Origin of the sequence: Aromatoleum evansii (assembly GCF_012910805.1) — a bacterium.
GTDB lineage: Bacteria > Pseudomonadota > Gammaproteobacteria > Burkholderiales > Rhodocyclaceae > Aromatoleum > Aromatoleum evansii.
This window is the reverse complement of the sequence record NZ_WTVK01000028.1, coordinates 1-54191: the sequence shown is the minus strand read 5'-3', so window position 1 is coordinate 54191 and position 54191 is coordinate 1. Positions and strand designations below refer to the sequence as shown.

General features: G+C 67.5%; 61 protein-coding genes, 1 pseudogene and 1 riboswitch (1 of these 63 running past the window's edge). Of the genes and pseudogenes, 37 read left to right on the top strand and 25 right to left on the bottom strand.

The genetic code is table 11. The features are described 5' to 3' along the window. The 10 genes from GO615_RS15350 to GO615_RS15305 form a co-directional block, all read left to right on the top strand. Positions 1-78 carry the 3' portion of an acetyl-CoA C-acetyltransferase gene (locus GO615_RS15350; RefSeq protein WP_169129566.1) on the top strand. Its footprint begins 1113 nt before the window's first position, so 78 of the gene's 1191 nt are visible here — the last part of the coding sequence; its start codon lies off the left edge, out of view; its stop codon occupies positions 76-78. Continuing rightward, complete coding sequence (locus GO615_RS15345; protein ID WP_169129564.1) at positions 79-1212, top strand: acyl-CoA dehydrogenase; 1134 nt, start codon at positions 79-81, stop codon at positions 1210-1212. A gap of 293 nt (positions 1213-1505) precedes the next feature. Further along, positions 1506-2297 (top strand): enoyl-CoA hydratase/isomerase family protein, encoded by a 792-nt coding sequence (locus GO615_RS15340; protein ID WP_169129562.1) that lies wholly within the window; start codon positions 1506-1508, stop codon positions 2295-2297. Between the two features lie 16 nt (positions 2298-2313). Continuing rightward, complete coding sequence (locus GO615_RS15335; protein WP_169129560.1) at positions 2314-3237, top strand: hydroxymethylglutaryl-CoA lyase; 924 nt, start codon at positions 2314-2316, stop codon at positions 3235-3237. Between the two features lie 181 nt (positions 3238-3418). After that, positions 3419-3628, top strand: coding sequence for a DUF1289 domain-containing protein (locus GO615_RS15330; protein ID WP_169129558.1), 210 nt, complete (start codon positions 3419-3421; stop codon positions 3626-3628). Then, on the top strand, positions 3625-3807 hold the full coding sequence (locus GO615_RS15325) for a DUF1289 domain-containing protein (RefSeq protein ID WP_169129556.1): 183 nt from the start codon (positions 3625-3627) through the stop codon (positions 3805-3807). The genes GO615_RS15330 and GO615_RS15325 overlap by 4 nt, the downstream gene beginning before the upstream one ends. Beyond that, positions 3804-4724: an MBL fold metallo-hydrolase gene (locus tag GO615_RS15320; protein WP_169129554.1), complete on the top strand. Its 921-nt coding sequence runs from the start codon at positions 3804-3806 to the stop codon at positions 4722-4724. Before GO615_RS15325 ends, GO615_RS15320 begins: the two co-directional genes overlap by 4 nt. Positions 4725-4813: 89 nt before the next feature. Then, positions 4814-5692, top strand: a complete 879-nt coding sequence (gene rapZ / locus GO615_RS15315) for an RNase adapter RapZ (RefSeq protein ID WP_169129552.1) — start codon at positions 4814-4816, stop codon at positions 5690-5692. Next, positions 5689-6078, top strand: a complete 390-nt coding sequence (locus GO615_RS15310) for a NusG domain II-containing protein (RefSeq protein ID WP_169129550.1) — start codon at positions 5689-5691, stop codon at positions 6076-6078. Before rapZ ends, GO615_RS15310 begins: the two co-directional genes overlap by 4 nt. Next, positions 6059-6586, top strand: a complete 528-nt coding sequence (locus GO615_RS15305) for a Gx transporter family protein (protein WP_211167142.1) — start codon at positions 6059-6061, stop codon at positions 6584-6586. The genes GO615_RS15310 and GO615_RS15305 overlap by 20 nt, the downstream gene beginning before the upstream one ends. Here the strand turns inward: GO615_RS15305 and ruvC are convergent, their stop codons facing one another. Beyond that, entirely contained in the window at positions 6587-7141 is a 555-nt protein-coding gene (gene ruvC / locus GO615_RS15300) for a crossover junction endodeoxyribonuclease RuvC (RefSeq protein ID WP_169129548.1), read from the bottom strand. 87 nt (positions 7142-7228) lie between these two features. After that, positions 7229-7747 carry a hypothetical protein gene (locus GO615_RS15295; RefSeq protein WP_169129546.1) on the bottom strand — a complete coding sequence of 173 codons (519 nt, stop codon included), beginning with the start codon at positions 7745-7747 and terminating at the stop codon, positions 7229-7231. A gap of 273 nt (positions 7748-8020) precedes the next feature. On the opposite strand from GO615_RS15295, the gene GO615_RS15290 reads away from it, so the two are divergent. Then, complete coding sequence (locus tag GO615_RS15290) at positions 8021-8941, top strand: hypothetical protein (RefSeq protein ID WP_169129544.1); 921 nt, start codon at positions 8021-8023, stop codon at positions 8939-8941. Positions 8942-9042: 101 nt separating this feature from the next. Here the strand turns inward: GO615_RS15290 and GO615_RS15285 are convergent, their stop codons facing one another. Further along, a complete protein-coding gene (locus tag GO615_RS15285) occupies positions 9043-10428 on the bottom strand; it encodes a dicarboxylate/amino acid:cation symporter (protein WP_169129542.1) in 1386 nt (461 codons plus the stop codon). A gap of 135 nt (positions 10429-10563) precedes the next feature. Beyond that, positions 10564-11445: a DMT family transporter gene (locus GO615_RS15280; RefSeq protein WP_169129540.1), complete on the bottom strand. Its 882-nt coding sequence runs from the start codon at positions 11443-11445 to the stop codon at positions 10564-10566. 329 nt (positions 11446-11774) lie between these two features. On the opposite strand from GO615_RS15280, the gene frdA reads away from it, so the two are divergent. From frdA to GO615_RS15250, 6 genes are all read left to right on the top strand, one after another. After that, positions 11775-13577 carry a fumarate reductase (quinol) flavoprotein subunit gene (gene frdA / locus GO615_RS15275; protein WP_169129538.1) on the top strand — a complete coding sequence of 601 codons (1803 nt, stop codon included), beginning with the start codon at positions 11775-11777 and terminating at the stop codon, positions 13575-13577. Then, positions 13570-14334, top strand: a complete 765-nt coding sequence (locus GO615_RS15270; RefSeq protein WP_169129536.1) for a succinate dehydrogenase/fumarate reductase iron-sulfur subunit — start codon at positions 13570-13572, stop codon at positions 14332-14334. Before frdA ends, GO615_RS15270 begins: the two co-directional genes overlap by 8 nt. Next, positions 14331-14738 carry a succinate dehydrogenase/fumarate reductase transmembrane subunit gene (locus GO615_RS15265; protein WP_169129534.1) on the top strand — a complete coding sequence of 136 codons (408 nt, stop codon included), beginning with the start codon at positions 14331-14333 and terminating at the stop codon, positions 14736-14738. The genes GO615_RS15270 and GO615_RS15265 overlap by 4 nt, the downstream gene beginning before the upstream one ends. Positions 14739-14746: 8 nt before the next feature. Continuing rightward, complete coding sequence (frdD, locus tag GO615_RS15260; protein ID WP_169129532.1) at positions 14747-15103, top strand: fumarate reductase subunit FrdD; 357 nt, start codon at positions 14747-14749, stop codon at positions 15101-15103. A 110-nt stretch (positions 15104-15213) separates the two neighbouring features. Then, positions 15214-16515 (top strand): ethylbenzene dehydrogenase-related protein, encoded by a 1302-nt coding sequence (locus GO615_RS15255; RefSeq protein WP_169129530.1) that lies wholly within the window; start codon positions 15214-15216, stop codon positions 16513-16515. Positions 16516-16610: 95 nt separating this feature from the next. Further along, the gene (locus tag GO615_RS15250) at positions 16611-18623 is read left to right on the top strand and encodes a cytochrome C (RefSeq protein WP_169129528.1); all 2013 of its coding nucleotides are present in this window, start codon (positions 16611-16613) and stop codon (positions 18621-18623) included. A 90-nt stretch (positions 18624-18713) separates the two neighbouring features. Here the strand turns inward: GO615_RS15250 and GO615_RS15245 are convergent, their stop codons facing one another. Continuing rightward, complete coding sequence (locus GO615_RS15245) at positions 18714-19442, bottom strand: YebC/PmpR family DNA-binding transcriptional regulator (RefSeq protein WP_169129527.1); 729 nt, start codon at positions 19440-19442, stop codon at positions 18714-18716. A gap of 182 nt (positions 19443-19624) precedes the next feature. Here GO615_RS15245 and GO615_RS15240 point away from each other — a divergent pair, with 182 nt between their 5' ends. The 4 genes from GO615_RS15240 (at position 19625) to GO615_RS15225 (ending at position 23140) form a co-directional block, all read left to right on the top strand. Continuing rightward, positions 19625-20260 (top strand): hypothetical protein, encoded by a 636-nt coding sequence (locus GO615_RS15240; RefSeq protein ID WP_169129526.1) that lies wholly within the window; start codon positions 19625-19627, stop codon positions 20258-20260. A 68-nt stretch (positions 20261-20328) separates the two neighbouring features. Further along, positions 20329-21867, top strand: a complete 1539-nt coding sequence (locus tag GO615_RS15235; RefSeq protein WP_169129525.1) for a helicase HerA-like C-terminal domain-containing protein — start codon at positions 20329-20331, stop codon at positions 21865-21867. 18 nt (positions 21868-21885) lie between these two features. Then, entirely contained in the window at positions 21886-22776 is an 891-nt protein-coding gene (locus tag GO615_RS15230) for a DMT family transporter (protein WP_169129524.1), read from the top strand. A 67-nt stretch (positions 22777-22843) separates the two neighbouring features. Next, positions 22844-23140 carry a hypothetical protein gene (locus GO615_RS15225; protein ID WP_169129523.1) on the top strand — a complete coding sequence of 99 codons (297 nt, stop codon included), beginning with the start codon at positions 22844-22846 and terminating at the stop codon, positions 23138-23140. 16 nt (positions 23141-23156) lie between these two features. Here GO615_RS15225 and GO615_RS15220 read toward each other — a convergent pair whose 3' ends face one another. Together GO615_RS15220 and GO615_RS15215 are read right to left on the bottom strand one after the other, a co-directional pair. After that, positions 23157-23954, bottom strand: a complete 798-nt coding sequence (locus GO615_RS15220) for a DUF2182 domain-containing protein (RefSeq protein WP_211167141.1) — start codon at positions 23952-23954, stop codon at positions 23157-23159. A gap of 29 nt (positions 23955-23983) precedes the next feature. Then, entirely contained in the window at positions 23984-24586 is a 603-nt protein-coding gene (locus GO615_RS15215; protein ID WP_169129522.1) for a DUF1326 domain-containing protein, read from the bottom strand. Positions 24587-24900: 314 nt separating this feature from the next. Here GO615_RS15215 and GO615_RS29680 point away from each other — a divergent pair. Then, a pseudogene (locus GO615_RS29680) lies at positions 24901-25605 on the top strand (methyl-accepting chemotaxis protein); the annotation flags it as partial. Between the two features lie 3 nt (positions 25606-25608). Continuing rightward, positions 25609-26025: a CZB domain-containing protein gene (locus GO615_RS29675; RefSeq protein ID WP_422614273.1), complete on the top strand. Its 417-nt coding sequence runs from the start codon at positions 25609-25611 to the stop codon at positions 26023-26025. A gap of 105 nt (positions 26026-26130) precedes the next feature. Here the strand turns inward: GO615_RS29675 and metF are convergent, their stop codons facing one another. From metF to GO615_RS15195, 3 genes are all read right to left on the bottom strand, one after another. Next, complete coding sequence (gene metF / locus GO615_RS15205; RefSeq protein WP_169129519.1) at positions 26131-26964, bottom strand: methylenetetrahydrofolate reductase [NAD(P)H]; 834 nt, start codon at positions 26962-26964, stop codon at positions 26131-26133. Positions 26965-26976: 12 nt separating this feature from the next. Next, complete coding sequence (gene ahcY, locus GO615_RS15200; RefSeq protein ID WP_169129517.1) at positions 26977-28389, bottom strand: adenosylhomocysteinase; 1413 nt, start codon at positions 28387-28389, stop codon at positions 26977-26979. 75 nt (positions 28390-28464) lie between these two features. Then, a riboswitch (S-adenosyl-L-homocysteine riboswitch) is annotated at positions 28465-28529 on the bottom strand. Between the two features lie 66 nt (positions 28530-28595). Further along, positions 28596-29111 carry a DUF2242 domain-containing protein gene (locus tag GO615_RS15195; RefSeq protein WP_169129515.1) on the bottom strand — a complete coding sequence of 172 codons (516 nt, stop codon included), beginning with the start codon at positions 29109-29111 and terminating at the stop codon, positions 28596-28598. 369 nt (positions 29112-29480) lie between these two features. Here GO615_RS15195 and GO615_RS15190 point away from each other — a divergent pair, with 369 nt between their 5' ends. From GO615_RS15190 to GO615_RS15180, 3 genes are all read left to right on the top strand, one after another. Next, positions 29481-29687, top strand: coding sequence for a cold-shock protein (locus GO615_RS15190; protein WP_015434198.1), 207 nt, complete (start codon positions 29481-29483; stop codon positions 29685-29687). A gap of 140 nt (positions 29688-29827) precedes the next feature. Beyond that, positions 29828-30088 carry a translation initiation factor IF-1 gene (infA, locus tag GO615_RS15185; protein ID WP_169129604.1) on the top strand — a complete coding sequence of 87 codons (261 nt, stop codon included), beginning with the start codon at positions 29828-29830 and terminating at the stop codon, positions 30086-30088. 103 nt (positions 30089-30191) lie between these two features. After that, positions 30192-30686, top strand: coding sequence for a cytochrome P460 family protein (locus tag GO615_RS15180; RefSeq protein ID WP_169129513.1), 495 nt, complete (start codon positions 30192-30194; stop codon positions 30684-30686). Positions 30687-30755: 69 nt separating this feature from the next. Here the strand turns inward: GO615_RS15180 and metK are convergent, their stop codons facing one another. Then, entirely contained in the window at positions 30756-31922 is a 1167-nt protein-coding gene (gene metK, locus GO615_RS15175; RefSeq protein WP_169129511.1) for a methionine adenosyltransferase, read from the bottom strand. Between the two features lie 238 nt (positions 31923-32160). On the opposite strand from metK, the gene GO615_RS15170 reads away from it, so the two are divergent. From GO615_RS15170 to GO615_RS15140, 7 genes are all read left to right on the top strand, one after another. Continuing rightward, complete coding sequence (locus GO615_RS15170) at positions 32161-33021, top strand: lysophospholipid acyltransferase family protein (RefSeq protein ID WP_169129509.1); 861 nt, start codon at positions 32161-32163, stop codon at positions 33019-33021. Further along, positions 33021-33905, top strand: coding sequence for a lysophospholipid acyltransferase family protein (locus GO615_RS15165; protein ID WP_169129602.1), 885 nt, complete (start codon positions 33021-33023; stop codon positions 33903-33905). The genes GO615_RS15170 and GO615_RS15165 overlap by 1 nt, the downstream gene beginning before the upstream one ends. A gap of 219 nt (positions 33906-34124) precedes the next feature. Then, on the top strand, positions 34125-34958 hold the full coding sequence (gene dapF / locus GO615_RS15160; protein ID WP_169129507.1) for a diaminopimelate epimerase: 834 nt from the start codon (positions 34125-34127) through the stop codon (positions 34956-34958). Positions 34959-35049: 91 nt separating this feature from the next. Then, positions 35050-35700 carry a DUF484 family protein gene (locus GO615_RS15155; RefSeq protein WP_169129505.1) on the top strand — a complete coding sequence of 217 codons (651 nt, stop codon included), beginning with the start codon at positions 35050-35052 and terminating at the stop codon, positions 35698-35700. 2 nt (positions 35701-35702) lie between these two features. Next, the gene (gene xerC, locus GO615_RS15150) at positions 35703-36629 is read left to right on the top strand and encodes a tyrosine recombinase XerC (RefSeq protein ID WP_169129503.1); all 927 of its coding nucleotides are present in this window, start codon (positions 35703-35705) and stop codon (positions 36627-36629) included. A 195-nt stretch (positions 36630-36824) separates the two neighbouring features. Next, positions 36825-37331, top strand: a complete 507-nt coding sequence (locus GO615_RS15145; RefSeq protein WP_211167139.1) for an IclR family transcriptional regulator — start codon at positions 36825-36827, stop codon at positions 37329-37331. A 94-nt stretch (positions 37332-37425) separates the two neighbouring features. Then, a complete protein-coding gene (locus GO615_RS15140; RefSeq protein ID WP_169129501.1) occupies positions 37426-38616 on the top strand; it encodes a class I SAM-dependent rRNA methyltransferase in 1191 nt (396 codons plus the stop codon). A gap of 80 nt (positions 38617-38696) precedes the next feature. Here the strand turns inward: GO615_RS15140 and GO615_RS15135 are convergent, their stop codons facing one another. From GO615_RS15135 to GO615_RS15110, 6 genes are all read right to left on the bottom strand, one after another. Then, entirely contained in the window at positions 38697-39047 is a 351-nt protein-coding gene (locus GO615_RS15135; RefSeq protein ID WP_169129499.1) for a hypothetical protein, read from the bottom strand. A 9-nt stretch (positions 39048-39056) separates the two neighbouring features. Next, on the bottom strand, positions 39057-40103 hold the full coding sequence (ruvB, locus tag GO615_RS15130; RefSeq protein WP_169129497.1) for a Holliday junction branch migration DNA helicase RuvB: 1047 nt from the start codon (positions 40101-40103) through the stop codon (positions 39057-39059). 32 nt (positions 40104-40135) lie between these two features. Next, entirely contained in the window at positions 40136-40735 is a 600-nt protein-coding gene (ruvA, locus tag GO615_RS15125; RefSeq protein ID WP_169129495.1) for a Holliday junction branch migration protein RuvA, read from the bottom strand. Between the two features lie 22 nt (positions 40736-40757). Then, positions 40758-41693, bottom strand: a complete 936-nt coding sequence (locus GO615_RS15120) for a UbiA family prenyltransferase (RefSeq protein WP_169129493.1) — start codon at positions 41691-41693, stop codon at positions 40758-40760. Between the two features lie 23 nt (positions 41694-41716). Beyond that, entirely contained in the window at positions 41717-43171 is a 1455-nt protein-coding gene (gene rng / locus GO615_RS15115) for a ribonuclease G (RefSeq protein WP_169129491.1), read from the bottom strand. Between the two features lie 106 nt (positions 43172-43277). Then, on the bottom strand, positions 43278-43898 hold the full coding sequence (locus GO615_RS15110) for a Maf family protein (protein WP_169129489.1): 621 nt from the start codon (positions 43896-43898) through the stop codon (positions 43278-43280). Between the two features lie 245 nt (positions 43899-44143). Here GO615_RS15110 and GO615_RS15105 point away from each other — a divergent pair, with 245 nt between their 5' ends. From GO615_RS15105 to GO615_RS15095, 3 genes are read left to right on the top strand one after another with little or no spacing between them, the layout of a single operon-like run. Beyond that, positions 44144-44608 carry a cupredoxin domain-containing protein gene (locus GO615_RS15105; RefSeq protein ID WP_169129487.1) on the top strand — a complete coding sequence of 155 codons (465 nt, stop codon included), beginning with the start codon at positions 44144-44146 and terminating at the stop codon, positions 44606-44608. A 30-nt stretch (positions 44609-44638) separates the two neighbouring features. Next, positions 44639-45532 (top strand): ethylbenzene dehydrogenase-related protein, encoded by an 894-nt coding sequence (locus GO615_RS15100; RefSeq protein WP_169129485.1) that lies wholly within the window; start codon positions 44639-44641, stop codon positions 45530-45532. Continuing rightward, a complete protein-coding gene (locus GO615_RS15095) occupies positions 45529-46023 on the top strand; it encodes a cupredoxin domain-containing protein (protein ID WP_169129483.1) in 495 nt (164 codons plus the stop codon). The genes GO615_RS15100 and GO615_RS15095 overlap by 4 nt, the downstream gene beginning before the upstream one ends. A gap of 14 nt (positions 46024-46037) precedes the next feature. Here the strand turns inward: GO615_RS15095 and rlmH are convergent, their stop codons facing one another. From rlmH to GO615_RS15055, 8 genes are all read right to left on the bottom strand, one after another. Continuing rightward, positions 46038-46508 carry a 23S rRNA (pseudouridine(1915)-N(3))-methyltransferase RlmH gene (gene rlmH / locus GO615_RS15090; RefSeq protein WP_169129481.1) on the bottom strand — a complete coding sequence of 157 codons (471 nt, stop codon included), beginning with the start codon at positions 46506-46508 and terminating at the stop codon, positions 46038-46040. A gap of 52 nt (positions 46509-46560) precedes the next feature. Beyond that, the gene (rsfS, locus tag GO615_RS15085; RefSeq protein WP_169129479.1) at positions 46561-46929 is read right to left on the bottom strand and encodes a ribosome silencing factor; all 369 of its coding nucleotides are present in this window, start codon (positions 46927-46929) and stop codon (positions 46561-46563) included. Continuing rightward, positions 46929-47612, bottom strand: a complete 684-nt coding sequence (gene nadD / locus GO615_RS15080; protein WP_169129468.1) for a nicotinate-nucleotide adenylyltransferase — start codon at positions 47610-47612, stop codon at positions 46929-46931. Before nadD ends, rsfS begins: the two co-directional genes overlap by 1 nt. Then, entirely contained in the window at positions 47593-48366 is a 774-nt protein-coding gene (locus GO615_RS15075) for a BPSS1780 family membrane protein (RefSeq protein WP_169129466.1), read from the bottom strand. The genes nadD and GO615_RS15075 overlap by 20 nt, the downstream gene beginning before the upstream one ends. Before the next feature lie 5 nt (positions 48367-48371). Beyond that, positions 48372-49187, bottom strand: coding sequence for a BPSS1780 family membrane protein (locus GO615_RS15070; RefSeq protein ID WP_246262309.1), 816 nt, complete (start codon positions 49185-49187; stop codon positions 48372-48374). An 18-nt stretch (positions 49188-49205) separates the two neighbouring features. Continuing rightward, complete coding sequence (locus GO615_RS15065) at positions 49206-50147, bottom strand: homoserine kinase (RefSeq protein WP_169129462.1); 942 nt, start codon at positions 50145-50147, stop codon at positions 49206-49208. 45 nt (positions 50148-50192) lie between these two features. After that, a complete protein-coding gene (locus tag GO615_RS15060) occupies positions 50193-50513 on the bottom strand; it encodes a DUF2782 domain-containing protein (RefSeq protein WP_018991849.1) in 321 nt (106 codons plus the stop codon). 116 nt (positions 50514-50629) lie between these two features. Continuing rightward, positions 50630-51355, bottom strand: coding sequence for an LOG family protein (locus GO615_RS15055; RefSeq protein ID WP_169129460.1), 726 nt, complete (start codon positions 51353-51355; stop codon positions 50630-50632). An 89-nt stretch (positions 51356-51444) separates the two neighbouring features. Between GO615_RS15055 and polA the strand changes: the two genes are divergently transcribed. Next, entirely contained in the window at positions 51445-54171 is a 2727-nt protein-coding gene (gene polA / locus GO615_RS15050) for a DNA polymerase I (RefSeq protein WP_169129458.1), read from the top strand. Positions 54172-54191: the final 20 nt, after the last annotated feature.

The window sequence follows — 54191 nt, the reverse complement described above, 5'->3', positions numbered from 1 at the left end:
TACGGCAAGAAGCGCGGTGTCGCGAGCCTGTGCATTGGTGGCGGCGAAGCGACGGCAGTTGCGGTGGAGCTCGCGTAAATGATCCTCACGCAAGAACAGGAAATGATCCGCGACTCCCTGCGCGCCTTCGCGCAGGAGCGCCTGGCCCCCTTCGCCGCCGAGTGGGACCGCAACCACACCTTCCCGCGCGAGGCCTTGAACGAGCTCGCCGAGCTCGGCGCGCTGGGCATGGTCGTGCCCGAGCAGTGGGGTGGCGCGGGGATGGACTACGTGAGCCTGGTGCTGGCGCTGGAGGAGATCGCGGCCGGCGACGGCGCAACCTCGACCATCGTCAGCGTGCAGAACTCGCTCGCCTGCGGCATCCCGAACCGCTACGGCAACGACGCGCAGAAGGAAGAGTGGCTGAAGCCGCTCGCGCGCGGCGAGAAGCTCGGCTGCTTCTGCCTGACCGAGCCGCACGTCGGCTCGGACGCTTCCGCACTGAAGACCACTGCCGTGAAGGACGGCGACTCGTGGGTCATCAACGGCGTCAAGCAGTTCATCACGACGGGCCGCGAGGCGGACGTGGCGATCGTGTTCGCGGTGACCGACAAGACCGCCGGCAAGAAGGGCATTTCGTGCTTCCTCATGCCCACGAACACGCCGGGCTACATCGTCGCGCGCATCGAGGAGAAGATGGGCCAGAAGGCCTCCGACACCGCGCAGATCCTGTTCGAGAACTGCCGCGTGCCGGCCGGCGCGCTGCTCGGCGCCGAAGGCGAGGGCTACAAGATCGCGCTGTCGAACCTCGAGGCGGGCCGCATCGGCATCGCCGCGCAGTGCCTCGGCATGGCGCGTGCGGCGCTGGAAGCGGCGGTGAAGTACGCACACGAGCGCGAGACTTTCGGCAAGCCGATCTTCGAGCACCAGGCGGTGAACTTCCGCCTCGCCGACATGGCGACCCAGCTCGAAGCCGCGCGCCAGCTCGTGTGGCACGCCGCGACGCTCAAGGATGCCGGCCGCCCCTGCCTCAAGGAAGCCTCGATGGCGAAGCTCTTCGCCTCGGAGATGGCCGAGAAGGTGTGCTCCGACGCGATCCAGATCCACGGCGGCTACGGCTACGTCAGCGATTTCCCGGTCGAGCGCATCTACCGCGACGTGCGCGTGTGCCAGATCTACGAAGGCGCGAGCGACATCCAGCGCCTGGTGATCGGGCGCTCGCTCGCGGTTTGAGCAGCAAGTTGCTGTAGGGCGGGAGCAGCAGAAGGCGAATCCCGCCATGCCATTGTTCCGGGTGGCGGGATGCGCTCCGCTCCTCCCGCCCTACGATGGGGACACGGGTCGGTAAACCGCTCTGGTCGCCGGCACCGTCAAGCAACAGGTGTTTCCCGATCCTGCGGGTGCAGGCGCCGGGGGTGTTCTCCCTGCAGCCTCCCTCTAGATGCCTCCGGTGTCCCGCGGGATCCTTTTATTCACACCCGACCGGGGCCGCCAAGAGCCCCGGCGATGGAAGGCAGGAGACGAAATTGAACTACGAAACCCTCGAAATCGTCGTCGAACAAGGCGTCGCGACCGTGTGGATGAACCGTCCGGACGTGCACAACGCGTTCAACGCGCAGCTCATCGCGGACATCACCTCAGCCTGCCGCCAGCTCGACGCCGACGATGCGGTGCGTGTCGTCGTGCTCGCCGGCCGCGGCAAGAGTTTCTCGGCCGGCGCCGATCTCAACTGGATGAAGGCCGCCGGCGAGGCGAGCGTCGAGGAGAACCTCGCCGACGCGCGCAAGCTCGCCGGCATGCTGCGCACGCTGTCGGAGATGGACAAGCCGACGATCGCGCGGGTGCAGGGCGCGGCGCTGGGCGGCGGCATGGGGCTCGCGTCGGCGTGCGACATCTGCGTCGCCTCCGACAAGGCGGTGTTCGCGACCTCCGAGGTCAAGTTCGGCATCATCCCCTCGGCGATCAGCCCCTACGTGCTCCGCGCCATCGGCGAGCGGCAGTCGTATCGCTACTTCCAGACCGCCGAGCGCATCTCCGCCCGGCGCGCCGGCGAGATCGGCCTCGCGCACGAGGTCGTCGCGGCCGAGGAACTGGATGCAAAGGTCAGCGAGATCGTGACGGCCCTGCTGCAGGGCGGCCCGAAATCGCAGGCCGCGGCGAAGGACCTGATCCGCGCGGTCGCGAACCGGCCGGTGTCGGATGAGCTCGTCGAGGACACCGCGCGCCGCATCTCCAGCCTGCGCGCGACGCCGGAAGCGAAGGAGGGGCTCGACGCCTTCCTGTCGAAGCGTCCGGCGGCGTGGGTGCCGGTGCAGTAGGGGCGAGGGGGACATCATGCAACTGCCGCAAAGCGTACGCATCGTCGACGTCGGCCCGCGCGACGGGCTGCAGAACGAGAAGCAGATCGTCACGACCGAAACCAAGGTCGAACTGATCGCGCGGCTGGCCGATGCCGGCCTGACCGCGATCGAGGCGACTTCCTTCGTGTCGCCCAAGTGGGTGCCGCAGATGGGCGACAATGCAGAGGTGATGGCGCGCATCGCGCGCCGTCCCGGTGTCGCCTACCCGGTGCTGACGCCCAACCTGAAAGGCTTCGAGGCCGCGCTCGCGGCGGGCGCCGACGAGGTCGCGGTGTTCGGCGCGGCGTCCGAGTCCTTCAGCCAGAAGAACATCAACTGCTCGATCGCCGAGTCGCTGGAGCGCTTCCGTCCCGTCACCGAGGCCGCGCGCGCGGCGGGGGTGAAGGTGCGCGGCTACGTCTCCTGCGTTGCAGGTTGTCCCTATGAGGGACCGGTTGTGCCGGAGAAGGTCGCCGAGGTCGCCGCGACGCTGATGGAGATGGGCTGCTACGAGGTGTCGCTGGGCGACACCATCGGCAGCGGCAACCCGGCGAACATCTCGCGCATGCTCGAAGCGGTGATCAGGCGCGTGCCGGTCGAGCGCCTCGCCGGCCACTATCACGACACCTACGGCATGGCGGCCGCGAACGTCTACGCGTCGCTCGAGATGGGCGTGGCGGTGTTCGACGCCTCGGTCGGCGGGCTAGGCGGCTGCCCCTATGCGGCGGGCGCGTCCGGCAACGTCGCCACCGAGGATGTCGTGTGGCTGCTGAACGGGCTGGGCATCGACACCGGCATCGACCTCGACCGCCTGGTCGACATCGCCGCATGGATCAGCGGTGTGCTCGGTCGCGAACCGGCCTCGCGCGTGGCCCGCGCCGTGCTCGCGAAGCGGGGGAAGGCGGCCTGCGCCGCTTGAACACGGGAACTGAATACCGTTCGGGCTGAACCCTTCGACTTCGCTCAGGACAGGCCGGTCGAAGCCCTCAGGGCGAACGGAGTATCCGATTTCTCCCTGATAATGAACTCGATCGGGTCGCGGCAGACCAAATACGACAACGAGCCGCACCCGCTACCTCAATAAGACCCCCGACCCCGACATGAGCATCGCATCGCCCTGCATCAACCTCTGTCGCATGAGCGCGACGACCGGCCTGTGCGAAGGCTGTTTCCGCAGCCTTGACGAGATAGCGCGCTGGAGCCGCAGCGACGACTCCGACAAGCAGCGCATCCTCGAACTCATCGCCCGGCGTCGGGTGACCCTGGGCGGCGCTGCGGCGCCGACCGCGACACTGAAGGAGGGCGCATGAGCGAGCCCTTGTGTGTCGGCGTGTGCATGATCGACTGGGACTCCGGCGTGTGCCTCGGCTGCGGTCGCACCCCCGAGGAGATCAACGGTGTGCCGGTGCCGCCGGCCCCGGCCGAAGCGCCGAAACCCGCGCCGCTGCCCGCCAACGTCGCCGCGCAGGTCGGCGAGGGTTCCGAATGAGCGCCGCAGCCGCGTTGCCCGACACCATCCGCGTGCTCGAACGCGGCTGGCTGTCGGCCAACAACATCGTCCTGATCGACGGCGACCGGGCGACCGTGGTGGACAGCGGCTACGTCAGCCACGGCGAGCAGACCGTCGCGCTGCTGCGCGAGGTGCTGGCGGGACGGCGGCTCGCCGAGCTCGTAAACACGCACTCGCATTCCGACCACATCGGCGGCAATGCCCTACTGCAGCGCACCTTCGGCTGCTCGATCAGCGTCCCCGCGGGCATGCTGCCCTCGGTCGCGGCGTGGGACGAGGACGCACTGCTGCTGACCACCGCGGCGCAGAGCGCCGAGCGCTTCCACGCCGATCGCGCGCTCCATCCGGGCGACATGCTGCAGATGGGCGGCCTCGCGTGGCAGGCGATCGCCGCACCCGGTCACGACATGGACGCGCTGGTCTTCCACAACGCGGATCGGCGCATCCTGATCTCCGGCGACGCGCTGTGGCGCGACGGCTTCGGCATCCTGTTCGCCGAGGTGCTGGGGACCGGCGACGGCATCGGCGCGACGCGGCGCACGCTGGAGGCCATCGCACGCCTGGCGGTGGATGTCGTCATCCCCGGCCATGGCGCACCCTTCGTCGAGTTCGACGACGCCCTCGCGCGCGCCTTCGCCCGCCTGCGGGCGTTCGAGGAGGATGGTGCGCGCATGGCGCGCAACGCGATCCGCGCCTGCATGACCTTCTCGCTGCTCGATGCGCGCAGCATGCGGATCGACGCGCTCGCGGAACATCTGGACGGCGTGCCGCTGTACCGCGAAGCCAACGCGCGCTTCCTCGGACTCGCGCCCGAAACCCTCGCCGACTGGCTGGTCGCCGAGCTCACGCGGGCCGGGGTGGCGCGGCGCGAGGGCGAGCTGCTGGTCGCGGCCTGATCTGACTTTAGTCGTAGAAAGGGGCGTTCCGCGCTGGCCGGGGAGGCGCGCTTTGGCGATAATCGCTGATCCACGCGGAGTTCAGGGTCATGCAGATCGTCCTTATCAGCGGCTTGTCGGGTTCCGGGAAGAGCGTCGCACTCAAGGTGCTCGAAGACGCTGGCTATTACGCGGTAGACAATCTGCCGGCGAGCCTGCTGCCCAAGCTCGTTGCGGAATTGCGGCGGCTGGGCCACGGGCGTGTCGCGGTCGCGGTCGACGTGCGCTCCGGCGCCAACATCGCGGCCTTGCCGCAGAAGGTGGAAGACCTGCGCCGGACGGTCGGCGACCTGCGCGTGCTTTTCCTCGAAGCGCGTGACGATGCGTTGATCGCGCGCTTCTCGGAAACGCGCCGGCGCCATCCGCTTGCAAGTGACGAGGTCTCGCTCGAAGAGGCGATCCAGAAGGAGCGCGACGCACTCGAATCGGTCGCCGCGCTGGGCCACCGCATCGACACCAGCGACTTGCAGGCGAATACCCTGCGCGCGTGGATCAAGGACTTCATGCAGATCGAGGCGACCGCGGGGCTCACGCTGATGTTCCAGTCCTTCGGCTTCAAGTACGGCATTCCGCTGGACGCCGACAACGTGTTCGACGTGCGCTGCCTGCCCAATCCCCATTACGACCCGCTGCTGCGACCCTTCACCGGCAAGGACAAGCCGGTGATCGACTTCCTCGAGAACATGCCCGAAGTCGCGCGCATGTACGAGGACATCCGCAGCTTCGTCGCCAACTGGCTGCCCAGCTACGCGCGCGACAACCGCAGCTATCTCACCGTCGCCATCGGCTGCACCGGGGGACAGCACCGCTCGGTGTACCTCGCCGAGAAGCTGGGGCAGCACTTTGCCGGGTCCGTGCGCGTGCTGGTGCGCCATCGCTCGGCCGTGCGGCGTGCGCTGGACCACGCGGCGCGACCGGCGGACCAGTGAGGGCGCGTCTGTCCGAGTGGGTCGTCCTGCTGCGGCCGGGCGACTGGCTCGTGCTCGCCGGTGCGTTGTCGCTGTGCGTATTGTCGGCGCTGGCGCTGTGGCGTGGCGGGGCGCCGGACAGGGTGGTCGTGCGCGCGGGCGGCAAGGTCTTCGCGGAAACGGGGCTCGCGCGCGCGCAGGTGGTCGAGGTGCCCGGCCCGCTCGGCATCACCCGCATCGAGATCGAGCCGGGCCGCGCACGCGTCGCATCCGATCCCGGGCCGCGCCAGTACTGCGTGCGCCAGGGCTGGCTGACGCGCTCGGGGGCGGTGGCGATCTGCGCCCCCAACCAGGTGTCCCTGAGCCTCGCCGGCGGTGCCGCGGACTATGACTCCCTCAACTATTGAGATCGTCCCGACCGCGGACGACCGGCGCATCGCGCGCCTGGCCGCCGCCGCGATCGTGCTCACCGTCGCCGAGGCCGCGATTCCGCTGCCGCTGCCGGGCGTGAAGCCGGGCCTGGCCAACATCGTGACGCTGATCGTGCTGGCGCGCTGGGGCTGGCGCGACGCCGTATGGGTGGCGCTGCTGCGCGTGTTCGCCGGCAGCCTGTTGCTCGGCCAGCTCTTCGCGCCGGGCTTTTTCCTCAGCCTCGCCGGTTCGCTCGCCAGCCTCGCCACGCTCGGCCTTGCGATGCACCTGCCGCGCCGCTGGTTCGGCCCCGTCAGCCTCAGCGTGTTCGCCGCCTTCGCGCATATCGGCGGGCAGCTCGTGCTCGCGCGCTTGTGGCTCGTGCCCCACGACGGCGTGTTCTACCTCGTGCCGGTATTCGCCCTCGCCGCGACGGTGTTCGGCCTGGTCAATGGACTGGTGGCCGCGAAGCTGATGCAGGGTCCGGTCTCGGGGACGAACTGATCACGGCATGACGAGGATGCGTCCGGCGCGCCGGCGCCCGCCGATTCCGCCCGCAAGCCCTTCGCCGCCATGCGCGTGGCAGATCGCGCACGCGAGCGCGTCTGCGGCGTCCGGGCTGGGGCTGCCGTCGAGCGCGAGCAGGCGCTGCACCATGTGCTGCACCTGTTCCTTGTTCGCCTTGCCGTAGCCGACCACCGCCTGCTTGACCTGCAGCGCGGTGTACTCATGCACCGGCAGGTCGCAGGACACGGCACCGCAGATCACCGCGCCGCGCGCCTGCCCGAGCAGCAGCGTGGATTGGGGGTTCACGTTCACGAACACCTTCTCCACTGCGGCCTGGTCCGGCGTGTAGGTCGCGACGACTTCCCGCACGCCGTCGAGCAGCGTCTTCAGCCGCCCCGGTAGTTCCCCGTCGCGCGTCCGGATGCAGCCGCTCGCGACGTAGCGCAGTTGGCTGCCGAGCTTGTCGATGACGCCGAAACCCGTGATGCGCAGCCCCGGGTCCAGGCCGAGGATGCGGGTGGCGACGATGCGCGATGCGGAGATTTCCTTCATCCGCGCATTCTAAAGGAAGGCCGCGTGTCCCCCCCGCACCCGCTGCTCAGCCTCGGCTTCGGAGGTCCTGTGGGCGGCGTGGCAAGCTCACATGCCCGTCGCCGCGAACCACGCGCCGTTCGGATTCGTCACGAAGATGATCGGCGCGATGCAGGGCTGGGGCAGGTCCACTTGCGCTTCGATATAGGCGTTGCCCGCCTCGGTGGCGGGGAAGAGTCCGGTCGTGACGTTCAGCACCTGCGGGCTGGGCGGATCCGTCTGCATATTCACGGTCTGGCAGCTCACGATGGCACGGAAATTGGGGACCGTATTCCTGCCCCGGTTCTGAATCGGTACGGCCGGATCGTCGGCGAACACCAACCCTGTGACGCGGATCTCCAGCTTTCCGTCGATGGTGAGTTCGCCCTCGACGGGGCCGATCACCCACGGAAGCCCTCCGCCGTTCACGCCGCGGATCGGGTTCGCTGTTCCGGTATAGGGGCGCGACACCCCGACCATCGTGTCGAACTCGAGGATCTTGTCCTGGCCGCCCGCGGCCATCGCCGCAGAACTCATCAGTCCGGTTGCGGCCAGCATGCAGATGCCCGTCAGTGCGAGTCGTTTCATTTTCGTCTCCTTGTTGGGGGTAGGGCGCCGCGTCAGGCGAAGCTTGTCTGCGGGCAAATGGTGAACGCGACGACCCCGCGCAATATTCCGCAGGCGCCCGAATCGTCGGAAACTGCGGGCAATTTGACCAAACCCATGATCGCGCCATGGCCAATAGGCTAGACTTTCGTCATGGGCGGCGAGACCGTCCCGTCCCGCTTCCGGATTGAAGCCACGGGAGGCAGGAAGCGGGGGAGGCTGATGCACCGGAATACGCAAAACAAGGGGATACGCATGATGAAAGGATCGAAACACGCCCTCGGCGCCGCACTGGTCGCAAGCGCGGGCTTCCTGATGACGGCCGATGCGCTCGCCGACGTGCAGTCGGCCCGCGTCGTGGCCGCCGAGGAGGCGCGGATGAAGAGCGAGTTCGCACGCAAGCTCGAAAGCACCAAGGAACTGAACAAGGCGCTCAAGCGTGTCGGCGAGCAACGCAAGGTGGACAATGCGCGCGCCGTGCAGGACAACGAGGCCAAGATCAAGCAGGCCGAGGCGGCTGCGGCAGAAGGGAAGACCCTCGATGCGCGCCTGCTCCTCGAGGACGCCTACCTCGGTGCGGCGCTCTCCATCGCCGAACTCACTAAACCCGCGGCGAACGGCGCCAAGCCGGCGGCGCCGGCCGCCGCAGCGGATCCGCGCGAGCAGAAGGAATACGCCGCACGCAAGGACTCCACCAAGGCCCTGCGTGATGCGCTGGTGCGCATCGCCGAGGAAAAGAACGACGACAAGGGCCGGGCCGAGGTGAAGGTCGTCGACAAGCTGATGGCCGACGCCGATGCCGAGCACGCCGACAATACGCGCCGCGGTCGCGCGATCCTCGACCACGCCTACCTGCGCACCAAGGTGCAGATCGAACGTCTGCGCGGCGGCGAAACGCTCGTGCGCACGCTGCAGTTCGACAGCAAGGGCGACGAATACCGCTACGAGCAGGATCGCAACGAGACCTACCGCCTGCTGATTCCGATGCTGGTGCCCAACGGCAGTGCCCGCGAGGCGCAGCTCAAGGGAACGCTCGACCGTGCCGCCAAGCTGCGTGCCGACGCCGATGCGCAAGCCAAGCGCAGCGAATTCGACAATGCGCTGAAGACGATCGACGAATCGACCGCCGAGTACCAGAAGGCCATCCGCAACGCCGGCGTGCTGCTGCCGGGCTGACGCGGAGCCGGGCGGGAGTCCCGGCCCCGTATGGTAAATAAATCGGCCCGCCGGCATGTGCCGGCGGGCCGATTTGCTTCCCGCTGCCGCAGGCGGCGTGCTTACGCGCGGGCGGGCACGGCGAGCGGCGGCATTTCGGTGGCTTCTTCCACCCTGGCCACGGCCGGGCGAACGTCCATGTGCGCGTCCTGCAGGTCGAGCACGGCTTCGGGATCGTCGGCTTCCTCGACGGTCTCGTTGTTCAGGTGGCTGTTGAGCACCTTCATGTCGACGTCCTTGCACCACTTGGCGACGACCACGGTCGCCACGCTGTTGCCGATCAGGTTGGTCAGCGCACGAGCTTCCGACATGAAGCGGTCGATGCCGAGGATCAGCGCGAGGCCCGCGACCGGTACGCCGCCGACGGCCGACAGCGTCGCCGCGAGCACGATGAAGCCGCTGCCGGTGATGCCGGCCGCGCCCTTCGAGGTCAGCAGCAGCACCGCGAGCAGGGTCAGCTGCTGCGTGATGTCGAGCGGGGTGTTGGTCGCCTGGGCGATGAACACGGCCGCCATCGTCAGGTAGATCGAGGTGCCGTCGAGGTTGAACGAGTAGCCCGTCGGGACCACCAGGCCGACCGTCGACTTCTTGCAGCCGAGGTTCTCCATCTTCGCCATCAGGCGCGGCAGCGCCGATTCCGACGACGAGGTGCCCAGCACGATCAGCAGCTCTTCCTTGATATAGCGGATCAGCTTCACGACCGAGAAGCCGTGCGCCTTGGCGATCGCCCCCAGCACGCCGAAGATGAAGACGATGCAGGTCAGGTAGAAGGTCGCCATCAGCATGCCCAGCTGCGCCAGCGCGCCGACGCCGTGCTTGCCGATGGTGAAGGCCATCGCGCCGAAGGCGCCGATCGGGGCGACCTTCATGATGTAGCCGACGATGCCGAACAGCACGTGCGAGAACTTCTCGATGAAGTCGAACACCAGCGTGCCGCGGCCGCCGAACTTGTGCAGCGCGAAGCCGAACAGCACGGAGAACAGCAGCACCTGCAGGATCTCGCCCTTCGCGAAGGCGTCGACCACGGTGGTCGGGATCACGTGCAGCAGGAAGTCCGTCGTGCTCTGCATCTTCGACGGGTCGGTATAGGCGGCGATCGCCTTCGTGTCCAGCGTCGTCACGTCGATGTTCATGCCGGCGCCCGGCTTGACCACGTTGACGATCACGAGTCCGACGATCAGTGCGATGGTGCTGACGATCTCGAAATACAGCAGCGCGAAGCCGCCGGTCTTGCCGACCTTCTTCATGTCCTCCATGCCGGCGATGCCGACGACGACGGTACAGAAGATGATCGGGGCGATGATCATCTTGATCAGCTTGATGAAGCCGTCACCCAGCGGTTTCATCGCGGCGCCGGTCTGCGGGTAGAAGTGCCCCAGCAGCACGCCGATCACGATGGCGACGATGACCTGGAAGTACAGCGACGTGTAAAACGGTTTCTTTGCCAATTCCCTCTCCTGTTATGTACTGCGTGTGGGCGCGATTATTTCGGCCGGGAGGGAAGGTGGGCAGTGTGAACATCCGCATTGCGGATAGCCGCATTGCGGAAAGCACGGATGTTTTCCGGCGCGGGCCGGGGCCGTTCACACCTTGCGTGCGAGCCACACGCCCAGCACGGCGACGGCCATGCCGGCGAGCGCGAGGCCGGTGAGGGTCTCGCCGAACAGCAGCCAGGCCATCAGCGCGGTGGTCGGCGGCGTAAGGTAGAACAGGCTGGCCACGTTCACGGCGCTGCCGCTGCGGATCAGCAGGTTGAGCAGGCTGATCGCGCCGAGCGAGAGCACCAGCACCAGCCACAGCAGCGCGAACGCGAACTGGCCGCTCCAGTCGATGTGCATCGTCTCGGTGCCACGCGCGAGGAGGCTGGTGACGACCAGGCTGGGGATGAATTGCACGACCGAGCCGGTGCGCAGGTCGAAGCTCGGGCAGAAGCGCTTCTGGTAGAGCGTGCCGACGGTGATGCCGGCCAGCGCCGTCAGGGCCGGCGTCAGCATCCACCCCAGTTCCGCCGCCGATGCGCCGACCGCGACCTTGTTGCTCACCACCAGCGTGACACCGACGAAGCCCAGCACCAGCCCCGCCCACTGGCGCGGGGTGACCCGCTCGCCCAGCAGCCAGCCGGCGCCGAGCGCGGTCAGCAGCGGCTGCATGCCGACGACCAGGGACGAGACGCCCGCGGGCAGGCCGCGATCGATCGACATGAACACCCCGCCGAGATAGGTCGCCTGCACCAGCAGGCCGGCCACGCCGATGTGCACCACCTGACGCCAGTCGCGGGGCCAGGGGGCGCGCATCGCGAATGCCAGCGCGCCCATCAGCGTGATCACCAGTACGTAGCGGGTGCTCAGGAAGGTCAGCGGCTCCGCGAAGGGCAGGCCGAACTTGGCGCCGATGAAGCCGGTGCTCCACAGCAGGACGAAGAGGAGCGGGGCTGCGGCGGTCAGGCGGGGATGGAGGGCGGCCATGAGGTGTCGGGAACGTGCGTGGGCGGGCCCGGCGGGGCGGAATTGTCCGATCTTACATGCACGTTGATGCCTGCGTGCCTTTGCTGACCGGCTGCTCGATGAATTTTCTCGCATGCCGGGCATTTTTCAACCACCGCTGCATTGTGGGTATGCAAGGCGGGAGTTACACTGGATCGCAACAACGTCATAGTACGTTTCGTGACGTCGGTATATAAGAAGAACATGGTCGTTTTCGCACCCGAAAGGCGTGTCGATTCCCTTTCGGGCACAGCAGCGATTCTTCGGTGCCCGCGCCATTGCCGGGCCCACCCACAAGGGGGGAATGCGTCATGGATGCCTGGAAGGCAGACGTCGCCATCGTCGGTGCGGGCGGAGCGGGCCTGCGTGCCGCGATCGCGGCTGCCGAGACCGACCCGTCGCTGAAGATCGCGCTGGTCTCCAAGGTCTACCCGATGCGCAGCCACACCGTGGCGGCCGAGGGTGGATCGGCCGGCGTCGTGCAGGCCCACGACAGCCTCGAACACCATTTCCACGATACCGTTGCCGGCGGCGACTGGCTGTGCGAGCAGGACGTCGTCGAGGACTTCGTCGCCCGCTGCACCGAGGAGATGGTGCAGCTCGAGCACTGGGGCTGTCCGTGGAGCCGCAAGCCGGATGGCCACATCAACGTGCGCGCCTTCGGCGGCATGAAGATCGAGCGCACGTGGTTCGCCGCCGACAAGACCGGCTTCCACATGCTGCACACGCTGTTCCAGACCTCGCTCAAGTACCCCTCGATCCGTCGCTTCGACGAGCATTTCTGCCTCGACCTAGTCGTCGAGGACGGGCGGGTGCAGGGCGTCGTCGTCGTCGACATCGCGTCGCGCCGCTTCACGCTGATCCAGGCCAACGCGGTGATTCTCGCCACCGGCGGCGCCGGGCGCGTGTTCCGCGAGAACACCAACGGCGGCATCGTCACCGGCGACGGCATGGCGCTCGCGTACCGCCACGGCGTGCCGCTGCGCGACATGGAATTCGTCCAGTACCACCCCACCTGCATGCCGGGCACGGGCCTGCTGTTCACCGAGGCGTGCCGCGGCGAGGGCGGCTTCCTGCTGAATCGCGACGGTTACCGCTACCTGCAGGACTACGGCCTTGGGCCGGCCGAGCCGACGCCGCGCAACAAGGCGATGGAACTGGGGCCCCGCGACCGCCTCAGCCAGGCCTTCTGGTACGAGCAGCAGAAAGGCCGCACGATAGACGGCCCGCACGGGGCGGTCGTGCATCTGGACCTGCGCCACCTCGGCGAAGCCAAGCTGCGCGAGCGCCTGCCGCAGATCTACGAACTGGCCGAGGAATTCCTCGGCGTCGATCCGGCGAAGACGCCGATCCCGGTGCGGCCCGCCGTGCATTACACGATGGGCGGCATCCTCGTCGACGGCCGGTGTGCCGCGCCGCTGCCGGGGCTGTACGCGGCCGGCGAATGTTCCAGCGTCGGCATTCACGGCGCCAACCGCCTCGGCTCGAACTCGCTCGCCGAACTGTGCGTGTTCGGCAAGACCGCGGGGGTCGAGGCCGCCGCGTTCGCCCGTTCGGTCGCGTCCGGTCCGACGGATGTGTTGCTGAAACAGGCCGAGGCGTCGCAGCAGCGTGCGCTCGATCTCGTGACAAACACTTCCGGCACCGAGCGCATCGCCACGCTGCGCAAGGAGATGGCACAGAGCATGGAGGACGGTTGCGGCATCTACCGTCAGGCCGACACCATGCAGGCGACCTGCGACAAGCTGGCGGAGCTGCGCGAGCGCTACCGCAAGGTCAAGGTCGAGGACCGCTCGAGCGTGTGGAACACCGACTGGCTGCTCGCCATCGAGCTCGGGTATCAGCTCGAGGTCGCGCAGGCGATGGCGTGGTCGGCGCTCGAGCGGCGCGAGTCGCGCGGCGCGCACCAGCGGCTGGACGGTTTCGGCGAGCGCGACGACGTCAATTTCCTCAGGCACTCGCTCGCTCATCACGCCGGCGCCGACGCCCCGCGCATCGGCTATGGCGACGTGAAGATCACGCGCCTGCCCCCGGGCACCCGCGCCTACGGCGCCGCGGGCGAGAAAGCGGAGCAGGAGCAGGCGGCACAGCAGGGAGGGGCGAACCGTGTCTGAATCGCACAGGAACGGGAAGGTCATCCGCATCGAGGTCCTGCGCTATCGTCCCGAGCAGGACGAGGAGCCCTTCCTGCAAGCTTACGAGGTTCCCTTCAGCGACGACATGTCGGTGCTGCAGGGCCTGCAGTACATCAAGGACTGGCTCGACGGCACCCTGAGCTTCCGCTGGTCCTGCCGCATGGCGATCTGCGGCAGCTGCGGGATGATGATAGACGGCGAGCCGCGCCTCGCGTGCAAGACCTTCCTGCGCGATTTCCCTGCCGGAGCCGTGCGCGTCGAGGCGCTCGCCCACTTCCCGGTCGAGCGCGATCTGGTGATCCGCATGGACGACTTCCTCGCCAAGCTCGAAAGCATCAAGCCGTGGATCATCCCGAAGGAACAACGGTCCATCGCGCAGGGCGAGTACCTGCAGACGCCCGCGCAGCTCGACGTGTACGAGCAGTTCAGTTCCTGTATCAACTGCCTGCTGTGCTACGCCGCATGTCCCCAGTACGGCCTCAATCCGGACTTCGTCGGGCCGGGCATCATGGCCCTGCTGCACCGCTACAACGCAGATTCGCGCGACGGCGCCGCCGCCGAGCGCATGGAGATCGCCGGGTCGGAAGCAGGCGTCTTCAACTGCACTGCGGTCGGTTACTGCTCCGAGGTGTGCCCGAAGCACGTCGATCCGGCCAATGCCGTGAACCAGAACAAGACGCGCGCGGCGGGCGACTACTTCCTGCGGCTTGCCCGCCCGAAGGGAGGTGCAAAGTGAATACGTCCGATCCGCGCCGCCCCTATGTGCGGCCGATGGCCGGCTGGTGGCGCCGCAATCCGTACTTCGTCGAGTACATGGTGCACGAGGCGACGGCGCTCTTCGTCGCTGCCTACGCCCTCATCCTGCTCGTCGGTCTGCTGCGGCTGGCGCAGGGCGAATCGGCATGGAACGGCTGGCTGGAGGCGCTGCGTAGCCCCTTGTCCGTCATCTTCCACCTCGTCCTGCTCGCGGCGATCTCGTACCACTGCTGGACCTGGTTCCGCATCATGCCCAAGACCATGCCGCCGCTCGTTGTCGGCGGAAAGCGCTTGGCGCCGGGGGTGATCACGGCCTGCGGCGTGGCTGTCGCGGCGGTCTGCAGTGTCGCCGTGCTGGCCGCGGTGTGGGGGGCGACGCGATGAAACCGGCGATGAAACGCTCCAATGCGCCCATCTTCTGGGGCCTTTTCGGCGCCGGCGGCATGCTCGCGGCGCTCTTCGGTCCGGTGCTCGTGTTCGTCACCGGCATTGCGGTGCCGCTCGGGATCATCCTTCCCGCGGATGCGATGAGCTGGTCGCACATGCATGCCTTCGCGCAGCACTGGGCCGGCAAGGGCCTGCTGTTCGTCGTCGTCGCCCTGTTCATGTGGCACGCCATGCACCGCATCTACCACAGCCTGCACGACCTCGGCGTGCATGCGGCTAGCGCGACCCGTTTCGCGTGCTACGGCCTGGCCGTGCTCGCCACGCTGCTCGCCGCAGGGGCGTTGCTGGCAGTCGGATTCTGAGAGCAACTCGCAGTGCGAGCTGTCCTTCCCATGAAGCGGGCGTCGATCCGCGGAATCTGCACGCCCGATCCGTCGGGCGCTCATAACTCTAAACAAGTAGGGGAACTCAAATGAAAAAATCGGTACTGCTGGTCGGCCTGGCGGTTCTCGGCATGGGGGCGGCGCAGGCCGCCGATCCGGCGAAGATCAATTGGGGCAAGATTCCGACGGTGACCGTGCCGCTGTTCTTCCCCGGGCAGTCGTCCTACGAATGGCTGCGCACCGAGGCGCACGAGGGGGCGGTGAAGGAGGTCAAGCGCGGCGATTCCTGTACCTCGTGCCACGACGAGGAGGACGCCGAAAAGGACATCGGCGAGGAAATCGTCAAGGGCGGCCGGCTCGAGCCGCGCCCGGTGAAGGGCAAGTCCGGCTACAAGGCGCTCAAGGTGCAGGCGGCCTATGACAGCAAGAACGCCTATCTGCGCTTCCAGTGGCACACGGACAACGCCTATCCGGGCAACGAACACCAGTACCTGCGCTTCGACGGCAAGGAGTGGAAGGTCTTCGGCTATCCCAGGCTCGACAAGCCGGTGCAGGATGGCACCGAGATGGGCATCTACGAGGACCGCATGTCGGTCATGATCGACGACGGCAAGGTGCCCGGCTTCGCGAACCAGGGCTGCTGGCTCACCTGCCATGACGGCCAGCGCGACATGGGCAAGCAGTTCACCAAGGACGAGGTGGCCAACAACGCGCTGCTGCAGGCGATCAAGAAGCGCGACGTGCGCAAGTACCTGCCCGACACGCGCACCGACCCGTCCGACTGGAAGACCGGCAAGAGCATCGAGGAGATTGCGAAGCTCAAGGCCGCCGGTGGCTTCGTCGACCTCATCCAGTGGCGCGCGCATCGCAGCAACCCCGTCGGCATGACCGACGACGGCTACGTGCTCGAGTTCCGCAACAGCGACGCCGGCAAGGACATGTTCGGCAGCAACGCCGACGCCAAGACACACCAGCCGAAGTTCATGTGGGACGTGAGCAAGGTCGGCTACAAGTCGATCACCGTCGACCAACTGCGTCAGGGGGAGCACCACCTGATCCGCGAGAAGAACGCGGTGCCCTTCGACCCGAACGCGGGCTGGAAGGAAGGCGACATGATCCCCGACTACGTCGTCAGCCGTGAGGACGCCAAGGGCTCGGCCGCCGACAACAAGGCGATCGCGAGCTGGAAGGACGGGGTATGGACGGTCGTCATGATCCGTCCGCTGGGGCTCACGAACGACGACGACAAGACCCTGAAGGCGGGAGGTGTATACAATGTCGGCTTTGCTGTGCATGATGACAACATCACCACGCGCGGCCACCAGGTTTCGTTCGTGAAGACGATCGGGTTCGGGGCCAAGGCCGACATCAAGGCGGTGAAGTTGCCGTAACGCAGCACCGAGGGCCGATGCCTGCAGTATGGGGCGTCGGCCGGTCGCAACGGATTGCGCCGCGCTCGCCGCGGCGTTTTCATGGACACCTGCCGATGAAGAGCCCGAGCCTGAGAATCGTCGACTTTCGCGCTGCCGCCGCCGCCCTGCTGGCATCCCTGTGTATTGCCGTCGCCGGGCCAGCCGCGGCGGCTCCTGCCGGACTGGAGAATGCGAAGTGTCTGAGCTGCCACGACGGCAGCAAGGATGCCATCGAGGTGCCCGGCACCGACGGCGAGTCGCGCGAACTGCATTCCATTCCGCCCGATGCGTTCGCCAAGGGCGTGCATGCGAAGATGGATTGCGTCGCGTGCCACACCGAAATCACCGACAACGCCGAACCGGACGATACGCACAAGAAGGATCCGGCGTTGAAGGCCAAGGACTGCGCGTCCTGTCACGAAGAGCTGTGGGAGCGCGCCAGGCAGGACGGGACCGCGAAGGACAGGCCGCGCCTCGGCGTGGTCGCCGAGAACATCGCCGCGTACAAGGAGTCGTTCCACGCGCGCAAGAACGCCGACGATCCCACACGGCCGAACGCAAGCTGTGACGAATGTCACAGTAGCCATAGTTTCAATGTCCCGCCCAAGGATTCGCCTCAGTACGCGGAGTGGCGCCTGGGCGTGCCCGAAACCTGCGGCAAGAGCTGCCACGAGGAATCGCTCGAGACCTTCACCGAATCGATCCACGGCGAGGCGATCTTCCAGAAGAAGGACGCGAAGGCCGCCGTGTGCAGCGATTGCCATAGCGCCCATGCGGTCGGCAACACCTCGCTCGCGCCGTTCAAGCTCGCGGTGACGGCCGAGTGCGGCAACTGCCACGAGGAAAACTTCAAGTCCTACAAGGCGACCTACCACGGCCAGATCAACACGCTGGGCTACGCCTATACCGCCAAGTGCTTCGACTGCCACGGCAGCCACGACGTGCTGGCGGTCAAGAACCCGGACTCCAAGGTGCATCCGGACAACCGGATGAAGACTTGCAAGGAATGCCACAACGGCAAGAAGGACCTGCCTGAGGCGCCGCCCGGATTCGCCAGCTTCCAGCCGCACGGCCACACGGGCGATTTCGAGCGCTACCCGCAGATGTGGCTCGCCAACCAGTTGATGATCCAGTTGCTGCTCGGCACCTTCGGCTTCTTCTGGCTGCACACGCTGCTGTGGTTCTGGCGCGAACTGCGTGACCGCCAGCAGGGCAAGGTGCCCCCGCACATGCGCACCGACGCACCGGGCCTCCAGGGCGACAAGCACGCGGGCAAGCACTTCCGTCGCTTCTCCGCGACCTGGCGCATCGCTCACCTCACGTTCGCGCTGAGCCTGATGATCCTGACGCTTACGGGCATCCCACTGTTCTATCCGGACGCCCCCTGGGCCGCACCGTTGATGAAGGCGCTGGGCGGACCACAGGTCGCGGGGCTGATCCACCGCGTCAATGCGGTGATCTTCGCGGCCGTGTTCTTCTGGCACCTCGGCTACGTCGCGCTGAAGCTCGCACGCAACTGGAAGGAATTCCGCATCTTCGGCCCCACCTCGCTGGTTCCGGGTTTGCAGGACGGCAAGGACTTCATCGCGATGCTGAAGTGGTTCTTCGGCAAGGGCGAGCGCCCCGTGTTCGACCGCTGGACCTACTGGGAGAAGTTCGACTACTGGGCGCCGTTCTGGGGGGTGACCATCATCGGCGTGAGCGGATTGCTGATGTGGGCCTCGACGATCACGGCCACCTTCCTGCCGGGCTGGGTGTTCAACGTCGCGGCGATCTTCCACAGCGAGGAAGCCTTCCTGGCGGTGGTATTCCTGTTCACCGTGCATTTCTTCAACAACCACTTCCGCCCGGACAAGTTCCCACTGGAGGTCGTGATGTTCACGGGTTCGATGTCGGTCGAGGAGTACCGCCGCGAGCACGCGCTCGAGTACGAGCGCCTGCAGAAGAGCGGGGAACTGGAGAAGTACATCGTGGATGCGCCCTCACGCCCGATGGCGCTGGGCTCGAAGATCCTCGGCTTCACTCTGATCGTGGCCGGCCTGACGCTGCTGACCCTGGTCGCGATCGGCTTCTTCGGCTCGCACTGACGCCGCTGGCAGCCTGAAAGCAAACAGGGCCGGATATCCGGCCCTGTTTCTTTGGGTGCTCCGCGTCGCGCGCGGAGCGAGATGAGGGGCTTATTCCTCGTCGATCACCGCCGAGGTGTACACGTTCTGCACGTCGTCGAGCGCGTCGAGTGCGTCGAGCAGCTTCTGCATGCGCAGCGCGTCGTCGCCTTCGAGTTCGGTCTCGTTGAGCGGCTTCATCGTGACTTCACCGAACTCGGCCTTGAAACCGGCCTTCTCGAGCGCTTCCTTCACGGCGGAGAACTCGTACGGGGCGGTGACGACTTCGATCGAGCCGTCATCGTTGGGGATGACGTCCTCGGCGCCGGCTTCCAGCGCGGCTTCCATCAGCGCATCCTCGCTCGTGCCCGGGGCGAACATCAGCTGGCCGCAGTGCTTGAACTGGAACGCCACGCAGCCGTCGGTGCCCATGTTGCCGCCGTACTTGGAGAAGGCGTGGCGCACGTCGGCGACGGTGCGCGTCTTGTTGTCGGTGAGGCAGTCGACCATCACCGCGGCGCCGGCGATGCCGTAGCCTTCATAGCGCACTTCCTCGTAGCTCACGCCCTCGAGTTCGCCGGTGCCGCGCTTGATCGCGCGGTCGATGTTCTCGCCCGGCATGTTCTGCGTCTTCGCGTTATCGACGGCGAGGCGCAGGCGCGGGTTGAAGTTCGGATCGCCCCCGCCCATGCGCGCGGCGACGGTGATTTCCTTGATCAGCTTGGTGAAGACCTTGCCCCGCTTCGCGTCCTGACGGCCCTTGCGGTGCTGGATGTTGGCCCATTTGGAATGACCAGCCATAAAAAACCTCGAATCCTGCCGGGTGGCGTTGAATGAACTGAACCGCGCGCATTATACCCGCGTGCCGCACCCATCTTCACCGGCGGCGATCCGTGCCGAAGCCGGCCGCCTCTGGTAGATTCCTGTCATTATTTTTCGACTGCCCTTGCCGGAAGGCCGGCTTGGCGGGAACGGGAGGGACGATGCGGCGGAAGCTCATGCTGGGCGCGGTAATCGCGCAGCTGTGCGCGGGGGGAGGGGCGTTTGCCCAGGAACACACGAGCTACCACGGCTGCACCGATGCCGCCGGCCGCGCAGTGGCCGCGGTGAGCGATCCTGCGCTCGAGGGGGTGGTCGTGAGCCGCTCCGGGGCTGCGCCCGAGATCCGTTACAACGAGACGCTGCTTCCGCGGCTGACGCCGGAGTCGCGCCTGTTCCTGTTCGCGCATGAATGCGCCCGCCACAACCTCAGTCAGGCGGTCGATGGCGCACGCACGGAGGCCGATGTGCGGCGCGCCGACTGTCACGGTCTGGAGTCGCTGCTGCGTTCCGGCCTGCTCGATGCGGCGCGCATCGACGCACTCGAACGCGAATTGCAGTTTTCCACCGACGAATGGGCGCTCATCCCGGGGCCGCCGCGGACCTTCGCGCTGCGCAGCTGCACCGCCGAAGGCGCAGCCCGGCGCCTGCTCACGCGGCCGACCCCGGCTCAGCCCGAATGGAATGCCTGTGTGCGCGGCTGCGGCGAGCGGCTGCGGGCCTGTGCCCCGCGCAACGCCGCCTGCGACGACGCCTACGAGCGCTGCGTCGCCCTGTGCGATTTCCGCTCGCCGCCCTGAGCGGTGCGCGTCGTGCCGCTGTTACACTCAATTCGCACTGACCGAACAAGACAAGAGAGGCAACCGAAATGGCCGAGCCGCTGCTGATCGCAAAGAACACCAACAAGGACATCACCCTGTTGCCCCGCCTGGCCAACCGCCACGGCCTGATCACCGGGGCGACCGGTACCGGCAAGACCGTGACGCTGCAGAAGATGGCCGAGGCTTTTTCGTCCATCGGCGTGCCGGTGTTCATGGCCGACGTGAAGGGCGACCTGTCGGGGGCCGGCGCGGCCGGCGTCGCGTCCGACAAGCTCATGCAGCGCCTCGCCGCGCTGGGCATCACCGAATACACGCCGCGTGCGAATCCGGTGGTGTTCTGGGACGTCTTCGGCGATCTCGGCCATCCCGTGCGGGCGACGATCTCCGACATGGGGCCGCTGCTCATTGCGCGCCTGCTGAACCTCAACGACACGCAGGCTGGCGTGCTGCAGCTGGTGTTCAAGATCGCCGATGACAACGGCATGCTGCTGCTCGACCTCAAGGACCTGCGCGCGATGATCCAGCATGTGGGCGACAACGCGAAGTCCTTCACGACCGAGTACGGCAACGTGTCGGCGGCTTCGATCGGCGCGATCCAGCGCGGCCTGCTCGCGCTCGAGCAGGAAGGCGGCGACAGCTTTTTCGGCGAGCCGATGCTGGACCTCGCCGACCTGATCCAGACGGACGGCGAGGGGCGCGGCGTGATCAACATCCTCGCCGCGGAAAAGCTCTACCACTCGCCAAAGCTGTATTCGACCTTCCTGCTGTGGATGCTGGCGGAGCTGTTCGAGCAGTTGCCCGAAGTCGGCGACATGGACAAGCCCAAGCTGGTGTTCTTCTTCGACGAGGCGCACCTGCTGTTCAACGACGCGCCCAAGGCGCTGGTCGAGAAGGTCGAGCAGGTCGTGCGTCTGATCCGCTCGAAGGGCGTGGGCGTGTATTTCGTGACGCAGAACCCGCTCGACGTGCCCGAGACCGTGCTCGGCCAGCTCGGCAACCGCGTGCAGCATGCGCTACGCGCCTTCACGCCGCGCGACCAGAAGGCGGTGAAGACCGCCGCGGAGACGATGCGCGCGAATCCGGCCTTCGACGCGGCGACCGCAATCACCGAACTGGGCGTCGGCGAGGCGCTGGTGTCTTTCCTCGACGACAAGGGCCGCCCCGAGGTGGTCGAACGCGCCTTCGTGATCGCGCCGGCGTCACGTCTCGGTCCGATGACGGCGGACGAGCGCCGTGCCGCGATCGAGGGCTCGGTGCTGTACGGTCATTACGAGAAGCTGCTCGACCGCGAATCGGCCTACGAGATGCTGCGCGCACAGGCTGGCGCCGGCGCGGGTGGAGCGTCCGCCGGAGCGCCCGCGGGTCAGGCGCCTGCCGGGGCGCAGGAGGGCGGCGGCATGACGGGCGGCGGCGCGCTGGGCGGCATGGGCGACATCCTGTTCGGCTCGACCGGGCCGCGCGGCGGCAAGCGCGAGGGGCTGGTCGAGATCGCTGCGAAGACCGTCGTGCGCACGATCGGCAGCTCCGTCGGCCGCGAGATCGTTCGCGGGCTGCTGGGCTCGCTGTTGGGCGGACGCCGCCGATGAGGCGTCGAAACTGAGCGGATGAGCCTCGCCTCGAATCGTGCCGGGCTGCTGTTCGCGACGCTCGGTGCGATCGGATTCTCGTTCAAGGCGATCTTCGTCAAGCTCGCGTACCGCCATGGCGTGGACGCGGAGACCCTGCTCGCGCTGCGCATGGGACTGTCCTTGCCCTTCTTCGTCGTGATGGGGCTGGTCGCCGACGCGCGCGCCACGCACCGCATGGACGGGCGCGACTGGCTGTGGATGGCCGCGTTGGGATTTTCCGGCTACTACCTGTCGAGCTATCTCGACTTTCTCGGCCTGCGCTACATCACCGCTGCGCTCGAGCGCCTGATCCTGTTCCTGTATCCGACGCTGGTGATCGTCCTGTCGGCGCTCTTCCTGGCCAAGCCGATCGGCCGGCGTACGCTGGCGGCGCTGGCACTGTGCTACTGCGGCATCGGGCTGGCGGTGGGGCACGACCTGCACGTCGCCGGCGATGCGCGGGATGTGGCAATCGGCGGCGCGCTGGTGTTCGCGAGCGCCCTGTCCTACGCGCTGTACCTGATGGGCAACGGCCAGGTCGTCGGCCGGCTCGGCGCGATGCGCGTGACCGCTTTCGCGACGAGCGTCGCGTGCGTGCTGTGCATCGGCCAGTTCTTCGCTCTGCGGCCCGTCTCGGCGCTTGATCAGCCGTGGCAGGTGTATGCGTTGGGCGTGGCGATGGCGCTCATGTCGACGGTGGCGCCGGTGTGGCTCGTGTCGGAGGCGATCCGTCGCCTCGGTGCCGGGCCGGTGTCGCTGATGGGGACGCTGGGCCCGGTTGTGACGATCTTCCTCGGCTGGCTGCTGCTCGACGAGGTGCTGGGCCTGTCCCAACTCGCCGGGGCGGCGCTGGTGATCGCCGGTGTGCTGGTGATGGCGCGGCGCTGACGGGGGCGCAACTCGTGGCGAGCTGCGGCTGTCCAACGGGGTGTCACCGTCCGTGCGAGGTCCTGCCATGACGCCAGAATCCGTCGAGTCACTGATCGCCGAGATCGAAGCCGAGGATCATATCGATTTCGGCGACCTCGCCATCGGCGAGCAGGAGGCGCGCAGCCTGATGGCGCGCCATTTTTGCGACATCGACCACCGGCTCGCCGAGCACGGCATGAGCGCCGAGGACCGGCTGGAGGTCATGGCCGCGATCGCGGCGCACACCATGGTCGAGAACCTCGTGCTGCATCTGGGGCGCCTGCGTGGTGCGGTGGCGAAGCGCGACTTCCACGCCTGGATGCGCCGTCACGGCATGGGGTGAGCGGCCGCTCGCGGGGTCAGGCAAGCAACTGCGACAAGGCGATCGCGCCGCCCCACAGCAGCAGCGCGATGCCCAGCGGCGCGCTGAGGCGGCGACCCCAGCTCAGGTTCTTCTCGATCGCCATCACGGCGCCGAGCGCGAGCATCCAGCCGATGCTGCCGGTGCCGACTGCGAACATCAGCAGCATCAGCGCCCAGCAGCAGCCGACGCAGAAGAGGCCATGGTGTGCGCCGATCGCCAGCGACTGGAGCGCGGGGCTGCCACCGCGCCAGTGCTGGATGACGAAGCCGACCGGCGCACGACAACGCTCGAGGCAACGGTGCTTGAGGTCCGAGAACTGGAAGGCGCCGGCCAGCAACAGCGGCGCGGCGCCGAATACCCATGCATTGGCCTGCAGCCAGGCGAAGTGCTCGAAGGCTTCGTGCAGGCCGAAATCGAACAGATGCATCGCGGCGCCCGCCGCGAGCCATACGCCGAGGTAGCTCGCGATCACCAGGGCGAGCAACCGGCGGCGGTCGTCGCGCAACGCGGTCATGCGGCGGAAGGCGTCGAGCAGCGGCAGCGTCGTCGGCAGCATCATCGCGATCGTCATCAACAGCCAGCCGCCGACGTACAGGGCCGACTGCGCCAGCACCGCATCGGCCGACGCGGCATGCGCGAGGCCGCCGAGTTCGGCATGGTTGAGGTAGCGTCCGTAGGGCGAGCGCTCCCACAGCCACAGGGCCGCCCACGCGGCGAGCACAAGCGCTCCCAGCGCGACGGTGAAGGTGTCGCGCCGGGAGATCGCGCGCAGCGGAGCTTGCGCCGCGGCCATGGACTCGGAAAATCGGGCGGTTACGGGGGTCAGGCCTGGAAGCAGAAGGCGCCTTGCACCGAGTTGTAGCCGCTCAGGTCGACCTTGATGCCGAGCGGTTCCGACTGTGCACGATAGAGCGGTGCGCGGCCGATGTAGGCCGGCGAGCCGGGAATCGTCGAGAAGATCGTGTCGCTCATCACCGTCGGGCGCTCGCCAGGTCCGCGTGCGCATTCGAGGTCGGCGGCGACGACATTGCCGATGCGCAGGCGCCCCGAGCCTTCCTTGACGTCGAACTCGATCCCGACGCGTTCCACCCCGACCACTTCGCCGACCAGTTGTGCGAGATCCGCGACCGGCCCGCCGAGTTTGCCGGTGAATACCGAGAGCAGGGCCTCTTCCTGCGCCGGGCTCGCGCGTTCATCCACGAAGGCGAGGGCGCGCCAGTTGCCCTTCAGAACGTTGCCGGGGATGTGTGCCAGCATGCCGAAGGTGAGGCCCGACACGTCGGTGCCGCCGACCTCGCCCTTGTCGATGTGCCAGGCGAGCGTGCCATCGCAGGTGCCGCCGTCGGGGTCGTCACCGATCCAGCACGGGCAGATCGCCTTGCAGGTGCACACTTCCAGCAGTCGTCCTTCGATCCGGTAGGCCATGATGTTCTCCTTGTAGTCGGGTTGGCCAGGGGGCGGTCGTGTGCAGGCGGCCGTAGCGACCGGGGAGGCGGTCGGCGGAGGATGCGGATACCGCCCTGTCGGGGTGGGTGAGATTGCGTCTCACTCTACATATATAGTCGTAGTCGGAGCCTCGTCAATGATCGCCGTCCTTCCCTTCTGTCCCGGGGGGCTGCGTGCGTGCCAAGCCGGATCTACATAAGAAAATCCGATTAGACTAAATGGCATAGCTTTTCTGCCGATAACCTGGTTGAAGGGATTTTTCCGGAGCCGGCACGGCTCCGGCTTGCGGATGGATGAAGTCAAGGGGGAAGGACATGGGATGGTTTGGCAGAGGGGCGGAGCTTGCGGCGCTGAGGCAGGAGCTTGCCGCGAGCAAGGAGGCGCTGGAGCGCGAGCGGGCGCGTTCGAACCGGCTGGAGGAAGAGCTCGCGCGGCAACGCGGCGAGATGGAGGCCGGTGCGCAGCGCACCGGAACGCTGGACGCGCTGTTCGGCAACCTGAAGAGCTACGGCGAATCGCTGGTGTCGGTGCAGGGTACGTTCAGCCAGCTCGCCGACGGCTTGAAGCAGCAGCATGATGTCGCCCAGCGCGCGACGCAGTCTGCGAGCGACAGCGCGGCGGCCATCGAGCGCATCTCGGCGAGCCTGGACGGCCTCGCAGAGGAAACCCGCGGCACGGTCGACTCCGTGCATCAGCTCAACCAGCGGGCGAGCCAGATCGACGGGATCGTGCGCCTGATCCGCGAGATCGCCGATCAGACCAACCTGCTCGCCCTGAACGCGGCCATCGAGGCCGCCCGCGCGGGCGAGCAGGGCCGCGGCTTCGCGGTCGTGGCCGACGAGGTGCGCAAGCTAGCGGAGCGCACCGCGGCGGCGACGAACGAGATCTCCGAACTGGTCGGCGCGATCCAGGGCGAGACCGGGCAGACGCAGGCGATGATCCAGACGCTCGCCGGCAAGGCGTCCGAAGCCGCCGAAGACGGGCGCAGCGCGCGCGGCAGCATGACCGAGCTGTTCGGCCTGTCGCGTGAAATGGGGGACATGATGGAGGGCGCGGCGGTGCGCAGCTTCGTCGAACTGGCCAAGCTCGACCACCTGATCTTCAAGATGGAAGTGTACAAGGCCGCGTCGGGCAATTCCGCGAAGCGTCCGGAGGAGTTCTCCAGCCACCACAAGTGCCGGCTCGGCCAGTGGTATTACGAGGGGCCGGGCAAGCGCTTCGCGTCCCTGCCGGCGTACCGGAGGCTGGAAGCCCCGCACGCGCGCGTGCATGAGAGCGGTCGGCGCGGTCTCGAGCGTCTGCTTTCGGGCGATAGCCAGTCGGGGTTGCAGGACATCGCGGCGATGGAGGCCGCGAGCATGGAAGTGCTGGACTGCCTGCAGGACATTGCGAACGGCGTGAGTGCAGCGGCAAGCTGAGGCCGGCCGCTGCAGTCGGTGCCTCGCCGTGGGAGCGGCTTCAGCCGCGAATCAGCGTCCGTTCGCGGCTGAAGCCGCTCCCACAGGGCTGGCCGCCGTGCTCGCTCAGACGAGCTTGAGGCGCTCGCAGATGGCCGTCGTGAGGCTGGCCTGGTTCATGCTGTAGAAGTGCAGCCCCGGGGCGCCGTTCGCCAGCAGGCGCTCGCACAGCGCGGTCACCACGTCGAGCCCGAAGGCGCGGATGGACTCGGTGTCGTCGCCGTAGGACTCGAACTTGCGCCGCATCCAGCGCGGGATCTCGGCGCCGCAGGCGTCGGAGAAGCGCGCGAGCTTGTAGAAGCTCACGATCGGCATGATCCCGGGCACGATGGGCGTGTCCAGACCCATCGCACGCACCGCATCGACGTAGTGCAGATAGGCTTCGGCGTTGTAGAAGTACTGCGTGATCGCCGAGTTTGCGCCGGCCTCGACCTTGCGCTTGAAGGCCTGCAGGTCGTCCTGCGGGCTTCTCGCCTGCGGGTGCCATTCCGGGTAGGCCGCGACCTCGATGCGGAAGCGGTCGCCGGTTTCGGCGCGGATGAACTCCACCAGCTCGTTCGCATAGCGGAATTCGCCCGGATCGCCGACGCCGGAAGGCAGGTCGCCGCGCAGCGCGACGATGCGCCGGATGCCGGCCGCGGCGTAGTCGGAGAGGATTTCGCGGATACCGGCGCGGGTCGAGCCGATGCACGACAGGTGCGGTGCGGCCTCGAAGCCCTTCGCGGCGATCTCCTTGACCGCGGCGAAGGTGCGCTCGCGCGTCGATCCCCCGGCACCGTAGGTCACCGAGAAGAAGGCGGGCTTCAGGTGCGCGAGCTTGTCGCGCGTCGCGCGCAGCTTCTCGTCACCGTCGGGCGTCTGCGGAGGGAAGAACTCGATCGAAATTTCGGTTTTCGCCATGGCACGCTCCGATCAGTAGCGGTAGTGGGTCGACTTGTACGGACCCTGCTTGGGCACGCCGATATAGGTGGCCTGTGCGTCGGTGAGCTCGGTGAGCTGTGCGTTGAGCTTCTTCAGCTGCAGGCGCGCGACCTTCTCGTCGAGGTGCTTGGGCAGCGTGTAGACGCCGACCGGATAGTCCGCCGTGCGCGTGTAGAGCTCGATCTGCGCGATCGTCTGGTTGGCGAACGAGGAACTCATCACGTAGGACGGGTGGCCGGTCGCGCAGCCGAGGTTCACCAGGCGGCCCTTCGCCAGCAGGATGATGCGTTTCCCGTCCGGGAAGATCACATGGTCGACCTGCGGCTTGATCTCTTCCCACTGGTACTTCTCGATCGACGCCACGTCGATCTCGTTGTCGAAGTGGCCGATGTTGCACACGATGGCCTGGTCCTTCATCTTCGCCATGTGGTCGTGGGTGATCACGTGGTAGTTGCCGGTGGCGGTGACGAAGATGTCGGCGTGCTCGGCGGCGTAGTCCATCGTCACCACGCGGTAGCCTTCCATCGCCGCCTGCAGCGCGCAGATCGGGTCGATCTCGGTGATCCACACCTGGGCGGAGAGCGCACGCAGCGCCTGCGCCGAGCCCTTGCCGACGTCGCCATAGCCCGCGACCACGGCGATCTTGCCCGCGACCATCACGTCGGTCGCGCGCTTGATGCCGTCCACCAGCGACTCGCGGCAGCCGTACAAGTTGTCGAACTTGGACTTGGTGACCGAGTCGTTCACGTTGATCGCCGGGAATTTCAGTTCGCCGCGCTCGTGCATCTGGTACAGGCGATGCACGCCGGTCGTCGTTTCCTCGGTGACGCCCTTCACCTGCGCGAGGCGGGTCGAGTACCACATCGGGTCCTGCGCGAGCTTGGCCTTGATGGCGGCGAAGAGGATGGTCTCCTCCTCGGAACCCGGCTTCGCCAGCACCGCCATGTCCTTCTCGGCGCGTGCGCCCAGGTGCAGCAGCAGCGTCGCGTCGCCGCCGTCGTCGAGGATCATGTTGGAATAACCGCCGTCGGCCCACTCGAAGATGCGGTGCGTGTAGTCCCAGTAGTCGGCGAGCGACTCGCCCTTAACCGCGAAGACGGGGATGCCTTCGGCAGCGATCGCGGCGGCGGCGTGGTCCTGGGTCGAGAAGATGTTGCACGAGGCCCAGCGCACCTCGGCACCGAGCGCGGTCAGCGTCTCGATCAGCACCGCAGTCTGGATCGTCATGTGCAGCGAGCCGGTGATGCGCGCCCCCTTGAGCGGCTGCGCAGCGGCGAACTCCTCGCGGATCGCCATCAGGCCGGGCATCTCGGTTTCCGCGATGCGGATTTCCTTGCGGCCCCAGCCGGCGAGCGAAAGGTCGGCGACGACGTAATCGGTGAAGTTTTCAGCCACAGTGTTCATGTGAACTCCTTGAACGTGTGGCCGGGAAGGGGTGCTGCGGGTGGACTCACCTCGTCACCCCGTGCCCGGCACGGGTTAAGGTGAGCGCAGTTCCGGATAGCCGAGCCTGGGACGAACGTCTCGCAGCGCTCCTCGGCAAGCTTGGATTATAGCCCAGGTGCCGACCGCGTCCGCAATACGCAGCGACCCGGCTCGCCGCAGCGGGCTCAGCCGCCCTGCAGGGATTCGATCAGTCCGAACAGGCGCTTGTAGAAGTCCGGATCCGAGATCGTTTCCTCGCCCACCTTGACCAGCGCCTCCTTGTCCGCCATCCACGGCAGCGAGATCGAACCGATGCCCGCAACGCCGACCCCCGCGCTTGTTGCGGCGGATTTCAGCTCGTAGCGCGTCTGCAGCGCGTTCGCATAGACGGCGGTGCCGACATTGCTCGGCAGGCATACGAGGGTGATGTGGAGCGTCATGCCGTAGTCGGTCTTCGGCAGGAAGAACTTCTCGCCGCGGATGCGCGTCGTGTTCGATGCATCGACCTGGTAGCCCTGGCTCAGCAGGGCGCGCTTGCCGACTTCGCAGGCCGCGTCCGGATCGCGCGTGCTCCACGTGACGAAGGGCGATTCTGCGGCGAAGGTTTCGCTGCGATAGGCGGGAGGCGGCGCCGATGCGCAGCCGGCGAGCAGCAGCCCGGACAACGACAGCGTTTGGGCGCAACGCGCGAGATGCAACATGGGGTAAATCCGGAATGGAGGTGCAAAAGCAGATATTAGAACATCGCGGCGCCTAGCGGTTCGGTGCGCCCGATGGTCGGGTTCGGCGCCCACCACTGTCGATGCCCATGGCCCGTGCGGGTTCGAGGCCTGCGGAGTGGTGGCGGAATCCGGCCCCTTTGCGAGTGTCGTAAAATGTAACAAACAATATTTCGTTTGCAGGGCGGAGCAAATCAGTCCATAGTGCGCGGCAGCGATCTTCAAGTAGCAAAGTTGTTGTCTGGTCCGGTCTCTGCTGTTTCTGCGGTATGCCTTTCCTCTTCACCCTGCCGTCTTGACCTTCGCCCTCACTCTAGGGGCAAGTCCCTTAATTTTCAGGAAATACAAGACATGGCAAACGGTACTGTGAAGTGGTTCAACGACTCCAAGGGCTTCGGTTTCATCACCCCGGAAAACGGCGGTGACGATCTGTTCGCCCATTTCTCGGCGATCCAGGGTTCGGGTTTCAAGACCCTCGCCGAAGGTCAGCGCGTCACGTTCGACGTGACGACCGGCCCCAAGGGCCAGCAGGCGTCGAACATCCGCGCGGCTGACTAAGCCCGCGCCGGCGCGGCCGCAGCGCTGCGCCTCCGGTCCCTGGCGGGGCCGGTAGCCGGAATCCGTTCCGGTACGCATCCCCGAAAGGCCTGGCACAAGCCCGGCCTTTTCTTTTTTCTGCTTCCCGAGGAGAAACTGTCATCGCCAAGGAAGAACTGATCGAAATGGGTGGCGTGGTGACCGAGGTCCTGCCCGATGCCCGATTCCGTGTGACGCTGGACAATGGTCACGACCTCGTAGCCTATTCGGCCGGCAAGATGCGCAAGCACCACATCCGCATCCTGTGCGGCGACAAGGTCTCCCTGGAGCTGTCGCCCTACGACCTGAGCAAGGGGCGCATCACCTTCCGCCACATCGAAGGCCGCGGTCCCGTGAGTCCGCAGCAGCGGCGCCGCCGCTGAACTTTCTTTCGCAATTCCGGGAACATTTCCCCCGCGTCGGCTGTTTGTTCAGGACGTGGCTCGCGCAACCGGCGGGCACGACCACCGACACGGAGGATGTTCCATGAGTAGACGATTCCCATTGCTGGCCGGTGCGCTGCTGTGCGCAGCGGTCTCCGCTTCCGCGGCCGATCCCGCCCCTAACGGCATCCAGTTGCCGGAAGGCTACCGCCAGTGGCAGGTGCTCTCGGTCCATCAGCGTTCCGACAACAACACGCTGCGGGCGGTGCTCGGCAACGACGTGGCCGCCAGGGCGGCGCGCGAGGGGCGGACCAACCCGTGGCCCGACGGCGCGATCCTCGGCAAGCTGGTGTGGAAGGCGGTCAAGCATGACCGCTGGGACACGGCGCTTGCGCCGGGCGACTTCGTCCATGCGGAGTTCATGGTCAAGGACGGCGCCAAGTACGCCGCGACCGGCGGCTGGGGGTTCGCGCGCTGGCTCGGCAAGGCGCAGAAGCCTTACGGTGCCGACGCGAACTTCGTGCAGGAATGTTTCGGCTGCCACCAGCCGGTCAAGGACAGGGACTTCGTGTTCACGCATCCGGCGGAGTCGCCTTGAGCGCGGCTCGCCCCGCGTCGCAAGGCGGTTCCGGTGGGGCGGAGCCGTGCGGCCCCGCCCGCTGCCCGGTTACAGCCCGGCGTCGGCGCGCAGCGCTGCGGCCTTGTCGGTGTTTTCCCAGCTGAACTCCGGCTCGTCGCGGCCGAAATGGCCGTAGGCGGCCGTCTTGCCGTAGATCGGGCGCAGCAGGTTGAGCTCCTGGATGATCGCCTTGGGGCGCAGGTCGAAGTGGCGCTGCACCAGTTCGACGATCTTCTCGTCGGCGATCCTGCCGGTGCCGAAGGTCTCGACCATCATCGACACGGGCTTGGCGACGCCAATCGCGTAGGCCACCTGCACCTCGCAGCGCTCGGCGAGGCCGGCCGCGACGATGTTCTTGGCGACCCAGCGGCCGGCGTAGGCGGCCGAGCGGTCGACCTTGGAGGGATCCTTGCCCGAGAACGCGCCGCCGCCGTGGTGGGCGGCGCCGCCGTAGGTGTCGACGATGATCTTGCGCCCGGTGAGGCCGCAGTCGCCGTGCGGGCCGCCGATGACGAAGCGGCCGGTCGGGTTGATCAGGTAGCGCACTTCGCCCTTCATCAGCTCCTTCGGCAGCACCGGCTTGATGATCTCCTCGATCACGGCCTCGCTGATCTGTGCGTGCGACACCTCCGGGCTGTGCTGCGTCGACACGACCACGGTGTCGATCGCCGCAGGCTTGCCGTCGACGTACTTCACTGTCAGCTGGCTCTTCGCGTCCGGGCGCAGCCACGGCAGGCGGCCGTCCTTGCGCAGCTCGGCCTGGCGCTGCATGATGCGGTGCGCATAGTAGATGGGCAGCGGCATCAGACTCGGCGTCTCGCTGCAGGCGTAGCCGAACATCAGGCCCTGGTCGCCCGCGCCCTGGTCGAGATCGAGACCTTCGCCTTCATTGACGCCCTGCGCAATGTCCGCGGACTGGCGGTTGATCGCGGCGAGGACCGCGCAGCTCTTGTAGTCGAAACCGATGTCGGAATTGTCATAGCCGATGCGGCGGATCACTTCCTGCGCGATCTCGCGGTAGTTCGGGTGTGCCGAGGTGGTGATCTCGCCCGAGATCACGACGAGGCCGGTCGACACCAGCGTCTCGCAGGCGACACGCGCCTTCGGGTCTTCGGCGAGGATCGCGTCGAGGACGCCGTCGGAGACCTGGTCGGCGACCTTGTCGGGATGGCCTTCCGAGACCGATTCCGAGGTGAAGAGGAATTCCCTGCTCATGCACTGCTCCTGAAAACAAAAATCCCCAGAGTGTTCCGGCGTCTTGGCCGGCTCGGGGGATTTCGTCGAGCAGCCGACGCTTTAGCAGTACTTGTTTGCCACGACCGCTCAGGTACGTTCGTGGCGCCGCCCTGCAAGTTGTCGTATTAACTCGGCGGCTAAGCGATAATTATAGTCTTTGGACCCGGCCGGTCAATCGTGCGGATCGTTCTTCCGCGCATGCCGCCCCTTAGTGCCCGTGATCGTCAATCTACTCTTCCGGATTCTCGCCCGACTGCCGCTCGCCTGGCTGCACCGCCTCGGCGGCTGGGCCGGCTGGCTCACGTGGCGCTTTTCGCCATCCTACGCGCGCAGGCTCCAGGCAAACCTCGACAACGCGCTGGGGCGCTCGGATCCGGCCCTGCTGAAGGCCGCCATCGCCGAGGCCGGCCGCCAGGCGTTCGAACTCCCGTTCGTGTGGCTGCGGCCGCAGGAGGAGGTGCTGTCGCGCGTGGTGCGCGTCGAAGGGCGCGAACTGGTCGAGCGCGCCCGCGCCGAGGGCGCGAGCGTGCTGTTCCTCACGCCGCATCTGGGCTGCTTCGAGATGTGCGCGCAGTACTGCTCGACGCACGGCCCGATCACCGTGCTGTTCCGCCCGCCGCGCAAGGAGGCGCTCGGTCCGCTGATGGAGGCAGGGCGCGCGCGAGGCGAGATCCGCGTCGCGCCGGCCGACGTGTCGGGCGTTCGGCGCCTCGTGAAGGCGCTCAGGAGCGGAGAGATGGTCGGCATGCTGCCGGACCAGGCGCCGGCCGAGGGCGAGGGTGTGTGGGCACCGTTCTTCGGGCGGCAGGCATGGACGATGACGCTGGCGGCGCGCCTGTCGGAAGTGAAGGGCGTGAAGCCGCTGATGATCTGGACCGAGCGCCTGCCGCGCGGCGAAGGCTACGTGGTGCGCATCTCCGAGCCGGTCGAACCGATCGCCGGCACGCTGGAGGAGCGTTGCGTTGCGATCAATCGCGAGATCGAGCGCCTCATCCTTGCAGGGCCGGCGCAGTACCTGTGGGGCTACAACCGCTACAAGAAGCCGTCGGGCGTGCCGGCGCCGGAGGGCGAGCGGTGATGGCGCGCATCGCGAGCTGGCTTGCCGTTGCGCTCTTCTGGCTGCTGCACTGGCTGCCGCTGGGTATGCAGGCGCGCATCGGCACGGCGGTGGGCGAGCTGCTGTACCGCTTCGCGGGCCGGCGCCGCCACATCGTCAATGTGAATCTGCGCCTGTGCTTTCCCGAAATGGACGAGACTGCGCGGGCGCGCATCGCGGGGGCCCACTTCCACGCGCTGGGTCGCAGCATGCTTGAGCGCGGGCTGCTGTGGTGGGCGAGCGAGGCGCGCCTGAAGGGCATGATCCGGCTCGAAGGGCGCGAGCACGTGGATGCGCTGGTCGCCGCGGGGCGGCCGGTGCTGCTGCTGGCGCCGCATTTCCTCGGTCTCGACATGGGCGGTGCGCGTTTCGCGATGGAGTTCGACAGCGTGAGCGTCTATGCGCGCCAGAACAACCCGGTGTTCGACCGCTGGCTGTTCCACGGCCGCAGCCGCTTTGGCGACCAGCTGCTGCTGTCTCGCCAGGACGGCGTGCGCGGCACCGTGAAGGCGATGAAGGCTGGGCGTCCGTTCTACTACCTGCCGGACATGGACTACGGGCGCGAAGACTCGATCTTCGTGCCCTTCTTCGGCGTGCCGGCGGCGACGATCACCGGCCTGTCGCGCCTGTCGCGCCTCGCGCGAGCGGCCGTCGTGCCGGTGGTGACCGAGATGCTGCCGGGAGGCAAGGGCTATGTGACGCGGCTGGGCGAACCGTGGGCGGATTTTCCGACCGAGGACGTGGAGGCCGATACGCTGCGCATGAACCAGTGGATCGAGTCGGTCGTGCGCACGATGCCCGAGCAGTACTACTGGGTGCATCGCCGCTTCAAGACCCGTCCGCCGGGGGAGAAGCGGCCGTATTGAGCGCGTCGCGGCGCTGTTCATATCCTGCATTGCCCCGTGGGAGCGGCTTCAGCCGCGAACCGGCGCCCATTCGCGGCTGAAGCCGCTCCCACGCGATTGGGCGTGCTTTGGGGCAAGAGGCAAGGCATTGCCGCGCGTCGCTGGACTCACCCCGGATGCTGCGCGAGAATTCCGGGGTTCGGCCCGCGCCGATTCGAACCTACTGAGCGGAACCCTTCCATGCACCTGCGCTTCGCCAAAATGCACGGCCTCGGCAACGACTTCGTCGTCATCGACGCCGTGCGCCAGCACGTCGAGCTCACGCCCGAGCGCGTGCGCTTTCTCGCCGACCGCCATTTCGGCGTCGGCTGCGACCAGCTGCTGGTGGTCGAGCCGGCGTCGCAGCCGGGCGTTGATTTCCGCTACCGCATCTTCAACGCCGACGGCGGCGAGGTCGAGCAGTGCGGCAACGGTGCGCGCTGCTTCGTGCGCTTCGTGCATGAGCAGGGGCTCACCGCCAAGAGCGAGATCCGCGTCGAGACGAAATCCGGGGTGATTGCGCCGCGCCTCGAGGACAGCGGCCTGGTCACCGTAGACATGGGGGTGCCGGTGTTCGAGCCGGCGCGCGTGCCCTTCGTCTCGGATTCCGACGCCGTCGTGCAGCCGCTCGACGTCGCCGGTACGCCGGTCGCGATCACTGCGGTGTCGATGGGCAATCCGCACGCGGTGCAGGTCGTCGCCGACGTCGATGCCGCCCCGGTGGCCGTCCAGGGGCCGCTGATCGAGAAGCATGCGCGCTTCCCCGCCCGCGTCAACGCCGGCTTCATGCAGGTGGTGGATGAACATCGCATCCGCCTGCGCGTGTACGAGCGCGGCGCGGGCGAGACGCTCGCCTGCGGCACGGGCGCGTGCGCGGCAGTGGTTGCGGGCATCCGCCGCGAGCTGCTGGTGTCTCCGGTACGCGTGGAGACTCGCGGCGGCGAGCTGGAGATCGCGTGGGCGGGCGTCGGCGAGCCGGTGCTGATGACCGGCCCGGCCGTGACGGTTTTTGCCGGCGAGATCGAACTCGCATGATCCAGCCGGACGGCGCCGTGCACCCCGCGCGCCGCCCCGGTTGCCAACGAACACGCGCGGACGCCAACCGTCCGCAGGGAATGGTCCTAGCATGAACGCAGCCGACGTCGCACGATATCTCAAGGAACACCCGGACTTCCTCGCCGAGCACGGGGAACTCTTCACCCAGCTGACCGTGCCGCATCCGCACGGGGGGCAGGCGATTTCCCTTGCCGAGCGCCAGCTGCATGCGCTGCGCGACAAGATCCGCCTCCTCGAAGGCAAGCTCTCCGAACTGATCCGCTTCGGCGAGGAGAACGACGAGATCGGCGAGAAGGTCCATCGCCTGACCCTCGCGCTGCTCGAGGCGGAGGACTATGAAACCCTGCGTCACGCGCTGTTCGAGAACTTGCGCGACGATTTCTCCGTGCCCAGCATCGCCCTGCGAATCTGGAACTCGGTTCTCACGCGCGAGGGCGAGGACTTCGCCGCGGTCAGCGAGGCGATGCGTTTCTTCGCCGGCGACATGCGCCATCCGTATTGCGGCGCACCCGTCAATCTCGAGGTCCTGGAGTGGTTTGGCGCCGACTCCGCGCACGTGCGGTCGGTCGCGCTGATCCCGCTGCGCCGCGACGCGCAGACCTTCGGCCTGCTTGCCCTCGGCAGCCAGGAGAACGAGCGCTTCTACCCCGAGATGGGCACCCTCTACGTCTCGCGCATCGGTGATATCGTCGCCTCCGCGCTGCGTCGGCAGCTGGGCTGAGCATGACGGGCCGCGACGACCCGGCCGTTGTCGCGGAGCTGCCGCCGCCCGAGTGGCTGGCGGCCTATCTTGGCTATCTCGCGACCCAGCGGCGCGCGGCCGCGCTCACGCTGGAGAACTACCGGCGCGATCTCGAACGCCTGCAACGCCTCGCCGACGGGCGCGCACCGCAGACCCTGTCTGCCCACGACATCCGCCGCTTCGTCGCGCGCATGCACGGCGAAGGGCTGGGCGGACGCTCGATCGCGCGCGCACTGTCGGCCTGGCGCGGGCTGTTCCGCTGGTTCATCCGCCAGCGTGGCGAAATGGCGCTGAATCCCGCCGAGGGGGTGCGCCCGCCGAAGTCGCCCCAGCCTTTGCCGAAGGCGCTTTCCCCCGACCAGGCTCAGGCGCTGCTCGATGCCGAGGCGGGGGACGGGCTGGAAGTGCGCGACCACGCGATGTTCGAGCTGCTGTACTCGTCGGGCCTGCGTCTTGCCGAGTTGGCGGCGCTCGATGTCGGACCGGCGCTCGATCTGGGCGAGCGCATGGTCACGGTGCGCGGCAAGCGTAACAAGATGCGTACCGTGCCGGTCGGCACACAGGCGGTCGCGGCCCTGCAGGCATGGCTCGCACTGCGTGGCGAAGTGGCGCTGGCCGATGAGGCCGCGTTGTTCGTCACGCGCAGCGGCACACGCATGAGTTCGGGGGCGATCCGCTCGCGTCTTGCGCGCTGGGCGCAGCAGCGCGGCCTCGGCGTGCACGTGCATCCGCACATGCTGCGCCACAGCTTCGCGAGTCATGTGCTGCAGTCCAGCGGCGACCTCAGGGCAGTGCAGGAGCTGCTCGGGCACGCGAGCATCCGCAGCACGCAGGTCTATACCCACCTGGATTTTCAGCACCTCGCCAAGGTTTATGACGCAGCGCATCCGCGCGCGCGTCGCCGCTGACGGACTGCTCGTCCGAAATATTTGCTTATATCTTGGGGCTTGTGAAATCCTGCCCAAATCGGGTAGAGAAAATCGCGGCCACGTCGCGGGTCTGCGCTATGCTGGGGGCAACAAGTCCCCAATAAAATCACGTCGTCCGACCCCGACAAGTCTGCCTTACGCCCCTGTTCTGTGGGCGTTGGGAGAAAGGCAGCCATGCGCCGCAATACAAACAATCCAGACGCAAACAGCCCGAATGCCGGAGAACGGGACTATGCAGTGGCGGAGGGCTCCTGTCCCTCGCCCATTCGCGCCGCAGCGATCCTGCTGGCCCGTTACCAGATCAAGAGCCTGCGACGCCTGTTCGAGGAATTCGAGCGCGACATTCTGCTGCCGCTGCTGCTCGGCGAAATTGCCCTGCATAACATCGGTGCGCTCGAGAACAGTGGCGAAGCAAACGTCAGCATCGATGGCGACAGGTTCGCCGCGGTGATGCGCCCATGCAACGCCTATTCCATTGCAGCGGCGACCGGTTTGCCGCGCGAGACGGTGCGGCGCAAGATCGTGCGCCTTGTCGAGCTCGGCTGGATCACCCGTCGCGGCAACGGCCACCTGTTCCTCACGCCACGGGCGATCGAGCATTTCGGCGCGCTGCTGGGTTCGCGCGACCTGCCGGAACTGCTCGATACCGCCGATCGCATCCGCAAGCGCATGCAGGACTGACTTCGGTTCGGGCTGCGGCGTTGCGGATGCATCGCTGGCGAGGTCCCGCGCGGGGCTATACACTCACGCGCCTGATCCTTCTGCGGTTTTCGCCATGTCCAAGCTCGTTCTCAATCCCGGCAAGGAGCGTTCGCTCCTGCGCCGCCACCCGTGGGTGTTCGCGGGCTCCGTGGCTCGTCTCGAAGGGCGCGCGCGGCCAGGCGATACGGTGGAGGTCGTCGCCGACGACGGCCGCGTGCTCGGTCGTGCCGCCTGGTCGCCCGAGTCGCAGATCCGCGCGCGCATGTGGAGTTTCGCGCCGGACGTTTCGATCGACCACGCATTCTTCAAGCGCCGCGTCGCCGAGTCGGTTGCCCGTCGTGCGACCCATCCGCTGCTCGCGGGCGAGAGCGGGGTGCGCCTGATCCACGGCGAGTCCGACGGCCTGCCGGGCGTGATCGCCGACCGCTTTGGTGAGGTGGTCGTCGTCCAGCTCACCAGCGCCGGTGCGGAGAAGTGGCGCGATGCGATCGTCGCCGGGCTGGTGCAGGCGACAGGCTGCAAGGCGGTGTATGAGCGTTCCGACTCGGACGTGCGCAAGCTGGAAGGCCTGGGCCCCATGACGGGCTGCGTGTATGGCGAGCTGCCGCAGGGGGCGCTGACCATCGTCGAGAACGGCGTGCGCATGGAAGTCGACGTCGTCGCCGGCCACAAGACCGGTTTCTATCTCGACCAGCGCGACAACCGCCGCCTCACCGGGCTGCTCGCAAACGGTCGCAGCGTGCTGAACTGCTTCTGCTATACGGGCGGTTTCTCGCTGCAGGCGCTGGCGGGCGGCGCGACATCGGTGCTGTCGATCGACTCGTCGGGGCCGGCACTGGAGGTCGCGCGCCGCAACGTTGCGCTCAACCCGCACCTCGACGCGACCCGCGCGGAGTGGATGGAGGCGGACGTGTTCGCAGCGCTGCGCGCGCTGAAGACGGAGGGGCGGACCTTCGACCTCATCGTGCTGGATCCGCCTAAATTCGCGCCCTCGGCCGCGCATGCGGACCGCGCGGCACGCGCGTACAAGGACATCAACCTGTTCGGCCTCCGCCTGCTCAATCCGGGCGGCATCCTGATGACCTACTCCTGCTCGGGCGGCATCGGCCTGGAGCTCTTCCAGAAGATCGTCGCCGGTGCGGCGAGCGACGCGGGTGTCGATGCGCGCATCCTGCATCGGCTGTCTGCCGCAGCGGATCATCCGATTGGACTGGCCGTACCCGAGGGGGAATACCTGAAGGGGCTGGCGGTTCAGGTCGGGTGAGACGGACGGCGGGGGGCGTGCGACCTTTCAGCCGCGAATCGGCGCACATTCGCGGCTGAAGCCGCTCCCACCGCTCTTTCCTACGAGGGGTCAATGCTCCCCGGCGTGCGCCAGTCCGGGTTGGGGCCGCGCTCGCCGAGGCTGAAGGCTGCGCTGACCAGCCCCAGCGCAATCAGGATCAGCAGGAAGTAGCGGACCTGCCACGCGCGCGTCGGTGCGCCGTGGACGCCACGGGCCGCGCGTCCAACGACCATCGCGCCGAGCCCCGCGATCGTCAGCAGGCCCGCGCCCAGAAGCTGTGAGGATAGACCGCCGAGGAACACCCCTTGCGACGGGTCGAGGCGGTCGGGCCAGAAGAACTCCGGGCCCCGCAGCAGCCATGCGCCGCCGAGCAGGCACAGCGTCATCGTGAAGGCGACGAAGGTGCGCATTGCGCGCTTTCAGGCGCCGAAGAGGTCGCCGTCGCGCGACGGGCGTGCGAGCCCGAAGTGTGCCCAGATGGCGGCGGTGGCGATGCGTCCGCGCGGGGTGCGCTGCAGATAGCCCTGCTGGATCAGGTAGGGTTCGAGCACGTCCTCGATGGTGTCGGACGACTCGCCGATCGCGGCGGCGAGGTTGTCGAGCCCGACCGGGCCGCCGGCGAACTTTTCCAGCATCGCACCGAGCAGCTTGCGGTCCATCAGGTCGAGACCGAGGTGATCGACGTCCAGCATGCGCAGCGCCGCGTCGGCGACGGCGGCGGTGATGTCGCCGTCGGCCTTGACCTGCGCGTAGTCGCGCACGCGGCGCAGCAGGCGGTTGGCGATACGCGGGGTGCCGCGCGAGCGGCGCGCGATCTCGAAGGCGCCGGCGTCGTCGATGGTGACGTCGAGTAGGCGCGCCGAACGGCTGACGATGAAGGCGAGCTCCTCGGGCGTGTAGAACTCCAGCCGCGAAACGATGCCGAACCGGTCGCGCAGCGGGTTCGTCAACATGCCCGCCCGGGTGGTCGCGCCGACCAGCGTGAAGGGCGGCAGGTCGAGCTTCACCGAGCGCGCGGCCGGGCCTTCGCCGATCATGATGTCGATCTGGAAGTCTTCCAGCGCGGGGTACAGGATCTCCTCGACGACCGGCGACAGGCGGTGGATCTCGTCGATGAAGAGCACGTCGTGCGGCTCGAGGTTGGTCAGCAGCGCCGCGAGGTCGCCGGCGCGTTCGAGCACCGGCCCCGAGGTCTGGCGCAGGTTTACGCCCATCTCGGCGGCGACGATGTGCGCGAGCGTGGTCTTGCCCAGGCCTGGCGGGCCGAACAGCAGCACGTGGTCGAGCGCGTCGCCGCGCTGGCGTGCGGCGGCGATGAAGATCTCGAGCTGTTCGCGGATCTTCGCCTGGCCGACATATTCGGCGAGCCGCTTCGGGCGCAGGGCGCGCTCGACGGCGTCTTCCTGGCGGTCGGCGGTCTGCGCGGAGATGATGCGCGGGGCGTGCAGCTTGTCGGTTTCGATCATGGCGGGAGTTTAGCGCAGCGCGGGGCGGTGCTTCAGGCCTTCGACAGGCTCTTGAGTGCGAGGCGGATGCCGTCGGAGACGCCGCTGTCCTCGGGCACCGATTTCATCGCGCCGAGCGCTTCCTTCTCGTTGTAACCGAGCGCGAGCAGCGCGTTGAGGATGTCGCTGCGGTTGTCCGCTGGCTGCGCCGCCGCGCCTGCGGGCACGCTCGCGCCGAGGGTCGGCAGCGCCTTGCCGAGCTTGTCGCGCAGCTCCAGTAGCAGACGTTCGGCGGTCTTCTTGCCGATGCCCGGGATCTTCACGAGACGCCCAGCCTCCTGCAAGGCGACCGCCTGCGCGAGGTCCGTCACCGACAGCCCCGAGAGCACCGCCAGTGCCGTGCGCGCACCGATCCCGGAGACCTTCAGCAGCTGGCGGAAGGCCGCGCGCTCGTCGGCGCTGGCGAAACCGTACAGGAAGTGGCCGTCCTCGCGCACCGCGAGGTGGGTGAACAGCGTCACCGGCTGGCCGGTCGCAGGCAGGCCGTAGAAGGTGCTCATCGGCACGTCGATCTCGTAGCCGACGCCATGCACGTCGACGACGATCTGGGGAGGATTCTTTTCCAGCAGGATGCCGGCGATGCGTCCGATCATGGTTTCGGGTCCGAAGATTGGTTCAGGTATGGCGGGCGAAGGCGAGCGTGGCGGCGAGCACCAGACCGTGGAGGTTCGTGGCCGCGATCGTCAGCTTGATCGCCGGGCGCAGTTCGGCCGGGTCGGCCGCATGCTCGCGCAGTTGCCGTGCCGCGTTGAGCGACAGCACCAGCGTCAGCGCCGCGGCTGCGCAAGCCTGGGGCAGGTTGTAGCGTCCGACCTGCAGCACTAGCCAGCCGTAGGCCACGAGCGCGATCGCGAAGTAGCCCCATTTCGCCGTATCCGCGCCCAGGCGCACGACCAGCGTGCGCTTGCCGGCGGCCTCGTCTCCCGCGCGGTCGGGGAACTGGTTGATGAAGAGCAGGTTCGCGACCAGCAGCGCGAACGACAGGCCTGCCGCGACGGGCGTCCACGCAAACGTCCCGCGCTGAACGAAGTCCGTGCCGACGATGACCAGCAACCACGCGCCGGCGATGGCTAACTCGCCTAGCCCGCGGCTCGCGAGCTTGAGCGGCGGTGCCGAGTAGGCCCAGCCGAGGACGAGTCCCGCGAACCCGATCGCGATCAGGCCTCCCCCCGAGCCGTACGCGAGCCACAGCCCGGCCGGCACGACCAGCCCGAGCAGCGCGTAGGCGAAGCCTGCGGTCTGGCCTGCCGTCAGGATGCCGTTCTGGATGAAACGGCTGCCGCCGGTGAAGGGGTAGAGCCGGTCGGTGTTCGCGGCGTCGGCGCCGCTCAGGGCGTCGTGGTAGTCGTTGAGCACGTTCGCGCCCGCATGGGCGAGTAGGGCGAACGCCACGGCGACGACTGCCCGCAAGGTGTCCAGGGGGACTCCATCGGCGCGCGCCGCAGCCAGGCCGATCAGGCAGCCGACCAGCGTCACGCTGAGGAAGGCAGGTCGCGTTGCGGCGAAGTAACGCAGCGGTGCGCTGCCGAAGCGCTGTGGCGTCGGCTCCACGCCTCGGGGCGTCGCGGGGGCCGTCACAGCAGCACGATGTCGAACTGTTCCTGCGAGTAGCTCGCCTCCGGGTGCAGCGAGATCTTCTTGCCGATGAAGTCCGACAGCATCGCGAGCGACTGCGACTCCTCGTCGAGGAAGAGGTCGATCACGTTGGGCGCGGCGAGCACGCGGAATTCGCGCGCGTTGAACTGGCGCGCCTCGCGCAGCAGTTCGCGCAGGATCTCGTAGCACACCGTGCGCGCGGTCTTGACCTCGCCGCGTCCGCCACAGGTCGGGCAGGGCTCGCACAGCAGGTGGGCGAGCGATTCGCGCGTGCGCTTCCTCGTCATTTCGACCAGCCCCAGTGCGGTGAAGCCATTCACCGTCATCTTGGTGTGGTCGCGCGCGAGCGCCTTGCGGAACTCGTCGAGCACCATGTCGCGGTGCTCGGGGTTTTCCATGTCGATGAAGTCGATGATGATGATGCCGCCGAGGTTGCGCAGGCGCAGCTGGCGCGCGATCGTCTGCGCCGCCTCGAGGTTGGTCTTGAAGATCGTGTCGTCGAAGTTGCGTGCGCCGACGAAGCCGCCGGTGTTCACGTCGACGGTGGTCATCGCCTCGGTCTGGTCGATGATCAGGTAGCCGCCGGATTTCAGGTTCACGCGCCGCGCGAGCGCCTTCTGGATCTCCTCCTCGACGCTGTGCAGGTCGAACAGCGGACGCTCGCCGCCATAGTGTTCGAGCAGGGGCAGCACCTTGGGGCTGTACTCGGAGGCGAAGGCGGTGAGCTTCTGGAAGTTCTCGCGCGAGTCGACGAGGATGCGCGTCGTGTCGTCGTTGACCAGATCGCGCAGCACGCGCTGGCCGAGGCCGAGGTCTTCGTAGAGCACTGCCGGCGGGAAACGCCCGGTCGAGCTGTTGCGGATCTCGCCCCACAGCTTGCGCAGGTAGGCGATGTCGGCGGCGAGCTCCTCGTCGGAGGCCGACTCGGCCATCGTGCGCACGATGAAGCCGCCGGCCTCATCGGCGGGCACGAGGCGCGTGAGGCGTTCGCGCAGCGCTTCGCGCTCGGCCTCGTCCTCGATGCGCTGCGAGATGCCGATGTGCTTTTCCTGGGGCAGGTACACGAGCAGCCGCCCGGCGATGCTGATCTGCGTCGACAGGCGTGCGCCCTTCGTGCCGATCGGGTCCTTCAGCACCTGTACGGTGAGGTTCTGGCCTTCGACGAGGATGCGCTCGATCGGCTTGCCGGTGTCGCCGTTGTGGCGATCGCTCCAGATGTCCGCGACGTGCAGGAAGGCGGTGCGTTCGAGGCCGATGTCGATGAAGGCCGACTGCATTCCCGGCAGCACACGCACGACCTTGCCGAGGTAGATGTTGCCGACGATGCCTCGGCTGGCGGTGCGCTCGACGTGCAGCTCCTGCACCACACCCTGCTCGACGATCGCTACGCGCGTCTCCTGCGGCGTGAAGTTGATGAGAAATTCGATGCTCATGGAATTGCTGCCAATGGGAAATGCGCAAGCGCAGACGTGAGGCACCGATTGCGCATTGCCCATCGAGGACGCCGCCCGGCGCACACCGGGCGGGAACTGGTCGAGCTTACAGGGGATAGCCGAAGGCGTCGAGGAGCTGCGCCGTCTCGAACAGCGGCAGGCCCATGATCCCCGTGTAGCTGCCGCGGATCTCCTCGATGAAGATCGCCGCGCGCCCCTGGATGCCGTAGGCGCCGGCCTTGTCCATCGGCTCGCCGGTCGCGACGTAGTGGCGGATCTCGCCATCGGCGAGGGCACGAAATCGCACTTCGCTGGTGTTGATGCAGCTGCGCGTGCGCGCGCCGTCGCTGATCGCCACCGCGGTCAGCACGCGATGCGTCCGCCCCGACAGGCGGCGCAGGATCGCCGCGGCGTCATTGGCGTCGGCCGGCTTGCCGATGATCTCGCCGTCGAGTTCCAGGGTCGTGTCCGCCGACAGCACCGGGTGCTGCGGCAGGGTGCGCCACTGCAGGCGCCGGCATCCGGCCTCGGCCTTGGTGAGCGCGACGCGTTCGACGTAGTGTTCGACGTTCTCGTCCGGCAGCGGCGTCTCGTCGACGTCGGCGTCGGCCCCGCGCTCCGTGCCCCGGAATACGAGCAGGTCGAAATGCACGCCGATCTGGCGCAGGAGCTCGCGGCGGCGCGGGCTGCGCGAGGCGAGGTAGATTCGGGCTTGGAGGCTGCTCATGGCTTTCGGGTACGGGATGCCGGCGGTTATTGGGGCGGATTCTACCCTCTTGGCTGCGCTGCGACCCGGCGCATGTGCCGATTTGCGGGCGGATGACGGCGCGTCGTCCGCGGTGGCCCGTCGTGCTTGTCATTGCATTTAATTGATACAATTCCCCGGTCATCAAATGCCCGCGTGTTGTGCATCACGTCGCCGAGGCACGCAGGCCGATCCGGCATCGCCAATTTACTCTGGAGCAAGTCCGTATGCGCATGTCCCTCATCTCTCTTCTCGCCGGGGCGATCCTCGCCGCGCCCCTCGTTGTCGGAGCCGCCGAGCCCGTCGCCGATGCCGCCGCGATCGTGAAGGCCGCCAACTGGGACGCGATGGAGACGATCACCGTGGAACTCACCGAGCACAGCTTCACGCCGCAGGATCTCAAGCTCAAGGCCGGCCAGCCCTACCGTCTGGTGATCAAGAACGTGGGCCAGAAGGACCACTATTACACGGCGACGGAGTTCTTCAAGTCGGTCGCGTGGCGCAAGGTGCAGACGCCCAAGCCGAATGGCGGCGAGATCAAGGCGCCGTACTTCACGGCCGTCGAGGCTTACAAGAACGGCGGGGCCGTCGAGCTGTTCTTCGTCACCGTGAATAAGGGCGAGTTCGAGGTCATCTGCACGATCGAGGACCACAAGGATCAGGGCATGCACGGCTCGATCGTCGTCGAGTAAGCCCCTTCCCGCCATCCTGCCGAGCCGCCCATGAAGTTTCTTGTTCCGCTCCTTTCGCTGCTGCCCATGGTGGCGCATGCGCAGGCCCCTACGCCGCAGGTGATTCCGGTGTCCAACCTCGCTGCCGCACCGAAGCCGGACGGCGACCTGGGCGAGTGGGGGGGCAGCGGCTGGATCAAGGTGCCGGTGAAACCGGCGCTGGAGCGCGAGGAGCGGGCGAAGTACGGTCTGGATCCGGCCGGCGAGCGCAACACCGCCGGCAACCTGACGGTCGAGCTGAAGGCGGGCGTCGCGGCGGGGCGGTTCTACCTCGCCGTGCGCTATCCGGACGACGCCGCGGACGCCGTGCACAAGGAATGGAGCTGGCGTGGCGACAAGTACCAGCGCGAGAGCCAGCTCGAGGACATGTTCGCGGTGCGTTTCCACCTCGCCGGCGACTTCGACCGCACGATGCTGTCGACCAAGGACTACAAGGTCGACGTCTGGCTGTGGTCGGCCGCGCGGACCAACCCGTCGGGCATCGCCGAGGATATGGTGCATCACGTCACGACCAAGATGCAGGAGTCGGCCGCCGAATATCAGGTCAAGGACGGCCCGGTGATCTACATCACGAAGCGTCGCGACGAGGGCGCGGCGTCTTACGAGATGCTGCCGCGCCCCAAGGAGAACAAGGGCGATCGCCTGCCTTCGTTCGCCCCCGCGAACGCCTCGGGCAGCGCCGCGGACGTCGCCGCCAAGGGGGTGTGGAAGGCAGGGCACTGGAATCTCGAATTCGCCCGCGCCCTCGATCCAGGCCATGCGGATGACGCCGCGTTCAAGGCGGGAGCGCGGATCACCGGCCAGATCGCGGTGTTCAACAAGGCCAATGCCGAGCACAAGAGCGTATCGGAGCCGCTGGTGTTCGATTTCGGCGCAGTGAAATGAGCGCGGTGAAGACTCTGGTCGGCGCCCTGCGCGCGGCGCCGATCGCCATTGCTCTCGCGTTCGGCACGGGAGTCGCAGGCGCTGCAGCGGCCGAGGAAGAACCGGTGGTGCGCATGCATCCTGCGCTCGCCGGTATCGACTGGACCGAAGTGACCGTGGTCGAGGTCGCGCTCAAGGACCACAGCTACGAGCCCGACGAGATCCGCCTCAAGGTCGGCCAGCCGTACAAGCTGGTGCTGCGCAACGTCGGTGCGGTGGCGCACGACATGGTCGGCGGCTCGCTCTTCGACGAGAAGGTGATTGCGCTGCGCATGGTGAATTCCAGCGTCGGGCGGGTGATCGCCGATTACGTGAATTCGGTGTACGTGCGCTCGCGCAACGACATCGAACTCTGGCTCGTGCCGCTCAAGGCGGGCGATTATTCCTTCTTCTGCAGCCTGCCGGGGCATCGCGAGGACGGGATGGAAGGCATCGTCCGCATCGTTCCCTGACCCCGCGCGGGTGCTCACTCCCGGTGATAGGGGTGGTTCTTCAGCACCGTCCAGGCGCGGTACAGGGCTTCGGCGAGCAGCGGGCGCACGAGCGCATGCGGGAGCGTCAGGCTCGACAGCCGGATGCGTTCGTGCGCGCTCGATTTCAGCGCCGGCGACAGGCCGTCCGGGCCGCCGACGATCAGCGCGACGTCCGCCCCTTCTGCCTGCCACGCTTCCAGCCGGCCGGCGAGTGCGATGGTGGTCAGGTCGCTGCCGCGCTCGTCGAGGATCACGCGGCGGCAACGCGGCGGCAGGGCCGCTTCGATGCGCGCGGCTTCGGCCGCCATCATCGCGTCGACGGTCTTGCCGGTCGTGCGCGGTTCGGCCTTCACCTCGACGAGTTGCAGCGGCAGCTCGCGCGGCATGCGGCGCGCGAACTCGTCGAAGCCGGACTCGACCCACGCGGGCATGCGCGTGCCGACGGCGACGATCAGCAGTTTCATCGGTGAGTGTGCAGGAGCGGCGGCCGGTGCGAAGCCGCCCGCAGGGCGCGTGTCACTGCGCCGCGACGCCCGTGGCCGCGCGGCCGCGCCGCAGGGTAGAGGGGGCGGCCCACAATTCTTCGAGGTTGTAGTAGCTGCGGATCGCCGGCTGCATGATGTGCACGACGATGTCGCCGAGGTCGACGAGCACCCATTCCCCGGTCTCCTCGCCTTCCACGCTGGCCACCCGGGCCCCGGCTTCACGGACCTTTTCCTGCACGTTGCGCGCCAATGCGCGCGTCTGCCGGTTGGAGTCGCCGGTGGCGATGACGACGCGGTCGAACAGCGAGGTCAGGCGGGTGGTGTCGATGACTTCGATGTCCTTGGCCTTGATGTCTTCCAGGGCGGCGACGACGGTTTTTTCGAGTGTGCGGGTGTCCATCAGGTTCTGCGGTAAAGGTGGTGCAACCCAATATAGTCGAGAACGGAATCGGGCAGCAAATAGCGGGCGCTGTGCCCGCCGCGGATGAGGTCGCGGATCAGCGACGCGGAGATCGCCAGCGGGGTCATGTCGAAGGGAACCACCCGCCCGGCAGGGCTGCCGTGCAGGACGGCGGGGTCCGTATCGATGCGACCGGCGCACGCGGCGTCGAGTTCCGGCGACAGCGTGCCCGGCCAGCGCCGGCCGTGCGGCGCGTAGCCCGGCCGGTTGGCGACCGCGATGTGGGCGAGGCCGAAGAGCTCCTGCCAGCGGTGCCAGCCCGGCAGGCCGTTGAAGGCGTCGGCGCCGAGGATCAGCACCAGCGGGCGCCCGGCGCCGTGCAGGGCGCGCAGACGCTCGAGGGTGAGGATCGTGTAGCTCTTGCTGGGGGCGAACACCTCGCCGTCGTCGACGACGAGGCCGGGATTGCCGGCGCTCGCCAGCCGCACCATCGCCAGGCGGTCGGCGGCATGGGACTGCGGCACGTCGCGGTGCGGCGGCTGGCCGGCCGGGATCAGGGCGACCTGGGCGAGCCCGAGCGCCTCGCGGGCTTCCTCGGCGAGGCGCAGGTGGCCGAAATGGATGGGGTCGAAGGTGCCACCCAGCAGCCCCAGCGTGCCCGCGTCAGGCTTCTTCGGGGGCATTCCCGGGTTCGCCGAAGATGTCGCGGGCGTTGGTGTAGAAACTGGCGAAGACGATGGGGATCAGCAGCAGCGGCAGCGGCACCGAGAGCAGCGTCGCCAGCGTCGGCGAGATCGTACCGATGATGCCGAGCACGATGCCCGGCAGGACCGCACCGAACAGCGCCAGCGCGATCGAGTAGGCGAGGAAGGGGCGCCAGTTGCGCAGGCACGCGAAAAAACTGAAGAACATCGCCTTCGGTGCGGGCACCTGCCACCAGCCCGCGAGAAGCGGCGCGAACCAGTAGGCCATCATCACCGGTGTCGACAGAGCGATCGCGATCATCAGCGCCATGGTGAAGCCGGTGCTGGTGGCAATTTCCGGCTCGAGCTTGCCGCCACTGGTCATGAGCCCGAAGAGGGTGCCGCCGTCTGCAATGGCAGTCAGCCCCAGCACGAGCCAGACGCCGGCGAAGTTGATGCCGCCGATGACGATCAGTGCAGGGAGATTCTGCTGGAAGCCGGAGAACAGCACGTCCGGGCCCGCCTTGCGCCCGGCGTCGATGGCGCGGCAGGTGTTGAGCACGCCGAGCGACAGGACCGGCGTCAGCAGCGACGCGATGATCTGTCCGATGAAGGGTACGACGCTGACGAGGATCAGCAGCAGGAGGTAGCCGAAGGAGGCGAAGGTGAGCAGCGCGGGATTGCGCCGCCACAGCTGCAGGCCTTCGCCGAGCCAGGCAAAGCCGCGCCCGGCCGGAAGTTGTCGTGCTTGCATGCGGCTTACTCGGCAGGGGTGTCGGTGGGGCCGGGCAGCGCGGGTGTCGGCTGCGGGGCGTGGGGAGCAAAGGTGTCCTGCCAGGCCGCATACAGCGCGCCGGCCAGTACCGGGACGAGCACGAGGACGCCCAGCGCGAACGGCAGCATGGCGATCCAGGTGAGCAGGTAGAGGACGAAGCCGAGCACGATGAAGCTGGCGAGATTGGAGACGCAGGCGCGCAGCGAGAGCCTCATCGCGTCGAGCGGCGACACGTTCTGCAGCACCACCAGCGGCGGGGCGAACCATAGCGCCATCAGCAGCAGGATCAGCAGGACGGGCCACAGCGCCGCCGAGAGCAGGGCGACGCCGCTGGCCAGCCCGATGCTGCCGAGCAGGCCCACCAGCATGCCCGTCACCGCGGCGCTGCTGCCGACCAGGACCGCGACCAGGGCAGCGACGAGTCCGCCGAGCACGTAGAAGAAACCGACCATCAGCAGGTTGCCCGAATGGCGGCGCGCGCCTTCGAACAGGTGGGCGACACGCAGCGGCTCGCCCTGGTGCTGTGCATGCACGCCGGTGACCATGCCGGCGACGAGCATCGGGAACACGAGCTGCAGGACCAGCGGGGCGAGCAGCGGGCCGAAGGTCGGGATGAAGCCCACTGCGGCGGCGAGCGCGAACAGCACGGCGATCAGCGCCAGCGTCAGGACGACCCAGGTGCCGGGATTGACGATGAAGGTCTTCCAGCCCGCGGCGATCCATCGCAGCGTGTCCGCAGGCGTGACGTGCCCGGGCGGGGGGAGGGGGTGCCGGCGGTGCGATGCGCCGTGATCGGTCATGTGCGGATCGTTCATCGTTCAGAGCGGCAGCGGTGGCGTCGCCGCGATGCGCAGGCGCAGGATGTCGCGGTATTCTGCGGGCGGCTTTACCAGCACCATCTCGCCCGGCTTGGGTAGGTGGTAATCCTCGGCGCGCGACAGCCAGAAGCGCAGCGCCGCGGCGCGCAACATGGCAGGCCAGTTCGCGCGTTCGGCGTCCGTGAAGGGGCGCTCGGCGTGATAGGCGGCGAGCAGCGCGGCGGTGCGCGGCACATCGAGTTCGCCGCCCTCGGTCGTGCACCAGTCGTTCACGGTCACCGCGACGTCGAAGAGCAGCGCGTCGTGGCCGGCGAAGTAGAAGTCGATCACGCCGCCGATGAAGTCGCCATCCCACAGCACGTTGTCGCGGAAGAGGTCGGCGTGGATCACGCCGCGCGGCAGGTGGCCGTAGTTCGCCGCGGTCTGGAAGGCGAGTTCCGCATCCAGCAGGGCCTGCTCGTCTGCCGGCAGGAAGGGGCGCACGCGTGCGGCGGCGGCCGTGCGCCATGCCGCGCCACGCGGGTTTTCCTGGCGTCGGCCGTATGACAGACCGGCCAGATGCAGGCCCGCGAGCATCGCGCCGACGCGCTCGCAGTGGCGTTCGCCCGGGGCCATCTCGGACTTGCCTGACAGGCGCATGACCAGCGCCGCGGGGCGCTCGGACAGCGTGCCGAGGTATTCGTTGTCGCGGTCGGCGATGGGGGCCGGCACCGGCAGCCCGTGGCGTGCGAGGTGGGCCATGAGGTGCAGGAAATAGGGCAGTTCGGCGCGCGGGATGGCCTCGAACAGCGTCAGCACGTAGCGGCCGAGCGTGGTGGTGACGAAGAAGTTGCTGTTCTGCACGCCGGCCGAGATGCCCTGCAGCTCGACGAGGCGGCCAATGGCATAGTGGCCGAGCCAGCGCGACAGCGTCTCGGGGGCGACAGCGGTGAAAACGGACATGGCAGGGTACGGGGGTGGGTCAGTGGCCCGCGGGCCGGGATTGCATTACCAGGACTTGATCACCCACATCGGCACGGCGAGCGTCGGCAGCACATCCTGCCGCGTCATCACGCCGTTGCCTTCGTTGTCGATCAGGTAGTAGGGCACGCCGTGCGGAGGCGTGACCTTGACCATGTAGAGCTTGCCGCGGATGCGGTACTCCTGCACGGTGTCCTCGCCGCGCTTGACGATGCGGACTTCGGGATCCAGCGAAGGATCGCTCGCCGGCATCGGCGGCGGTTCGGGGATCGGTTCGAGTTTGGGGGGCTGCTGGGCCGCAACCGGGGTTGCGAGGGCCATCAGCAGCACGATCAGGTTGCGGCGCATGGTGCTCTCCTTGGATGGCGCGGATTCTAGCAGGGACCCGCGTTGTGCGTCCGTCATCGGGGGCTATTCACCCGCACGTCGCCGGTCCGGCGTTGCATGCAGGGGAATAGCGATCCCTACAGGTTGAGCAGCAGTTCGTGTTCCTCGGGCAGCGGCAGGAAGCCGCGGTGTTCGTAATGCTTGAAGATCGCCTCGACGACTTCCTCGGGTGTGTCGATCACCTGGATGAGGTCGAGGTCCTCGGGGTTGATCATGCGCTCGGCGACCAGGCGCTCGCGGAACCAGTCGATCATGCCTTTCCAGAACGGGCCGTGCACGAGGATGATCGGGATCTTGCGGCTCTTGCCGGTCTGGATCAGCGTCAGGGCCTCCATCAGCTCGTCCAGCGTGCCGAAGCCGCCCGGCATCACGACGTAGGCGGAGGCGAAGCGCACGAACATGAACTTGCGCGCGAAGAAGTGCTGGAAGGTCTGCGAGATGTCCTGGTAGGGGTTGGAGCTCTGCTCCATCGGCAGCTGGATGTTGAGGCCGATCGAGGGGCTCTTGCCGAAATAGGCGCCCTTGTTGGCCGCTTCCATGATGCCGGGGCCGCCGCCGGAGATCACCGCGAAGCCCGCATCCGAGAGCAGGCGGCTGATCTTCTCGGCGAGGATGTAGTACATGTGGTCGGGCGGGATGCGCGCGCTGCCGAAGATCGACACCGCCGGGCGGATCGCGTTGAGGCGTTCGGTCGCCTCGACGAACTCTGCCATAATTCCGAAGATCCGCCACGACTCGCGGGCGTTGAAGCGCGGTGCCATGCTGCTGGGCGCGCTCGGCGGGATTTTTTCTTTCGCGGTCATGTTGTTCTCGTCTTGTCGTCCTGCCGGTCCGTGTGCCGGCTTCGTCTGATTCCGGGTTGTGCCCGGATCCCCGCAAGGAAATTTGTCCGATGCCCGTCCTGTTGCTCGTCGATGGTTCCAGCTATCTGTATCGCGCCTTCCACGCGCTGCCGGATCTGCGCAATTCGAAGGGCGAGCCGACGGGGGCGATTCGGGGTGTGTTGTCGATGCTACGTCGGCTCGAAAGCGACTACAAGGCCGAATTCCGCGCCTGTGTGTTCGACGCCAAGGGAAAGACCTTCCGCGACGACTGGTATCCCGAATACAAGTCGCACCGCCCGCCCATGCCGGACGATCTGCGTGCGCAGATCGAGCCGCTGCACGAGGCAGTGCAGGCCGAAGGCTGGCCGCTGCTGGCGGTCGAGGGCGTCGAGGCCGACGACGTGATCGGCACGCTGACGCGCCTGGCGCTCGAGCGCGGCTGGGAGGTGGTGATCTCGACCGGCGACAAGGATCTGACCCAGCTCGTGCGTCCCGGCGTGAAGTGGGTGAACACGATGAGCGAGGAAGTGCTCGACGAGGCGGGGGTTGCGGCGAAGTTCGGCGTGCCGCCCGAGCGCATCGTCGATTACCTGGCGCTGGTTGGCGACACCGTCGACAACGTGCCGGGCGTGGAGAAGTGCGGCCCGAAGACCGCGGTGAAGTGGCTCACCGAATACGGAACGCTCGACAATCTCGTCGCGAACGCCGACAAGGTCGGCGGCAAGGTGGGCGAGAACCTGAGGAAGCACCTCGACTTCCTGCCGCTGGGGAAGAGGCTCGTGACCGTGGCGACCGACGTCGCGCTGCCGGTCGCGCTCGACGATCTGCCGGCGCGCGACGACGACAAGGCGGCGCTGCGCGCGCTCTACGAGCGTTTCGAGTTCCGCGGCTGGCTCAGGGATCTGGACGGGCAGGGCGCTGCGGCCGCGCATGCATCGGCGGGCGAGGCGGCGGTCACCGACGATCCCCCCGCAGCGCCGGGGGCGCACCGCGGCGCGTATGTGACGATCCTCGACTGGGCGACGTTCGACGCGTGGGCGGCAAAGCTCGACGGCGCCGCGCTCGTCGCCTTCGATACCGAGACGACCAGCCTGGATCCGATGGCGGCGCGGCTCGTCGGCATGTCCTTCGCGATCGTCGCGGGCGAGGCGGCCTACCTGCCGCTCGCGCACCGCGGGCCCGATGTGCCGCACCAGCTGCCGCTCGACGAGGTGCTGGCGCGCCTCAAGCCCTGGTTCGAATCGACTGCGCATGCCAAGCTCGGGCAGAACCTCAAGTACGATGCGCACGTCCTGGCGAACCACGGCATCCGCCTCGCCGGCATCGCGCACGACACGCTGCTCCAGTCCTACGTGCTGGAAAGCGACAAGTCGCATGACATGGACTCGCTGGCGAAGCGCCACCTCGGCCTGACGACGATCCCCTACACCGATGTGTGCGGCAAGGGCGCGAAGCAGATCGGCTTCGACGAGGTCGCGGTCGACCGCGCCACCGAGTACGCCGCCGAGGATGCCGACATCACGCTGCGCCTGCACCGCAAGCTGTGGCCGCAACTCGAAACGCTGCCGGCGCTGGCGGCGCTGTATCGCGACATCGAGCTGCCGGCGATGCGGGTGCTGCTCGACATGGAACGCACCGGCGTGCTGATCGACGCCTTCCTGCTCGCGCAGCAGAGCGAGGAGCTGGGTCGCCGCCTGATGGAGCTGGAGCGCGAGGCGCACGATCTGGCCGGCCAGCCGTTCAACCTCGCGTCACCAAAGCAGCTGGGCGAGATCCTGTTCGGCAAGCTCGGTCTGCCGGTGGTGAAGAAGACCGCCACCGGCCAGCCCTCGACCGACGAGGAGGTGCTGCAGCAGCTCGCCGAGGACTATCCGCTGCCCAAGCTGCTGCTCGAGCATCGCGGTTTCGCGAAACTGAAGAGCACCTACGCGGACAAGCTGCCGCGCATGGTCAATCCGAAGACCGGCCGCGTGCATACGAGCTTCTCGCAGGCGGTCGCGGTCACCGGCCGGCTCGCGAGTTCGGATCCCAACCTGCAGAACATCCCGATCCGCACCGCCGAGGGGCGGCGCATCCGCGCGGCCTTCATCGCGCCGCGCGATCACGTGATCGTGTCCGCGGACTATTCGCAGATCGAGCTGCGCATCATGGCCCACCTGTCGGGCGATGCACGCCTGCTCGAAGCCTTCGCGCACGGCGAGGATGTGCACCGCGCGACCGCCGCCGAGGTCTTCGGGGCGACGCCCGCGGAAGTCACGAACGAGCAGCGCCGCTACGCCAAGGTGATCAATTTCGGCCTCATCTACGGCATGAGCGCGCACGGCCTGGCGAAGAACCTGGGCATCGACCGCGCCGCCGCGCAGGGCTGGATCGATCGCTACTTCGCGCGCTATCCCGGGGTCGCTGCCTACATGGATCGCGTGAAGGCCGAGGCGAAGGAGCGCGGTTACGTCGAGACGGTGTTCGGTCGCCGCCTCTACCTGCCCGAGATCCGCGCCCAGCAGGTCGGTCGCCGCCAGGCCGCCGAACGCGCGGCGATCAATGCGCCGATGCAGGGCACGGCGGCGGACCTGATCAAGAAGGCGATGATCGCCGTGCACGCATGGCTGCCCGCTGCGGGCCTGAAATCACGCCTGATCCTGCAGGTGCATGACGAACTGGTGCTGGAGGTGCCGCGCGACGAGCTGGAGCGCGTGCGCGCGGAGCTGCCGGCGCAGATGTGCGGCGTCGCCGATCTGGCGGTGCCGCTGCTGGTCGAGGTTGGCGTCGGCGACAACTGGGACGAGGCGCACTGAGGCCCGCGGGGGGGGGGGGG

What these genes read in the sequence shown, in the direction of transcription:
- GO615_RS15215 (WP_169129522.1), bottom strand. Translation starts at nt 24,586, where the DNA reads ATGGCCTACCGGATCGAAGGACGACTGCTGGAAGTGTGCACCTGCAAG.
- GO615_RS15250 (WP_169129528.1), top strand. Translation starts at nt 16,611, where the DNA reads ATGAAGAGCCCGAGCCTGAGAATCGTCGACTTTCGCGCTGCCGCCGCC.
- GO615_RS15240 (WP_169129526.1), top strand. Translation starts at nt 19,625, where the DNA reads ATGCGGCGGAAGCTCATGCTGGGCGCGGTAATCGCGCAGCTGTGCGCG.
- ruvC (WP_169129548.1), bottom strand. Translation starts at nt 7,141, where the DNA reads ATGAAGGAAATCTCCGCATCGCGCATCGTCGCCACCCGCATCCTCGGC.
- GO615_RS15330 (WP_169129558.1), top strand. Translation starts at nt 3,419, where the DNA reads ATGAGCATCGCATCGCCCTGCATCAACCTCTGTCGCATGAGCGCGACG.
- frdA (WP_169129538.1), top strand. Translation starts at nt 11,775, where the DNA reads ATGGATGCCTGGAAGGCAGACGTCGCCATCGTCGGTGCGGGCGGAGCG.
- metK (WP_169129511.1), bottom strand. Translation starts at nt 31,922, where the DNA reads ATGAGCAGGGAATTCCTCTTCACCTCGGAATCGGTCTCGGAAGGCCAT.
- GO615_RS15070 (WP_246262309.1), bottom strand. Translation starts at nt 49,187, where the DNA reads ATGACCGATCACGGCGCATCGCACCGCCGGCACCCCCTCCCCCCGCCC.
- GO615_RS15280 (WP_169129540.1), bottom strand. Translation starts at nt 11,445, where the DNA reads ATGGCCGCCCTCCATCCCCGCCTGACCGCCGCAGCCCCGCTCCTCTTC.
- GO615_RS15230 (WP_169129524.1), top strand. Translation starts at nt 21,886, where the DNA reads ATGAGCCTCGCCTCGAATCGTGCCGGGCTGCTGTTCGCGACGCTCGGT.
- GO615_RS15065 (WP_169129462.1), bottom strand. Translation starts at nt 50,147, where the DNA reads ATGTCCGTTTTCACCGCTGTCGCCCCCGAGACGCTGTCGCGCTGGCTC.
- GO615_RS15155 (WP_169129505.1), top strand. Translation starts at nt 35,050, where the DNA reads ATGAACGCAGCCGACGTCGCACGATATCTCAAGGAACACCCGGACTTC.
- GO615_RS15095 (WP_169129483.1), top strand. Translation starts at nt 45,529, where the DNA reads ATGAGCGCGGTGAAGACTCTGGTCGGCGCCCTGCGCGCGGCGCCGATC.
- GO615_RS15165 (WP_169129602.1), top strand. Translation starts at nt 33,021, where the DNA reads ATGGCGCGCATCGCGAGCTGGCTTGCCGTTGCGCTCTTCTGGCTGCTG.
- polA (WP_169129458.1), top strand. Translation starts at nt 51,445, where the DNA reads ATGCCCGTCCTGTTGCTCGTCGATGGTTCCAGCTATCTGTATCGCGCC.
- GO615_RS15290 (WP_169129544.1), top strand. Translation starts at nt 8,021, where the DNA reads ATGATGAAAGGATCGAAACACGCCCTCGGCGCCGCACTGGTCGCAAGC.
- GO615_RS29675 (WP_422614273.1), top strand. Translation starts at nt 25,609, where the DNA reads ATGACCGAGCTGTTCGGCCTGTCGCGTGAAATGGGGGACATGATGGAG.
- GO615_RS15345 (WP_169129564.1), top strand. Translation starts at nt 79, where the DNA reads ATGATCCTCACGCAAGAACAGGAAATGATCCGCGACTCCCTGCGCGCC.
- GO615_RS15060 (WP_018991849.1), bottom strand. Translation starts at nt 50,513, where the DNA reads ATGCGCCGCAACCTGATCGTGCTGCTGATGGCCCTCGCAACCCCGGTT.
- ahcY (WP_169129517.1), bottom strand. Translation starts at nt 28,389, where the DNA reads ATGAACACTGTGGCTGAAAACTTCACCGATTACGTCGTCGCCGACCTT.
- GO615_RS15305 (WP_211167142.1), top strand. Translation starts at nt 6,059, where the DNA reads ATGACTCCCTCAACTATTGAGATCGTCCCGACCGCGGACGACCGGCGC.
- GO615_RS15320 (WP_169129554.1), top strand. Translation starts at nt 3,804, where the DNA reads ATGAGCGCCGCAGCCGCGTTGCCCGACACCATCCGCGTGCTCGAACGC.
- ruvA (WP_169129495.1), bottom strand. Translation starts at nt 40,735, where the DNA reads ATGATCGGACGCATCGCCGGCATCCTGCTGGAAAAGAATCCTCCCCAG.
- GO615_RS15180 (WP_169129513.1), top strand. Translation starts at nt 30,192, where the DNA reads ATGAGTAGACGATTCCCATTGCTGGCCGGTGCGCTGCTGTGCGCAGCG.
- GO615_RS15195 (WP_169129515.1), bottom strand. Translation starts at nt 29,111, where the DNA reads ATGTTGCATCTCGCGCGTTGCGCCCAAACGCTGTCGTTGTCCGGGCTG.
- GO615_RS15245 (WP_169129527.1), bottom strand. Translation starts at nt 19,442, where the DNA reads ATGGCTGGTCATTCCAAATGGGCCAACATCCAGCACCGCAAGGGCCGT.
- GO615_RS15055 (WP_169129460.1), bottom strand. Translation starts at nt 51,355, where the DNA reads ATGACCGCGAAAGAAAAAATCCCGCCGAGCGCGCCCAGCAGCATGGCA.
- GO615_RS15145 (WP_211167139.1), top strand. Translation starts at nt 36,825, where the DNA reads ATGCGCCGCAATACAAACAATCCAGACGCAAACAGCCCGAATGCCGGA.
- GO615_RS15100 (WP_169129485.1), top strand. Translation starts at nt 44,639, where the DNA reads ATGAAGTTTCTTGTTCCGCTCCTTTCGCTGCTGCCCATGGTGGCGCAT.
- rapZ (WP_169129552.1), top strand. Translation starts at nt 4,814, where the DNA reads ATGCAGATCGTCCTTATCAGCGGCTTGTCGGGTTCCGGGAAGAGCGTC.
- frdD (WP_169129532.1), top strand. Translation starts at nt 14,747, where the DNA reads ATGAAACGCTCCAATGCGCCCATCTTCTGGGGCCTTTTCGGCGCCGGC.
- rsfS (WP_169129479.1), bottom strand. Translation starts at nt 46,929, where the DNA reads ATGGACACCCGCACACTCGAAAAAACCGTCGTCGCCGCCCTGGAAGAC.
- rng (WP_169129491.1), bottom strand. Translation starts at nt 43,171, where the DNA reads ATGAGCATCGAATTTCTCATCAACTTCACGCCGCAGGAGACGCGCGTA.
- metF (WP_169129519.1), bottom strand. Translation starts at nt 26,964, where the DNA reads ATGGCGAAAACCGAAATTTCGATCGAGTTCTTCCCTCCGCAGACGCCC.
- GO615_RS15135 (WP_169129499.1), bottom strand. Translation starts at nt 39,047, where the DNA reads ATGCGCACCTTCGTCGCCTTCACGATGACGCTGTGCCTGCTCGGCGGC.
- GO615_RS15220 (WP_211167141.1), bottom strand. Translation starts at nt 23,954, where the DNA reads ATGGCCGCGGCGCAAGCTCCGCTGCGCGCGATCTCCCGGCGCGACACC.
- GO615_RS15235 (WP_169129525.1), top strand. Translation starts at nt 20,329, where the DNA reads ATGGCCGAGCCGCTGCTGATCGCAAAGAACACCAACAAGGACATCACC.
- GO615_RS15140 (WP_169129501.1), top strand. Translation starts at nt 37,426, where the DNA reads ATGTCCAAGCTCGTTCTCAATCCCGGCAAGGAGCGTTCGCTCCTGCGC.
- GO615_RS15075 (WP_169129466.1), bottom strand. Translation starts at nt 48,366, where the DNA reads ATGCAAGCACGACAACTTCCGGCCGGGCGCGGCTTTGCCTGGCTCGGC.
- GO615_RS15295 (WP_169129546.1), bottom strand. Translation starts at nt 7,747, where the DNA reads ATGAAACGACTCGCACTGACGGGCATCTGCATGCTGGCCGCAACCGGA.
- dapF (WP_169129507.1), top strand. Translation starts at nt 34,125, where the DNA reads ATGCACCTGCGCTTCGCCAAAATGCACGGCCTCGGCAACGACTTCGTC.
- GO615_RS15325 (WP_169129556.1), top strand. Translation starts at nt 3,625, where the DNA reads ATGAGCGAGCCCTTGTGTGTCGGCGTGTGCATGATCGACTGGGACTCC.
- GO615_RS15255 (WP_169129530.1), top strand. Translation starts at nt 15,214, where the DNA reads ATGAAAAAATCGGTACTGCTGGTCGGCCTGGCGGTTCTCGGCATGGGG.
- GO615_RS15105 (WP_169129487.1), top strand. Translation starts at nt 44,144, where the DNA reads ATGCGCATGTCCCTCATCTCTCTTCTCGCCGGGGCGATCCTCGCCGCG.
- GO615_RS15190 (WP_015434198.1), top strand. Translation starts at nt 29,481, where the DNA reads ATGGCAAACGGTACTGTGAAGTGGTTCAACGACTCCAAGGGCTTCGGT.
- GO615_RS15335 (WP_169129560.1), top strand. Translation starts at nt 2,314, where the DNA reads ATGCAACTGCCGCAAAGCGTACGCATCGTCGACGTCGGCCCGCGCGAC.
- GO615_RS15225 (WP_169129523.1), top strand. Translation starts at nt 22,844, where the DNA reads ATGACGCCAGAATCCGTCGAGTCACTGATCGCCGAGATCGAAGCCGAG.
- rlmH (WP_169129481.1), bottom strand. Translation starts at nt 46,508, where the DNA reads ATGAAACTGCTGATCGTCGCCGTCGGCACGCGCATGCCCGCGTGGGTC.
- GO615_RS15110 (WP_169129489.1), bottom strand. Translation starts at nt 43,898, where the DNA reads ATGAGCAGCCTCCAAGCCCGAATCTACCTCGCCTCGCGCAGCCCGCGC.
- xerC (WP_169129503.1), top strand. Translation starts at nt 35,703, where the DNA reads ATGACGGGCCGCGACGACCCGGCCGTTGTCGCGGAGCTGCCGCCGCCC.
- ruvB (WP_169129497.1), bottom strand. Translation starts at nt 40,103, where the DNA reads ATGATCGAAACCGACAAGCTGCACGCCCCGCGCATCATCTCCGCGCAG.
- nadD (WP_169129468.1), bottom strand. Translation starts at nt 47,612, where the DNA reads ATGCCCCCGAAGAAGCCTGACGCGGGCACGCTGGGGCTGCTGGGTGGC.